The sequence below is a fragment of the Nostoc sp. CHAB 5836 genome (genome assembly GCF_020829445.1).
Taxonomy (GTDB): domain Bacteria; phylum Cyanobacteriota; class Cyanobacteriia; order Cyanobacteriales; family Nostocaceae; genus Nostoc.
In genome coordinates this window covers 1-57671 of the sequence record NZ_JAIVFV010000004.1, presented here as the reverse complement: position 1 = coordinate 57671, position 57671 = coordinate 1, and the positions used below count along the sequence as shown (strand labels likewise).

Genomic DNA, 57671 nt, shown 5'->3' with positions numbered 1-57671 from the left:
AAACTTGCTTGTAAAGTCCTGTTCGGGTTGGAGAAAGACTCGTTTTCTGCTTGTAAGTATTAATAATCAATGCCAGTAAAAGCGGGTTAGTTGCCATCAAGCGGAGTGAAAGAACTGCATCAATTTGCCGCACCAACTCGTTTTTTTTGGATTCGGCAATTTTCTTGAGCTGTTTTTGTGATTGTTCGCCAGACTTTTTACGTTTTTCTAGATTAAAATACCAGTTGAAAACAAAGCTATTGCGCTGGCCAGTCGTGAACGATCGCACAAAATAAGCTGGGGTATCTGCCAGAGGAGCTTGATTGTAAGCTTGTGGACGCGATGTCAGAATGAACGGTAATTTATGCCCATAATTTTGGAGTTGCTGAGAAACCCAAGTACTTACCTGCCGTCGATGCTCATCGTCCGCAACTTCATCAAGTCCATCTAACATTACCAAACACTTGGCGTCTTTAAGCTGTTTGTTAAACCACTGCTGAGTTTTTGGTGATTCATCTCCCATCGCTTTAGCAATTACTTGAGCTAGAGGGGAGTTAGTATCTGCAACAATAGCGGGAGCCACATCTCTCAACCTCAACAAAATAGGAATAAGTTGAGGCAAACCTCGACACAATTTTGATTGTTTTCGTAGAGCAAGCAGAAGCGTGATGTGCCGTAAAAGTGTGGTTTTTCCTGAACCAGGCGCTCCTAAAATTACCAGTCGTCGCCACGTCGAATTTTTTTTAGTAATCTCTCTTAGCAGACTGCCAATTTCACTTTCCTGCCGAGTAGTAATAGTTACAGAGGTTGCTGTTTGCCCAGATTCCCAATTTTGCTCCGGCTGAGTTTGATCACCAGAGGTCAAATCTTGAGGATTAGACACTGGCGTTTCTGAATTAAAGCCCAGGGGGACAAACACATTTTCCAGATCCAGTCCTTCGCCACTAAATCCGCGCCCTTGGTATTCTTGACATTCAGCTATTTGTCGGGCAAGATACTCTGTCCCAAACTTATCTGTAATTTGCGTCCACCATTTTGGAATTTGAGTAGCAAGTAACCAATCCAAAAATTTATCGAAATAGGGAAGGAGTTTATTGCCAATTCTGATGATGATAAAGACAAGAGCGGTGATTCCTAAAAAGATAGCAGACTCGTGATATCGGCCATTTTTGGCATGATCAGCAGCAATAGCAATAAAAATACCCGGTACACCCCACCCGATTAATTTGTTATCTAAAATCTTTTGTACCGATTCCCACCAAGCGGGTTGATTATTTTGACTTTGAGTCATAGATTTTCCAAAAGCCCTCAAGGTTCAAAAGCGTGTTCTGGTCTTGTAGGTCTCGTACCATTGATCGCTTGTAAGTAGAGCGACGCAAATAAAGCTAACTGGCTAAGGCTGTCATTTGTCATTTATCCTTTATCATTTATAAGGGCTTAAGGTGTATTTACGTTTCTTAATATAGTTTGGTTTATTCTTGCCGACTTGCTGAGGGCAAAACCTGCTGTTAGGAGTATAAGCGATCGCTACTTACGAAAATATGCTTAATTATTAAGCATATTTTAATGAGATCCTAGGCTTCTGGTTCAATACCGAGCGATCGCAATTGAGCAGTTAAGCGATCGGCTCTTTGGCTAGCCTGTTCGGCTCTTTCTTCACCAGTCAACAACAAATTACCCTGCAAATCCCACCAGCGTAGCCAAGGCAATTCCATATTGTAATATTGTCCTTGCCAGAGACCTAACTCAACTCCTAAAGGATGTATGGGATAATGTCCACGTTCATTTGCGGTTAATAACTGATATTGTCCACCAATTAATTCATAAACTTCCACACTGGCTTTATTCACTTCATAAATGCCGTAGAAGGGAGGACGAATCACTTGCTCATAAATCCAAAATTTTCCCTTCCACGGAGTTTTATCTCGCTCTTCACTACCATTACCAGACACAAATTCCAATACAATCAATGGGGCAATAAACTCTCGCCATAGTACATAAGACCTCCGCGTTTGTCCATCGAGAGTAGGTGGTACATTCCCTACATAAAACCAGTCGGGAGCTGCGGCGCCTTTTTCTGGCGGGTCAGTCATCCGCCAGTAGATACCGCTATCTTGACCAATACAGTATTGCCCATCAGGATGACGTTTTTGCAATATGGGTTTAATCGAGTCGGTTAGGAGAATGCTTTGGGGATGTTCCTGAAAGTTTTTCACGAATGTACCATCAGACTCAGGAAGTTGTGTATGGTCTGGAAACGGGGTGAGGTCAGTGGATAGGTCGGTTGCAGAGGTCATAAGGTTACCTTTGCAGGAGTAAGGGTTGTTTTTTAGTTTAGCAAGTGTAGACGATCGCTTTTTCTAATTAGCTTTGAAATTATCGGATTTTTGACCCAATGTACCCAATGAGAATTTTAGCTGGCCCTAATTCTTCAGAAAAATGAAGCCGCCAAGGCCCTGCACCAGTCATTCTTAGGTGCAAACTAAAGATACGATGCACATTATCAGGACACTTAAAGGTTAGTTTCGGCTTTAATTTTTGAAGTCTAGAGTCACTTTCTGGAGTCGCTTTGCTAGGAATAAGATCTAAATTAAAAGCTCCATCTGTCCAAGTTTTACAGTAGTTTTTTAGTTCAAACAACTTTCTAACAACCTGTCTTAGCATTGGATCACCATTACCAAGATTTTGTATCTGTTGATTAACACTTTCACAAAAGAGCAGGGATGGAAATAAATCTTCTCTGCGATTCCACAAATCTAGTCCGTCACGAACTCCTGTTCTCAGACGTTCCTGTATCCAAGCAATATGTTCTTGTACATGCTCTTTGCTACTGGCGTGAACAACTGCTACTGTATCCGAATTCAAGTTTTCACTGTCTTCTAACCAACTAACTTCCAGAACAATACTATTAGATTTCCATTTCGATTCTGATCTGATGCTTAAAGCAAGAGATTCAAGCAGATAAGCAATGCCAAGACCGGCACTAGTTTCTCCCTCACAGCAAAAGTCAGATAGTATATTTCTATTTTCAATCTCAGAGTTCTGAATATCTGCTAGAAAAGGAGTCCTTGCTGCTGTGAGAATAAATCGTATGTCATCTCTATCTATATTTGGATCTACAAGCCAATTAGATAAAGAATAATTATTCGCTAGGACACCAGCATAAAACTCACTATGCGTGCGAATTATTGGCTTTACACCTCTTTCCGCAGCTTCTCTTGCTGTAGCAATCAGGTCTAACATCCTTTGTTTAGCTGTTTGAATATTATCAGCAGGAATTCGCATGGACAGATCATTAAACACCATCTCCAAGTCCATGTGTTAAACATCCCTTGGTTTTAGTAAGGTGATTAAATTCTTTTCCCACTCATCAAAGAATCCATCTGGCCATCGATCAATTCTGCCATTCCTATCAATGCGTGGTGAAACTACATGAGTAAATGCTTGTCCTTGTTTTTCTTGGCGCTGGAAATAGTGTAACTGGACATCTTCTGGCTCAAGTTTTCCGCTATGAACTGCAAGCCGAATTCCGTTTAAAACATGATCGCTATGAGTTTCTATCACCACTTGAACACCACAACTAGCAGCCAGTGCTAACAATTCACCCATTTTTGTCTGCCCTCTAGGATGAAGATGAGCCTCTGGGTTTTCAACTAGAATTAGTGTATCAGGTTCTGAGGCGAGTACAGCTACTATGATTGGTAAACTGTAGGTAATTCCGAAGCCAACATTAGTTGCACGATAAGGATTGCTATCTCCATACCCGCATTGTAAATTTATCAAATCCATATCTGGATTTGATTTTATCCTTATACGTGTACCTGGGCTAATTTCTCCCATCCATGCTTCTACTTGATCTATTAAAGCTAGTGATTTTTCCTCTGGATCGTCGTATTGTGGCTGTGAACTTTTTACATTAGGATGACTCAATTTTTCATTAGCAATAATTCTCTTCTCATTGACTGAAAGGAAATATAATGTATATTCACATCTAGCGCCCAGTGTTCCGAGTAATTGAACTTTGTCATATGACATTTGATTAAATGCTCTTGGCCCTATACGCTCTGCCTCAATGTAATGAAAATTTTGATTAAAAAGATTGGATGATTGATATACTTGAGAATCTACATCTTCTGAAGTAAGGTATAAAAAATTAGCCCCTATATCTTCATCTTCATTTTTAAATTTCCATATACTTTTAGTGCCATTTTTCCAACCTATTTCAAATACTAGTTTTTCTTGTTTAGATGCACCTTCAAAAATTGCATCTTTAGCTGTACCAATATTAATCAAATCTCCATTGAGTACTAAGCCTTTTTCTGACAATAAACCTTTTTGATAAGATTGCCTTAATAATAATAATGCTTGTAAAACAGAAGACTTACCAGTACTGTTAAGTCCAGATAAAAATGTCAGTGGTCTAAATGTAAGAGGTTGATTTTGAAAAGGCTTAAAATTTGTGAGTGTCAGGGAATCAATCATAGAAGTACTTCCTGAATTATTTTTTCTATAGTACTAAATCTATACTGTACTTTCTCGGCAGCCTGAGATATAGATTCTAAAAAATCTTTATCATTGTCTATATATGTCTTGAATATATCAATCAATTTGTGTTTTCTATCTATTAAAATTTGTATTTGATCGTCACTCAATTTACTCAGAAGTACTGACCAAGATTCAAATAGAGCTTTATTTATAGGAAACTGTCTTTTCTGAGAATTAGATATTTTCCGAAACGCATCTTTGCCAAAGATGTTCCAGGTAGCTATAATTGTTCTTTGAAAATTATTTTCAATGTTAGATAACTCAGCTTCAGAGAGTTTATTTGTTTTAGATAGTGCTTTAGTTAAAAAAGTATCTCTGTTGTCGGCATAATCTTTATAAGGGGTCAACGTAAAGGCTAAGAAACCTAGTATAAATTCCCGATCATCCATACGCATTATCCGGTCATTTCCAAGTTTAACTACCTGTTTAAATTTTGGATATGCAGCAAGTTTAGTTAAAAAGTTTGTTCCCTTACCAGGATTAAGAGCATGGCGTAATTCTTGAGGAGATAAAGCAAGCCCTCCTGTATTAATACGTTTAAAAATATTATATTTAATTTCTGGAGGTGTACCTTTTTCGATTAAATATACTGTTAGTTGAGTTTCTTCAAGGCGGCGTTGGTATCTGCGATCAATTTGATCGTAGGTTTTACCTTCCAGATTTGTCAGATATTCTAATCCAGATAGTTTGAGTTTTTTGTCGAGAATAAAGCGCTTTAGTGCAAATAGACGCTGTAGTCCATCGACTACTAACCATTTATCTTCATTAGTCGCATCTATATAAAATGCTGGTATGGGGATGCGGATAATAATAGATTCTATAAGCCTGCTTTGGGCATCTTCTTTCCATATATCCGCATGACGTTGGAAATCAGGTGCTAAATCAAGGGCTTCTTCATTGATTCTTTTAAGCAATAACTCTATTGTTGGTTCCCTAGTTACAATGTTAATTTGATCAGGGTCATACTGAAAAGTAACTTTTTCCTCTTGTTCTTGTTCTTCTAAAATTTCTTCATCAGCTAATTCTGCATTGTAGTTATCCAAATTCATCACAGCGCTTACTCCTTAGTATTAACACTTGTTTGTTCACTCAGTTATTAGTGATGCTTGGTGTTACTACATCAGCAAATGGGGCTTTTTAACTGGTGTATTTCAATCCTATAGGACTTAGGCAAAGGCAACGGAAAACGAACCACAGAGGACGCAGAGGCCACAGAGGAATCAGAGTTTGAGAGGGTTTTTGCGTAAGTCCTATCCTACTATCTTACAAAATCATTGAGGCGCGAAATTTCGCGCTTCTACGTACCTAGTCTATTACTTGTTTACCTTCCCCAGGCAAATCCAAAATTGGCGGGTTAGCGTAGCTTACCGTAGGTATCGCTTCTGGTTAAGTCACGGCGATGTCTAACGACAAGGTGCTTGCACAGTCTACCTGTAACCTACAGTTAAATATTAGGCTTCTGGTTCAATACCGAGCGATGTCTGACGACAAGCCACTGTGCGTCTACGCTATATTTCTGTAAAACTCAGGCGACTACCCGCCAGCCCGCGCTTTATGCCAGTTGCGTAAGTCCTGACACTATTGAAAGATAGTTAGGAAGGGGCGCTTTGGCATTACGGCTTCTAATCGCCGGGTCAAGATGCTGTTACTTTCACGATTTTTCCGGGAATCCTATAGTTGTATACCCATCAAATTTGTTAATCTATCAGCTTAGGTAGGCATTGTTTATGCAACTCATCACCTCCTTAGATATCAGGAATTCAGAATATTTATCAAAAAATCGCCTGATCAGTTACCATCACCAGTTGCGTCTAATTTTTTCACTGGGTAATCAGGTAAAAAACGTTCTGGAAATTGGGATTTTTAATTCTCTGTTAACAGACATCTTGAAGAATAATGGATACAACGTCACTACTGCTGATGTTGACCCCAATCTCAAGCCAGAAATGATTTTAGATTTGACAACAGATTTTTCGTTACCGAAAGATAAATTTGATGCGATTGTCTTGTTTCAAGTGCTGGAACACTTCCCTTATGAACAGTCAGAAGAAGCACTGAAAAAACTTGCCGAAGCAACCAAGAAATTTTTGGTGATTTCGATTCCCTATTGCACCCAATACCTTGCATTTCAAATCAAAACCTCTTTCTCCGGTAGACCAAGGCATTTATTACTCAATTTGCCCAAATTCTGGAGTACAAAGCCAGTCTGTGACGAACACTACTGGGAAATGGGTTTGAAAGGATATCCCAAAAAGCGGATTTTAAACTCTGTTGCCAAAGCTGGGTTAACTCTCAAGCAAGAATTTATCGATCCTACTTATCCATACCACTATTTTTTGGTGTTAGAGAATAATTCCAGGAATACTTTAGACATCTGGTGAAATTAAATATGCGTTACCCAGAACCCTTGTCTTGACGTAGCACTGCTACGTCTCTACATTCTCACCAGATGTCTTTTAGACAGCAGTCTCAACTAAGGTAGTAGATATATCGGGAGAGACGCGATTAATCTCCTCTGCACTGGAAAGATGAGGGAGTAGGGAAATCCGAATCAGAAAATGGGGGCAAACAATCCTCAAAAAACGAGCGATCGCCTAAGTTATGCTTTTAAAATCCTAATTGGTATCATGCCGTTGTCTATTCTCCAGGGGTTTATCCTGGAAAAAAGAGGTCTATAGCACTTTTCATTTGTATGCAATATAGTTTGATCTCGCTTCCATTCCTCCCTCCCAAAAGGAGAGAGGCTTTGAATCTTACTCCCCTTCCCTATAAGGGAAGGGGCTGGGGGTTAGGTCTATATTGGACTCAACTGAGAACCGCTATAAGTTGTATTAGCCACTATCATCATTTCAGATACTAACATCGAAAATTACCAATTATGCTGGAACAAGGTACTATCAGTATTCATACTGAGAATATTTTCCCGATCATTAAAAAGTCGCTTTACTCAGATCACCAAATCTTCTTACGAGAACTGGTATCCAACGCTGTAGATGCTATCCAAAAGCTGAAAATGGTATCCCGCGCTGGAGATTATGCTGGAGATATCGGCGAACCAGAAATTGAAATTGCCATTGACAAAGATCACAAAACCCTATCCATCTCCGATAATGGTATCGGGATGACCGCAGATGAAGTTAAGAAATATATCAATCAGGTTGCCTTCTCTAGTGCTGAAGAATTTATCCATAAGTATGAAGGCAAATCAGATCAACCGATCATCGGCCACTTCGGTCTTGGTTTTTACTCTTCCTTCATGGTGGCGCAAAAGGTAGAAATTGATACCCTTTCCTATCAAGAAGGAGCGCAGGCGGTTCACTGGACTTGCGATGGTTCCCCAGCTTTCACCCTAGATGACTCGTCTCGGACAACTCGTGGCACTACTATTACTCTCAGCTTGCAAGGAGAGGAAGAAGAATTTCTCGAATCAGCACGAATTAAGAATCTTGTCAAGACCTACTGCGACTTCTTGCCAGTACCAATTAAACTCGATGGCGAAGTAGTAAATAAGCAAAAAGCACCGTGGAGAGAGTCCCCAAGTAATCTGAGTCAAGAAGATTATTTAGAGTTTTACCGCTACCTGTATCCTTTTCAGGAAGAACCTCTGTTATGGGTACATTTAAATACAGACTACCCCTTTATCATCAACGGGATTTTGTATTTCCCGAAAATGAGACCGGATGTAGATGTAACGAAAGGGCAGATCAAGCTATTTTGCAATCAAGTTTTTGTTAGCGACAACTGCGAAGAAATTATCCCGCAATTTCTGATGCCGATGCGGGGTGTGATTGATAGTACGGATATTCCCCTGAACGTATCGCGCAGTGCTTTGCAAGGCGATCGCACCGTGAAGCGAATTGGTGACTACATTGCCAAAAAAGTAGGCGATCGCCTCAAAGAACTTTTCCGCGACAACCGAGAACAATACATTAGTGCTTGGAAAGACCTCGGCACTTTTGTCAAATTCGGCGTTCTTAACGACGATAAATTCAAAAAACAAATTGAAGATATCATCGTCTTCCGCACCACCGCCAAGCTGACAGAAAAACCTGTGGCTGAAACTCCAGTGGTTGAAGTCCAGTCTTCAGACGGGGATGCTTGGCAAGATGTCACTCCTCCCTCACCCAGTCTTGAAAACTCAGCACCTAGCGCTCCCTATACTACGCTGAAAGAGTATCTAGAGCGTAACAAAGAACAACACCAAAACCGGGTTTTCTACAGCACCGATGAAGCAACCCAAGCTACTTACATAGAACTGCACAAAAATCAAGGCTTAGAAGTCCTGTTTATGGACTCCTTCATCGACACCCACTTTATCAACTTCCTAGAGCGGGAATATCAGGATGTCAAATTTACGCGGGTAGACTCAGATTTAGATAATAGCCTGCTCGAACAAGACAAAGCTACGGAAATTGTTGATCCCAAAACGAACAAAACCCGGAGTGAGACGATCAAAGAGTTATTTGAGAAATCCCTCAACAAACCCAAACTCAACATCCGTACCGAAGCTTTGAAATCAGATGATCCTCAAGGCACACCACCGGCGATCGTGCTTTTACCAGAGATTCTCCGCCGCGTCCGAGAAATGAGCGCCATGATGCAGCAGCAGACAGCAGAGTTTCCCGAAGACCACATTTTGCTGGTGAATACTGCTCATCCGTTGATTCAAAATCTGGCAAATCTGAACCAAGGCAGTATCATTCAAGGTGATGGTCAATCGTCTACAGATCAGTTAGTGAACTTGATTTGCCAACACGTTTACGATTTAGCACTGATGTCTCAGAAAGGATTTGACGCTGAGGGAATGAAATCCTTCGTCGAGCGATCGAATGAGGTACTTACGAAGCTGACGGAACAAGCAAGCAAGTAAATAGTTAGGAGTTAGGAGTTAGGAGTTAGGAGTTAGAAGTTAGGAATTATTTCTCCCTCATCTCCCTCATCTCCCTCATCTCCCCACTCCCCACCCCCTTCTCCACTTCTGTTGCCTAAGGCCTAAAATAGAAAGGCTGTATTAAAATAAGAATCTGGAGATACTTGCTATGTCCCGTCGCTGTGTACTAACTGGTAGAAAGGCAAATAACGCTTTTGCTGTTTCCCACTCCCACCGCCGTACTAAACGCCTTCAGCACGCTAATCTGCAAAACAAGCGTGTTTGGTGGGAAGGCGGAAATCGCTGGGTGAGATTAAAGCTGTCTACCAAAGCAATCAAAACTCTACAAGTTAATGGGTTAGAAGCAATGGCAAAAGAAGCTGGCATTAATCTGAATCATTACTAAACCCGAACAACCCCACCCCGCCAAAGCTACGCTTTGTCTCCCCTCCCGAAGAGCGGGGAGGGGATTATAGGGTGGGGTGCAATGACTGTGGGAATCATAACTAATTATGCTGACTTTTTTCTAGTTTAGGACTTACGCAACTGGCATATAGGAATCCGGTTTGATTTTTGAACAACATTAAGTATTTGTAGGGTGCGTTACGCGAAACGCTAACGCACCATTCTTAAGGATTCGGTGCGTTACGCAAAACGCTAACGCACCCTACGTATCTGTTCACAAATCAAATAGTAGTCCTATATTATTTTGAGTTTGTAGTGAGGACTTTAGTCCTCTTTCATCAGGGCTGTTCGCGGAGCGTTCCCGTAGGGTAGCCCTGACTACAAACTAAAAGCTTTTATTTTTTGTGACTAATGCGTAAGTCCTATGGTTGCTGAAAGTTTGGGAGTCTAGATATGTGGATGGTGATTTACGTTAATTATTAATACGAACTAGCGATCGCTAGTTGTGCGTGTTGCAATAATATATCTTTATCCAGAGCATGAACGGGGTATTGCGGTGTTACTGCTAGTAGTTGATCGATTCTTTCTCTGGCGGCTTCCACTAGTGACTCATTTAAGCTACCCTTCCTGAGGGAATCGACAAAATCTTCAGCAATCTGATAAGTTCTTTCAATAGATGATGAATTGATGTTGCGCGAGACTATAAACAGGTCACAGCCTGCATTAAATGACCGCGCCACAGTACCAGCTTTAGTAAACATATCTGAGATAGCTTTCATATCTAAGTCGTCAGATACAACTACTCCCTCAAAGCCCAGTTCCTCCCTAAGTATGGTTTTGAGGATAGTCTGGGAAAGGGTTGCAGGTACATCAGTATCTATCTTGGGAAATAAGATATGAGCAGTCATAATTAAAGGAATCTGTATTTCGATTAAAACCTTAAAAGGTATAAATTCTCGAACTCGCAAGTCTTCTAAACTTAAATTCAGTATTGGTAACTCAATGTGAGAGTCCTTAGTAGTGTCTCCATGTCCAGGGAAGTGTTTGGCGCATCCCAAAATTCCTGACTCTTGAAGTCCAAGGTAGTAGTCACAAGCACCTTGAGCAGCAGTTTCGGGAGTGCTACCAAAGGCGCGAGGCCCAATGACGGGGTTGTGGGGATGGGAAAAAACATCTGCTACAGGTGCCCAGGATAAATTTACTCCCAGTGATTTAAGTTCTACTGCTGTGGCTTTTGCTACCTCACGGGCGTGCGATCGCAGCAACGAGGCATGAGGAAAACGGGTAATTGGCATTGGTGTACGAATTACACGACCTCCTTCATGATCGAGGGTCATGAACATGGAATCACGTTCGGTATATTCTCGGATCTGGCTGTTCAAATCTTTAAAGCTTTCCAACCAAATCTGATATGGGGTGCTATCCAAAAAGTTTTTGGCAAAAAATATTACCCCAATCGGTCTCAATTCATGAAGGGCACGTTTATCATCATCGCTTAATGTCGTGCCAGAAATACCTAGAATCAGGTGATGTCCAAAGCGCCTTAACTCCTGCGATATTGGCATAATCCTTTACCTATAGTTGTGTCGCAAACAACTGGAAAAATATAAACTCTGATTCTACACCCTTATGGAGAGGGACGAGCTTTCAATGGTAGGTTTAGTAAAGTAAATCGGCAAGAATAAACTAAACTATATTACGAAACATAAATACACCTTAAATTGTTGTAAATGACGAAGGACAAATGACAAATGACAGCCTTAGGCAGTTAGCTTTATTTGCGTAACTCTACTTAAATCAAATTCAGGATGGACATCCTTGGATATTGGGATTACCTATTTTCAGTCAAAGGAAATACTTTTGTTTCGCTAAATCTCCTGTATGTAAATCTAGATGAAATACGGGAGTAAACCTATTGCCGACAATGGTATTGGCAATAGGTTTGGGTAGGTGCGCGTTGGTAAAATTCCCTGAGACAAAAGTTTTTTAGGGAAGCGATCGCACAATAACTGCCAAATGTAACGGATTGCAACGTATAATGAGAACGAACAAAACCATTAAGAAATATTGAAGGGCATTAGGGTTAAATGCGAGTAGCGATCGCGGGTGCTGGTCTAGCAGGACTTTCCTGCGCGAAATATCTCACGGACGCAGGTCACACTCCCATTGTCTTGGAAAGCCGGGACGTACTGGGTGGTCTTGTTGCGGCGTGGAAAGACTCTGACGGCGACTGGTACGAAACCGGGTTACACGCCTTCTTTGGGGCATATCCGAATATGCTCCAATTGCTCAAGGAGTTGGGCATTGAAGATAGACTCCAATGGAAAGAGCATACGCTGATTTTTAATCAACCCGATAAGCCTGGGACGCTATCACGTTTTGATGTTCCAGATATTCCATCTCCTTTCAACGTCATTGCATCGATTCTTCGCAACAAAGATATGTTGACTTGGGAGCAGAAGATTCGATTTGCAGTTGGCCTACTTCCAGCAGTGATTCGGGGTCAGAAGTATGTTGAAGACATGGACAAATACAGCTTCTTAGAGTGGTTGAAAAGGCAAGGTGTTGATGAGCGCGTAACTAGTGATGTTTTTATCGCCGCGTGTAAAGCACTTACCTTTATCAATCCTGATGAAGTTTCGGCAACGATCCTATTAACTGCACTGAATCGTTTTCTGCAAGAACGATATGGTTCCAAGATTGCATTTTTAGATGGTTCTCCCACAGAACGTCTATGCAGCCCTATGGTAGATTACATCACAAAACGCGGTGGAGAAGTGCAGTTGAATGCCCCCTTGAAAGAGATTTTACTCAACACCGACGGCACAGTGAAAGGATACTTAATTCGAGGATTAAATGGGGCAGAAGATGAAGTTTTCACGGCTGATGTGTATGTATCTGCCATGTCAGTTGACCCTTTAAAGGTCATGTTACCTAAGCCTTGGAAGCAAATGGAGTTTTTCCAAAAGCTAGAAGGTTTAGAAGGAGTACCAGTGATTAACCTGCATCTGTGGTTTGACCGGAAACTTACAGAAATTGATCACCTGCTTTTTTCGCGATCGCCCCTCTTGAGCGTTTATGCTGATATGAGCAATACCTGCCGTGAATACGCCAACCCCAATCGCTCAATGCTGGAATTAGTTCTAGCTCCGGCGAAAGATTGGATTGCCAAATCTGATGAGGAGATTGTGGCTGCAACCATTGCCGAGTTAGAAAAACTTTTCCCCGACCACTTTGGGGGAGACAATCCAGCAACATTGCTGAAATCTCATGTGGTGAAAACGCCGCGTTCAGTTTACAAAGCGACCCCTGGTCGTCAACAGTACCGCCCCGCACAAGTTACGCCCATTGGCAACTTCTATCTCGCCGGAAGTTATACCATGCAACGCTACTTAGGCAGTATGGAAGGTGCCGTACTTTCTGGTAAGCTGACAGCGCAGGCAATTTCTGAGGCTCTCCCGGTAGCAAATTCCTCAAACCTGCAAACGCTCACCCGACCGCCCGCAACGAATGCTGCAACTGCCTGATTCCCCCACGCGCATGAAAACGCTGGTCTCTGTAGACGAGTCATACAAACTTTGTCGGCATCTCACAGCAAAGTATGCCAAGACTTTTTACCTGGGTACTTTGCTAATGAGTCCGGTAAAACGCCAATCTATTTGGTCAATTTACGCTTGGTGTCGCCGTACAGATGAATTGGTGGATGGCCCCGCATCTGCTATTACCACGCCAGAAACCCTAGACCTATGGGAACAGCAGCTGGAATCTATTTTTGCGGGACACCCATTAGAAAATTACGATGTCGCTTTAGCTGATACCCTCCAGCGCTTTCCGATGGACATTCAGCCCTTTCGGGATATGATTGCCGGTCAGCGCATGGATTTATATCGCAGTCGTTATGAAACCTTTGAGGACTTATACCTCTACTGTTACCGCGTTGCTGGCACTGTTGGCTTAATGTCAACAGCAGTTATGGGTGTGGATAGCACCATATACACCGCTCCGTGGCACCAGAACAAACAACCTTATGTTCCCACAGAAGAAGCGATCGCTCTTGGAATTGCCAATCAACTCACCAACATCCTGCGGGATGTGGGAGAAGATGCCAAAAGGGGGCGGATCTACATTCCCCTTGAGGACTTGGCAAAATTCAACTACAGTGAGCAAGACTTCTTCAAAGGTGTGGTAGATGATCGTTGGCGAGCATTAATGCGCTTTCAAATTGACCGTGCCCGCCAATTCTATACCATATCCGACCAGGGAATTACTTATTTAGCATCCGATGCCCGTTGGCCCGTGTGGGCAGCATCAATGCTATACGGACAGATTTTGGAGGTGATTGAACGCAACGATTACGATGTATTCAGTCAGCGAGCTTACGTTCCTCAGTGGAAAAAGTTACGCACCTTACCCATAGCTTGGATGCGATCGCAAGTCCTTTAAAAAATTAGTCATTTGTCCCTAGTCCTTAGTCTTTTATAAATGACAAATGACAAATGACTATTGACTATTGACTATTGACAAATGACAAATGACAAATGACTATTGACTATTGACTCTCCCCCAAAAGTCTGGTAACATTGATATTCGTGAGTCAGGAGAGGTGGCTGAGTGGTCGAAAGCGGCAGATTGCTAATCTGTTGTACGGCAGGTAACTCCGTACCGAGGGTTCGAATCCCTCCCTCTCCGTTTTCTAACTTGGACTACACGGAGCATATTCCGTGTAGAAAAGTAAAAACCAATACACCATTTGGTGAAAAACAGTGTAGAGACGTAGCACTGCTACGTCTCTAGAAGGGTTCTGGGTAACGCATATTTAATTTCACCAGATGTCTACGAGCGGTAAACACTTCTACTCCCAAACATGGATGATATGATTTATCCTTTGGAGTCTTGATAAGATACAGCTAACTTACATATTAAGTTTCAATCTTAATTTGAGGCTCCTAAACATTTGAGGAGTGAAAGTGATTTATGAAAAAAATTAGCGCCGCCTTAACCTTGAGTATAGCTACCATCGCAACTGGATTTCTAGTTGGGGCTTGTGGTGATAGCAGTACTCCCAATGGCACAGCTAACAATGGAACTACTGCAACCCCAGCAGCAAACTCAACTACCACAAGCAGTACTAAAGGGCTAAAAATTGGTTCCCTGCTACCGACAACAGGCGACTTGGCTTCTGTGGGACAGCAGATGGTGGGTTCGGTTCCTTTACTCGTTGATACGGTCAACGCTTGCGGTGGAGTAAATGGCGAACCAGTTAGCTTAGTGCAAGTAGACGACCAAACCGACCCCAGAGCGGGCGCAGCCGGGATGACCAAACTAGCAACTTTAGATAAAGTGGCAGGTGTAGTTGGCTCCTTTGCCAGTAGCGTTTCTAGTGCAGCAGTCTCCATTGCCACGCCGAATAAAGTTATGCTGGTTTCCCCTGGTAGTACCAGTCCCATCTTTACTGAAAAAGCCCAAAAAGGCGACTATAAAGGCTTTTGGGCGCGTACTGCTCCCCCCGATACGTACCAAGCACTGGCTTTAGCCCAACTTGCCAGAAAAAAAGGTTTCAAGCGAGTTTCTACAGTCGTGATTAATAACGACTATGGCGTTGGCTTTGAAAAAGCATTTGTGCAAACTTTTGAAAAATTGGGTGGAACCATCGTTAATAAAGACAAACCTGTCCGCTACGACCCTAAAGCCCAGACATTTGATACAGAAGCGGCTGCTGCTTTTGCTGGTAAACCAGATGCAGTCCTAGCCGTACTTTATGCCGAAACTGGGAGTCTGTTCCTGAAAGCCGCCTATCAGCAAGGTGTGACCAAAGGAGTCCAAATTCTGCTGACCGATGGAGTGAAATCACCGACTTTCCCAGAACAAGTTGGCAAAGGCAGTGATGGTAAATATATTTTAACTGGAGCGATCGGTACAGTACCAGGTTCTGATGGTAAAGCATTAGAAGCTTTCAACAAGCTGTGGAAGGATAAAAAGGGTAGTGAGCCTGGAGAATACGCTCCTCAAGCTTGGGATGCTGCTGCTTTATTGATATTGGCAGCAGAAGCTGCTAAAGAAAATACAGGTGTTGGTATAGCCAGTAAAATCCGTGAAGTTGCTGGTGGGTCTGGCACAGAAGTTACCGATGTCTGCGAGGGACTGAAGTTGCTTAAAGATGGTAAGAAAATTAACTACCAAGGAGCCAGTGGCAACGTAGATGTTGATGCTAACGGCGATGTTGTCGGTGTTTACGATGTTTGGACAGTAGGAGACGATGGGAAAATCAAGGTAATTGATCAAGTTACCCCCAAGTAGAAAGTTAGGAGTAACTCCTAACTCCTAACTCCTAACTCCTAACTCCTAACTCCTAACTGTTAAAGCCCAGTGAAGTTGTAACCAACTCCTAACAACAAGCCCACATTAGTTTCATCGAAAAATCCGGCATTTACAGCAGCTGTTGCAGTGAATTGAGGAGTTAGAGGGACATCAATGCCACCAGTTACCAAAAAGGCAAATTGCGAATCATCACCAGTTTTGTAAGCTGCACCTACTCCGACGTAAGGTGCGATCGCTAACGGTTCGCTAAAAGCATCTGCTGATTTGAAGGTAAAATCATAGGTGATCGGAAGTAAAATTGTAGTGTTGTCCCCAAGTACGGCTGAGGGTCGCACTGATATCGCATTTGTCAGCCCGATTTTACTGACGACTGCGAAGTTACCATCGCCCAAAGACGTGTCACCACCCCTCAAACCAATGTTAGCAGCGACGCCGATATAGCTGCTGCCACCACGGGTAGTTCTACCTAAATCGATATCCGATTGCGCCACTTTGGTGACAGATGGTTGAGAAGTAGTTTGAGAAATTGGTTGTACAAACTCAGAGGTGAGGGTCGCAGATGAGGTTGGCACTGTACCTGGAGTGGGTGTAGGCATTACACTAGCGTTTCCCTCTATCCCAGTGTTGGGCAACTGCTCTACCTTAGTTAAATTTGTAACTGTAAATGTTTCAGTTGTTTGTGTAGAAAGATTTTGGCTTGCAGTGTTTAGTTCTGTACTAAACTCGTTGGGAGACACTAGGGTTGCAGAAGGCTCAGTTAATGGCTCATTCCTCACCTTGTCCACTGTCTGGGCATTCGCACATAAGCTGCTACTCAGGAATGCAAGAGCAGCTATACTTGGCAACCCAAAAACACCTTTACGAAGAAAAATAGTATTCACATTCACTCCTAAAACAATGTTGCCCCGAAAAATAAAAACTTTTGTTGATTTAAGTCAACAAACTCGGGCAATACTCAAAATTTAACACCAAAAAATCGGTTTTTACATCCTAAGTTTGCTGGATTTATCTAGTAGACATCTGGTGAAAATTAATGCATGACCCCTCTCCAAACCTTTCCCCGTTGGCGTCAGCCTGTCGCCAGACAAGGGTCGAGAGGCTTTAATTCCCCCTTACCTTGAAGGGAAGGGGGGTAGGGGGGTTAGGTCTGCGCGTGAATTTAAGGTTTCTAAATCTTTTCACCAGATGTCTAATTAATAGACATCTGGTGAAAAAGAATTGTTTTGACGTAGCAGTGCTACGTCTCTACAAGGGTTCTGGGTAACGCATATTTAATTTCTACCAGATGTCTAATATTTACGAGCAAAAAATTAATTCTTCTATCCTAAATATCTGGATTTTGACAGATGACAAAAATTATCTTAGCTTTAACCACAGAGTCTATATTGTTGAGGAGTCAAAAGCATTTGGCTTTACCCGCATTTCTGACAAGTTCTGTCATGTCTGCGACGTGCTACGCTTATGCATTGACGACAACCTTTAGCCCGACTATGTTTTGGACTTTTTTGACGGGCAAGAATTTTGATGCTGATTGTGAAGTGATATTACGAAGCTTGCAAAAATATTTAGATATTGTCTACAAGGCAAGCATGGTTCTAACGTAGAACCTATTAGGAGAGACTTGAGGCAAATGTGATGAGCGGAAATAATATTCAAAAGTATCGGTTTGTCTGTACCCTGACTTTCGGTGATATTTACGGTCAAATAATTGTTTGGTTAATTACAATTACCCTAAGTTTGGCTTCAGCCTTGGCGCTCATGGGTGCCAAGCGACCTGTGTATGCTTTAGCAACAGCGGGTCTTGTCGTTCTGCTATCGCTACCTTTTTTGTTGTTTGCGTTTGTTACTACCTTGTTAAATCATATTGAAGTTATGCCTGTAGGCCCAGGAACCAAAATGGAACCTATACCAGGTAATGTGTCTCAGCAACAACCTGTACAAGCAACTAACTAGGTGACGTCTCCTACACTGAAGCTTGATGGGTTTCAGTGTAGGCTTCCCAAATACTGCAATCAGTAAAAATAGTTTCATTGCGGTGACAGAGAATCATTGAAGTGTTTTGTGGGCTTTTTCAGCTATGCACGATCATATTTCAATTCCTCATGGAAGCAAAACCTCTTTTCGGTTTTTTGAACAGAAATGTTCTCCCGCAGTCCCCACCTAAAAATACTTGGAAATGTTTACATTTTAGGTGGGGTTAGGGAGAACCAAAATAAAAGTGAATCTTCATTGTAGTAGAATAATACTGGTACGGCAAAGCGAAATTTCGTAGAGGCACGACCATTTACAGCAATTATTTAGGAATTGCTAGTTTTTCTGGGGTTTGGGTAGACAAAAGTTTCTACGATTCACTGAGGACGCCAGTATGCCTGGGAACGCTTAGAAGTCTTTTGGCTTCAAAAGCGTAAGAATCCCCAACCATAATCGCAAGATTTGGTTGGCGATGCGTTCAAACGCAACAGATTATTTCTGCCTATAGCCCAATACGCTTGGGTTAAGGCTAAAACTCTTTGCCAAAGTCAATTTTTTTAACGAACCGCCATCGCGTAGGGTCTCCCCTTGGGAGAAGGACGCCAAGGACGCAAAGAAAGAGAACAAAGAGAACAAAGAAATGCTTAACCCAAGTGTATTGGCCTATAGGCCAATACACTTGGGTTAAGCCGTAAAAATAAATTTGCGTAGGTTGGGTTGAGGAACGAAACCCAACATTTTCGGGCATTTGTTGGGTTTCACGACCTTCAACCCAACCTACAATTATCCTTAACCCAAGCGTATTGGCTTATAGCCGGAAAAGAGCAGATTTGTAACTTGCTGTAATACGTTTAATGCTGTTAATGAACCTCGAATCAGCCGAATAGCGGCGAGGGGTTGTCGAAGCATTGCTGTAGCTAAAGGCAAAGGGTTTAGGGAGCCATCAGAGTTAATTGCTGATGTGAGATCGGGAATATTATGGTGACAATCGTCGCTGACTACTCGCAGCATTGCCACGGCTACTCCAGCTGCATTGAAAAACTCTAAGGCGGTAAATCCTTCCATGTCAACAACATCAGCCGCTAAAGTCTCACCCAAACGGCGTTTTTCGGCAGCAGACCAAATTAGGCGATCGCTTGTCAATGACTTGACTAAGTTTAGTGGAGAGTGGGAAGTGAGGAGTGATGAGTGCAATTGTGCTGTAAAAGTGCGATCGCATTCTTGCTGCTTCCCCTGATAAATACAATCTTCATACAGCACAATATCACCAACTGTGTAGCGATCGCTCAAGCTGCCACATATACCCATAATCAGCACTCTGGATTTTGGAGTCAGAAATTGTCCTTGTTGGAGATATTTGAGCAAAGGCTTCATCCCAACAGGTATGGCTACTACCGTTGGGATGGAGCCAGTCAGGCCGCTTAATCCGCGACAGACAGCTTGATATTCTGCTCCTTGGGGCACCAGAATTGTATTGATGGGCAAAAAATTAGACACTAGCCTTCTCGACAGTTTCAAGTTTGCGTTTGGGTATTAACTCGAAGGTGCGCAGGGCGATGGTACCAAGTCTAGGTAGTAATTGCGGTTGAAGTAATCGGGCGTCATACTTGCTCATCCGGCGCTGATTTTCCGATAGACAAATGCTGAGAAATTTTTCGATTGTCAGGTCTTTGGTAAAGATGTCAGTACCTGTGGCGGCGAAGCCAGTTCTACTTGAGTCATCATTGCCAAAGACAGCAATCAGATTGCTGAGTGCCTTGCCGTAGTGCCAGAGGGTTTTGACGCTCCGCAGTGGGGTAAATCCTTGGCCACGATGAATTTGTGTATAGGTAAACCAGTTGACAAAAAAGACAATATGGCGTGTCTCTTCGTCTATGATGGGATCAAAGATGGTGAAGATTGACTCTGGAAAAACATTAGCTTCACGGGCGATCGCAAATAGCCCGTAAGCAAAGAAGGTATCTAGGCACTCTTCAAAGCCAAAGCGCGTAAAGACTGGCTCAATATTTTGGGGAACTTGAATGGGTTGACGTTCTGGCAGTTCGATGCCGTAACGGTCAATTAATGTTTGGAGTAGGCGGGCGTGGCGTAATTCTTCTCTACCTTGGAGGGCGATCGCAGTTTGTAAAATCGGATCGCTCACCGTGGCTGCGTAACCACTAACTATTGCTCCGGCTTGTCGCTCTGTATCCAGAGCTTTCTCCCAGAAGGGTATACTGCGTAGGAAGGTCAAGGCTGTATCGTCCAAAACTGGCCACGGGAGATTCTCAGGCTCGTATTCCCTGTAGCTTTCCATAAAGCTCCGGCAGAATAATTCCTTATGCTCAACAGAACCAAGTTTCATCTTTGAAGTTTCCTTTCCGATTAAAGATTGGGTCATATCTGAGTAACAATAAGTGATATTGCTGTTTAGTTGTAGCCAAAACTCGCAAACAGAAGGTCATTGCTGTAGCATGACTAAATAATTGTGTCACCCACACGATAATTTTCCAAGATGGTAAAGCTTCATAACTCCAAATCCGCACGAGAAGTTTTCAATATTTCCAAATTGGCAATTCAATTTTCGTGGCTGACGGTGAGTTTTTGGATTGCCGTAACGGTAGCTGGTGTTCTGGCTTTCAGTTCCCTGAAGTATGCTTTGTTTCCAGATATTACCTTTCCAGTGGTGGTTGTCAATGCTACAGCCCCTCTGACAACAGCCCTGGATACAGAGGCGAAGCTCACTAAACCCCTAGAAGAACGCCTCCGCTCTTTAGAAGGATTGGAGAATATCCGCTCATCTACTTATCCGAGTCAAACTGCTGTTAGCCTTGCTTTTGCCGTTGGGACGAATCTAGAAACATCGACCAAAAAGGTTGAAACTGCTCTCAAGCAGTTGACTCTACCGAAAGGAGCAACTAACAAAATTATTCCCTTGAATTTAAACGAGTCAGCTGCCATTAGCTATGCCATAGAGAGTCCGACGCGGAATCTCAAAGATTTGACGAAGTTGGTGCAAGATGAGATTGTGAGTGCGATCGCTAAACTACCAGGAGTTCTGAAAGTCTCACTACTGGGTGCTGCTACTCCAACTCCTTTGGTAAATCCAGCCAGTGCTACTCTCCCCCAAACCGGGGCGACATTAGTACGGTTTAATGGTCAAGATGCCCTGGCATTTCAGGTAATCAAACGGGGCAATGCTAACACCTTGGAAGTAGTGAGTCGAGTTGAAAAAGAAGTTCAAAGGCTACGCTCAACCCTTAAGGATGTCAACCTCACCTTAGCTGCCACCCAAGCAGAATATATCCGCCAAGCCACCCAGTCAACAATCGATGCACTAATAGAAGCCATCGTCTTGTCCATAGTGGTAATTTTCCCTTTTTTATGGAACTGGCGAGCAACTCTCATCTCTGCCTTGGCAATTCCTACGTCTTTGTTGGCGACATTTATCGTCATGGCAATTTTCGGCTTCAACCTAGAGACAATCACCCTGCTGGCTTTAGCTTTGGTCATTGGTAGTATTGTTGATGATGCGATCGTGGATGTGGAAAACATCATGCGACACGTCGATGATGGGGAAACTCCTCGTCAAGCAGCGCTTTTAGCTACAAATGAGATTGGGTTGACAGTCACCGCCGCCACTTTGACAGCAGTAGCAGTTTTTCTGCCCATAGGTTTGATGGGTGGGGTAATCGGTCAGTTTTTCAAGCCTTTCGGCATCACTGTTTCAGCCGCGATGCTTGCTTCCATGCTAGTTGCTCGGACTTTATCTCCAGTTCTAGCTATCTACTGGCTGAAACCTCAATCCTCCCTCTCCCCGCGTCGGGAAGCAAAAATCTGGGTAGCATTTACCCAATCTTACAGAAATTTGCTGAGTTGGTCTTTAAATCATCGCAAGATAGTTATCGGGTTAGCTGCACTCAGCTTCATCGCAGGAATAGCACTAATTCCACTAATTCCCAAAGGGTTCATTCCCAAACTCGATCGCGGCGAGTTTAATATTGCTTACACAGCTCCTTTACCAAGTATCCCCGAAGGAGTAGGGGGAGCAGGGGGAGATGAGGGAGTAGGGGGAGATGAGGGAGCAGGGGGAGATGAGGGAGCAGGGGGAGATGAGGGAGCAGGGGGAGATGAGGGAGCAGGGGGAGAAAAATTAACTCCCTCATCCCCCTCATCCCCCTCATCCCCCTCATCCCCCTCACCCCCCTCACCCCCCTCATCCCCCTCATCCCCCTCATCCCCCATTCCCAATCCTTTAAATGATTCTCTCGATGTTGCGAAGAAACTAGAAGAGGTTGTGAGAAAATCACCGGCAGTTGAAACGGTATTTACCACTGTCGGTTCTCGTGAGGGTGAGCCGAACAAGGGGATACTATATGTAAAGTTAAAGAAAGACCGCACAATCACAACTGGGGAACTACAAGACCAGTTACGCTCATCCTTACCGACTCTTTCTGGGGTAACTACTAGTGTTGAAGATATTCAATTTGTCGATTCCGGCGGTCAAAAACCTCTGCAAGTGGCATTACGCGGTAATGATCTCCAAGCTTTAAGCAAAGCAGTCAAGGCAATTAAAGAGAGAATTCAGAGACTACCAGGATTCGCTGATGTGACAGTTACAGGTGAAACGAATCCACAGGGCACGGTTTTTCAGATCGAGCGTCTAAATAATCAGCGCGTGGCGTACATCAGTGCTAATCTTGGCAAGGATCTATCCTTGGGTGATGCCACGGACAAAGTGGTAGCTGAAGCAAAGGCGGTATTACCCCCTAATGTTTCCTTAAATTTAGGAGGAGACTCTGCTAGCCAAGGTGAGGTTTTTAGCAGTTTCGGCAGTACTTTGGCTCTATCTGCCCTGTGTATTGTTGTGGTACTAATTTTACTATTCAAAAGCTGGGTAGACCCTCTGGTGATTGGTGTCTCTTTGCCCTTGGCACTGGTGGGGGCCATGTTAGCACTACTAATCACCAAAAGCGACTTTGGCATGATTTCACTGATCGGTTTCGTCTTTTTGCTGGGGCTGGCAAATAAAAATGCCATTTTGCTTGTAGATTACATTAACCAGTTACGCAAGGCTGGCTTAGACCGCACCGAGGCCATCCTCAACACCGGACTAGTGCGCCTCAGACCAATTATGATGACCACCGCCTCCACTATTTTAGGGATGCTACCGATCGCCTTGGGTTTGGGTGCTGGTTCCGAATTGCGATCGCCTATGGCTGTTGCGATCGCTGGTGGACTCGTAAGTTCAACTATCCTCAGTTTGATTGTTGTGCCAGTAGTCTACGCCATTTTGGATGATTGGTTTCCCCGCAATAAATTTTAGATTTTCCTGGGGAACGCTGCGCGTATAGCGGTTCTCGGCAAGTGTGAAGCACAATTTTGACCTCACTTCCATTCCTCTCTCCTTTTAGGAAAGAGGCAATGAAATTGTTCCCCCTTCCCGCAACGGGTTGGAGGTTAGGCAATACTGCGTAGGTTTTGCCCAAAAACCTTAACCCGTGTAGGTTGGGTTGAGGAACGAAACCCAACCTACAGGGGGGCTTTGTTGGGTAACGCATTGCCTCAACCCAACCTACGATTTTCTTTAAGTATTAGTCAAAACCATACTTTGACGCATAGTACGCTTGCGATCGCTCTTTCGCGTACCTCCAGCCATTTGATACTCATGGCTATTATTACCAAACTTATAAGCAATCCCACGTAAAATATTTTCAGAATAGTCTGCTAAATCTTGTTCATATTCGACAATCTGAGTTAATAAAACATCAATAGTAGAGAGGGTGGTATTGTATGCTTCCAGAGATTTTCGGAGGCTTTCGATTTTTTGTGTATAATCTTGAACCGTCAACCCTTCTCCTACATCTAGAGTTGGACTAATAGATTTAATGCTTGCTAGACGTATCTCAGCTTTATCAAGCATACGTGAATTGCGTTTTTTCCTTGCCATAATTAATACTCATCTTCCGAATTTACCCTAACTCTATAGTGGACAATTGTTTAAGGCGTTGTCATACGTAAAATTGTTGATTTTTATGAAAAAATCTAACAAAGCCAAAACCACTCAAGTAGACCTTGCACCCCACCCCTTAAACCAATTCGCAATTCGCTTTTTCGCTCATTCGCAATTACGTTTTGTGACGGGGATTTAGACCCCAACACAAAACGTGCTGCCTATATTGCTGGGGACTTAAACCCCCAAAGTTCGTTAATCCCCTCCCCGCTTGCAGGGCTACGGTGTACACACAAGTTATCGAATCACTACAAGTTCTCGAATTACCCCACCCTAACCCTCCCCGTATGTATTGGGGAGGGAACTAGATTTTCTTGTTTCCCCCCAATACATCGGGGGGATTAAGGGGGGTAAAACCCGGATCTCAAAGTAACTCCGATTTGTGTGTACACCGTAGCCTCCCCTGCTTATCCGAGCAGTATTGGGGTTCTTCGGGTTCTAAGCGTCGCTCCCCCCCAACCCCCCTTAAAAAGCTACGGTGTATGCACAAGTGACTTATTTTGCTCAAAGCCCTCTCAGACCTAACAAGAACAGCCCCAACCCTCGAAAGGGTTGGGGAGCCAATCTTCAAAGCCCCTCTCCGCCTCGGAGAGGGGTTTGGGGAGAGGTCTGCCGACTTGTGTATACACGGTAGCGATAAATTGGGGGGCAAATTAACTAACGTCAAGGCGGAAGCTGCTACAGACTGCGCGAAATACTTAAATGTGAAGGCAGAAGTTGTTACACAAAAGACAGAAGTTACTTCAGAGAAGGCGGAAGTTACTTCAGGGAAGGCGGAAGTTACTTCAGGGAAAGCGGAAGTTACTTCAGGGAAAGCGGAAGTTACTTCAGGGAAGGCGGAAGTTACTTCAAGGAATGCAAAACAAAGAAATTTGTCAGTATATGAAGTTTTCGACCACTTTTGTTCATGGTGAGGGTTCACCACTGCTGTAGGACTTATACCAATTTTTTATGAAGCTGCATAGAATTCGATCCCCACTAGCCCACGCCAGTCGCTCCACTTGCAATACTGCACGCTTTGTGAATATTCGTAGGTTGGGTTGAGGCAATGCGTTACCCAACAAACCCCGCTCTTCGGTTGGGTTGAGGAACGAAACCCAACCTACACATTTTTATTTTTTAGCCAAAACCTGCGCAGTATTGGGGTTGGGGGGATCTCCGAGAATCAAACATACTAACCCAGCAGTATTGCCCTGCCTCCTACTTCTTGCCTATACCGTCGCACAAGTGCTTGTCACCCACGCTGACATTAGGATTATTTTGTAAATAACCGCGTATTGAATCACAATTGTTCTGCATTAAAGAGTCTAATTCTAAGCCTGGAAGATTCCAGAGTTTGATTGTGTTGTCTTCACTGCCAGAAGCCAAAGTCTTGCCGTCGGGGCTAAAACTCACGCTATTGACACTGTTACTATGCCCATTGAGGGTGCGGATTTCCTTGTCTGTCTCTAGATTCCAGAGTTTGATTGTGTTGTCAGCACTGCCAGAAGCCAAAGTCTTGCCGTCGGGGCTAAAACTCACGCTATAGACATATTCACTATGCCCCTTGAGGGTGCGGATTTCCTTGCCTGTCTCTAGATTCCAGAGTTTGATTGTGTTGTCAGCACTGCCAGAAGCCAAAGTCTTGCCGTCGGGGCTAAAACTCACGCTATAGACAATTTCACTATGCCCTTCCAAGCGGTTGCGCTCTCTTCCTTGAAAACGAACTGTCTCCAAGGCATTGAATGCCTCTATGTTAGTTGCGTGTTGGCTTTGGAGGATTTTTCCTGCCTTGATTGCTTGGATAAAAGCTTCCAATTGTTTATTTTCATTAAATAGAGACAAGGAATATCGAGCAAGAGATTCGGCTTGATTCAGTTCCGATTGGTTTTTCTGATTCCATGCTATCAAACCCAATCCCGCGCTAATTACTACCGCTACCAGCGAACCCGCAGCAATCCCCCAGGCGGTTCTAATTTCCCGCTTTCTGCGGGCTGCTTCGGCTTGTTTGAGGCGCTGTTGTTCTTGGATGCTCTGCTCGATAAATTCTTGCTCATCAATTAAGTCTTCTGGGCGTTCCTTGAGTTTTTCTTCTGCTTCCGCCAAAGCTGCACCACGCAACAATGACCCTAAATCTCGATTCGTTGCTTCCCATTGTCCCTTTGTTGACCGCAGTCGCTCTTGCCAAGCTCTAAAAACGCGGTTTGTATTCATCCATTCTCGCAGTTCTCCCCAATTACGAATCAAAGCTTCTCTGTAGTAAAAATAGTTGTGGATAATGTTGTGATTACCAACCTGAGCGCCCTTAACTTCTCCTTGAAACTCTGTATAGTTCTTAGGGCTATCTTCAGTCATTCAAAACTCCGGTGGCTGTTAGCTAAATTTATTTTCTTGTGTGTTGCGATCGCCAACCTGAATCCCCTTCACTTCGCCTTGAAATACTGTGTTATACTTACCTGTTGCTGACTCTTCAGGCTTTTCTTGTTTGAGTAACTCCTGCGCCAACTTAATAATTTCTGCATCCTGATCAACACCAGCTTCAGCTAATTTCTTTTTAAGTGGTGCTTCATAAGTTTCAGGATCTGTTTCGTGTTCTTCCAGAACCATTTGTGCTTTTGGTTCACTTTCAAACTTCTTCTTAATCAACGTTTTCAATCCCTGATAGGCATCTTTAACGGCTGTTCCTGCGGTATCTTTAGCAGCAGCGATCGCACCAGCGCCTAAAGCTGTAATATTTAGAGAAATAGGATCCATAGTTAATTTTTAACAATTTTTAACAGTAAAAATACTTATGTTTGAGATTTATATTATCACGGGATGTCCAACTTATTACTTGCAGTGTGAGTTCATTGGTGACCATAGGTGTCAACTTAAGGTGAAAGTTATGTCCCGCAAGGAACTGAAGTTCCTTGCTCATAGCGAAAGTCATCTAAAAGATGACTAAATAATCGGGAAAATCTTTAGTCTACTGAAGTAGACTTTAGCTAAAAGCCAAAGAACTTTCGTTCAAGGCGGGTGACGAAGCCAACAGATAGGCATTTGTAGGCTTTTGTTGACACCAATGATCTTTCTTCAAAGCCCCTCTGTGCTTCGGAGAGGGGTTTGGGGAGAGGTCTGCCGACTTGTACATACACGGTAGCCATCAATTGGGGGGCAAAACCTTTCAAAGTCCCCCTTAAAAAGGGGGATTTAGGGGGATCTATAACGTTTTGCTACCAAGAAGAGGACTTTTCAAACATCCTCTGATATCATGCCCACCTACTTACTTACTAAACCCGAAGGCGGACATCTATGAGAGGTTGTTTGAAAAGTGGTTAGGGGTGATTTTGTTTTTGTCACAGGGGGGACGGGTTTTATTGGTGCCCACTTAGTACGCTTGTTGCTGCAAGAGGGTTACACAGTTAAAGCACTGGTACGCCCTAGCAGTAACCTAGAGAATCTACGCGGCTTGGAGGTGGAAATTGTCAAAGGCGATTTAAATTCACCAAATCTCTGGCGGCAAATGGTAGGTTGTCAATACCTATTTCATGTGGCAGCCCATTATTCCCTCTGGCAAGCAGATAAGGAATTACTCTATCTTCACAATGTGCAAGGTACGCGCAATGTGTTGGCAGCAGCTAGCAAAGCTGGGATTGAGCGCACCGTTTACACCAGCTCAGTGGCAGCAATTGGGGTAGGATCATTAGGGGAAGTTGTGGATGAAACACATCAAAGCCCCTTAGTTCAGTTGGTGGGTAACTACAAAAAGTCGAAGTTTCTGGCTGAACAAGCAGCTATGCAAGCCGCCGATACAGGTCAGGAGGTAGTTATAGTCAATCCCAGTAGCCCCATTGGATCGTTGGATATCAAACCGACCCCCACAGGTGATATAATCTTACGGTTTTTGCAGAGGCAAATGCCCTTTTACTTAGATACTGGTTTGAATTTTATTGATGTGCGGGATGTGGCATGGGGACATTTACTAGCTTTGCAGCACGGGAAATCAGGCGATCGCTATATACTAGGTCATCAAAACCTCAGTCTCAAACAACTACTTGAACAACTCGCCGAGATTACCGGACTGAGTGCCCCTCAACGAACTTTACCCCCTTGGTTGCCCCTTAGTGTTGCCTGGGTTGATGAAAAGATTCTCGCACCACTGGGAAAATCGCCCTCAGTGCCATTGGATGGGGTTCGGATGGCAAAACAACCTATGTATTACAATGGGGCAAAAGCTGTACGAGAGTTGGGTCTACCTCAATCTTCGCTGAAAGCAGCACTTAAGGATGCTGTCGATTGGTTTGTTGCTCAGGGTTACGTTAAGTAGGTCGGCGCAATTAAAGATAACTGGTAATGGCTGTCATTTGTCCTTAGTCATTGGTAAGGGTTTTAAGCCTATTTACGTTTAGTCACATAGTTTGATTTATTTTCACCGACTTACTTAAGTGAAAAATGTGGTGTGTTTATATCTACAAGAGGAGCGATCGCAACAATGGCAGTTAATCTACAACAAGCTATGGATATTGGGAAGTATCTGGTTACGCAGCGTCTGAAAGGACGTAAACGCTTCCCCTTAGTATTGATGTTGGAACCTCTTTTTCGCTGTAATCTAGCCTGCACTGGTTGTGGTAAAATACAACATCCCAAGGAAATTTTAAAGCAAAATCTCACCCCAGAACAGTGCTTTGCCGCAGTGGAAGAGTGCGGCGCACCGGTTGTCTCAATTCCTGGGGGAGAACCTTTGCTACATCCCCAGATTGATGAGATTGTTCGGGGGTTAATTGAGCGCAAGAAGTATATTTACTTGTGTACCAATGCGTTATTGTTAGAAAAGAGCCTGGATAAGTTTCAACCTTCCCCTTACCTGACTTTCAGCGTGCATTTAGATGGGATGCGAGAGTTGCACGATTATTGCGTTGATCGCAAAGGTGTTTTTGATATTGCTGTCAAAGGGATTCGCGCCGCTAAAGCTAAAGGCTTTCGTGTTACAACTAACACAACTATCTTTGAAGGTACTCAGCCCAAAGATATGCAAGAATTCTTCGACTTTCTAGAAACATTAAATACTGACGGGATGATGATTTCTCCCGGTTACAGTTACGAGTGGGCACCAGATCAAAATCATTTTCTCCATCGAGAACAAACTCGCGCCCTGTTCCGGGAAATTCTGGCTCCATACAAAGCTGGTGAAAAAAACTGGAACTTCAATCATAATCCGCTGTTCCTAGATTTTCTCATTGGTGAGAAGGACTACGAATGCACACCTTGGGGTAGCCCTAGTTATAGCGTTCTCGGTTGGCAAAAACCCTGCTATCTGCTAAACGAAGGTTATTACTCTACCTTTAAGGAATTATTGTCAGAAACTGATTGGAGTCAATACGGCCACAAGAGTGGTAATCCCAAGTGTGCTGATTGTATGGTTCACTGCGGCTACGAACCCACCGCCGCAATGGATGCAATGCAACCGCAAAATATGGCACGTGCCCTTGGCGGTGTGTTTGGCAGGAGCTAATAAGTCGTAAATGCTACATTTCAAAGGGTGCGATCGCATCCTCAATATCACGTCCACTAGACATCTGGTGAAAAAGAATTGTTTTGACGTAGCACTGCTACGTCTCTACAAGGGTTCTGCTACGTCTCTACAAGGGTTCTGGGTAACGCATATTTAATTTCTACCAGATGTCCACTTGATGATTTAGTGAACTACTCCGCCGTAAGACGGACGGAGCTTCCCAATTCATTGGGAATAGCCATCAATTACTCCGTAGTTTTTTTGGTCTAACATTCCCTCCAAGGGCAGGAGTCCTGGTTCCCAAGACCCAAATCTTTTACCCTGAGCGTAGTTGAAGGGTCTTCTTGCAACATATACCTGTGAGCTTGGTTTTCGCTTATGGCATTGATGGTCAAGACCCTATAATTCTATCAGAAAATTTTGGCGCTTCGTCATACATCCAGTATTTGTTTTTGCTTCAGCAAAAAAACAATACTGGATGCAATCCTCACCCCCCGCTCACAATCCCCACAGAGATGAGTACATTGAAGGTGGGGACTTCCACGACACGTTAAAAGGTGCGATCGGTTAGCTTTTGATTACTGCAATATCTCTGCATCAATGTAGATATTTAGTGTCAAGAACCAGAACGATACTGCTTGTCTCGTCCGCCTTTGAGCCTTTTTCAACTGTATGGTTATTTGCGTCGTCTTTTACTCGCATCTCATATTTTAAGAGAAACAAAAATGTGAAGTTATATAAATGAAATTAACAAACATCACAATAATTTGTAATAAATAATGATACGGCAGCATTGTATAAAGAGAACTTGGAAGTTAAAAACAACATCTTAATCAGGTTTTCCAGTCGTTCACAGAAGTTTGAAGTTTTTTAACAAAAGTTTTAATCTGAAAGCCTGGAGATCGTAAACTTATTACGTTGGATGTCTGTTTTCAACCTTTCGTAACTCGTCGGGCAGTGCTGACATCAAAAATCAACTGAACCATTCAGTTTTGAGTCCAATTATTCTTAACCAAGCAAATTAGGAGATTTAACGCAATGGTTTTAGATGCATTTGCAAAAGTAGTTTCCCAAGCTGATACACGTGGGGAATATCTCTCCGATGCACAATTGGATGCTTTGAGCGAACTAGTCAAAGATGGTAACAAGCGTGCAGATGCTGTTAACCGTATTACTAGCAATGCGTCAGCTCTTGTTGCTGCTGCGGCTCGTGATTTGTGGGCAGAACAACCCCAATTGATCACTCCCGGTGGTAATGCTTACACCAGCCGTCGTGCAGCTGCTTGTATCAGAGACTTGGACATCATTCTTCGCTATATCACATATGCTATCTTTGCTGGTGATTCCAGCGTGCTAGATGACCGCGCCCTCAACGGTTTGCGGGAAACCTATTTAGCATTGGGAACTCCAGGAGCATCAGTTGCTGTTGGTATTCAGAAACTGAAAGCAGCTTCCCTAGCAATTGTCAACGATACAAACAACATCACCAGAGGCGATTGCAGCGCTCTAGTATCTGAAATAGCTAGCTATTTTGATCGTGCTGCTGCTGCGGTAGCTTAAGGCAGATATTGCTGCTATTGACTGAGATAATTGTCCATCATTAGGACAAAACAAAATTTCAACCAAAAGTTTGTAAATAGGGAAATACCAAAATGACAAAAACACCTCTAACTGAAGCAATTGCATCGGCTGATTCCCAAGGACGCTATCTCAGCAGCACCGAAATTCAAGTTGCTTTTGGTCGCTTCCGTCAAGCGCCAGCTAGCTTACAAGCAGCAAAAGCATTGAGCGCTAATGCTCAACGCTTGACCGAAGGTGCTGCTCAAGCAGTATATAACAAGTTTCCTTACACCACTCAACAACAAGGCCCTAACTTCGCGTATGATGCACGCGGCAAAGGCAAGTGTGTACGTGATGTCGGCTACTACTTGCGGATTATCACATACGCTTTAGTTGTTGGTGGCACAGGCCCCTTAGATGATTTCTTGATTTCTGGCTTGGCTGAAATCAACCGGACTTTTGATCTGTCTCCTAGCTGGTACATTGAAGCTCTCAAGTACATCAAAGCTAACCACGGTCTCAGCGGTGATCCAGCTGTTGAAGCAAATTCTTACATCGACTATGTAATCAATACTCTAAGCTAGAGTGTTTCTTTAGCCCGGAGAGGAAATCAGCTCTGATGACAAGTAAGTTCTATGAGTTGTTTACCTCTTTGGGCAGTTTTATTTTCAAGAGACTGTTAAAAGACTAAAAAAAAATTTTTTCTAAAAAGTTTTCAGTTTTGCAGTTAAAACTGAGGAGGTTAAAGATGGCAGCTTTGGGACAAGCAGCAAGACTAGGGATTGGAGCATTTGAAAACTCAGCACTGGTAGAACTACGCCCCGATAGAACAGAAGCGGATGTAGCAGTGATTATCCGAGCAGCTTACCGTCAAGTTTTGGGTAATGCATATCTACTAGAAGGAGAGCGTCTGGAGAGTGCCGAATCACTGTTGCAACAAGGTACAATCTCAGTTCGGGGATTTGTGCTAGCCATTGCTCAATCGGAACTCTATCGGGATAAGTTTTTCCACTCCAACTCTCAAACTCGGTTTATCGAGTTGAATTATAAACATTTATTGGGGCGTGCCCCAGAAGATGAGTCAGAAATTTCGTACCATGTCGAGCTTTACAACTCACAAGGTTATGAAGCTGAGATTAATTCCTACATTGACTCATTAGAATATCAAGAAAGTTTTGGTGAAAATATTGTACCTTACTATCGAGGCTTTAAAAGTCAAGTAGGACTGAAAAACGTTGGATTTGGCCGACTGTTCCAACTGTATCGTGGTTATGCCAATAGCGATCGCGCTCAAGGACAAAAACAAGGACGGCTAACCTGGGAAGTGGCAAAAAATTTGGCTTCACCCATTTACCCAGTCTCCGCCGGAGCCTTAACAGGTCTCTCTACAGGTGGTCGTGGGGAAACATACCGCATCAGAGTGCTACAAGCAGCTTCCCCGAACTCAACTGTAGTACGACGGGGTACTGCGGAATTGATTGTACCCTACGAACAACTTTCTAGTAAATTGCAGCAGTTGAATCGTAAGGGTAGTAAGGTCATTAGCATTACAGCCGTATAAATAGGAGACCTCTTGCATAAATCAAACAATTTGAACCCCAAAGAGCCAAAGCTACGCTTTGTCTCCCCTCCCCAAGAGCGAGGAGGGGTTGGGGGTGGAGTGTTAGGGACTTTTGCAAGAGGTCTAGGGAATCGGGAATTAAGTTAGGAGTTAGAAGTTGAGAGTGAGGAATAAACATCTGGTGAAAAAGAATTGTTTTGACGTAGCAGTGCTACGTCTCTACAAGAGCTCTGGGTAACGCATATTTAATTTCACCAGATGTCTAATGAGAAGTCAGGAGTTTTGAATTCCTAACTCCTAACTCCTAACTCCTAACTTTTCCCAACTACCAATTACAAAAGGAGAATTACCAATGGCGATTACAACAGCAGCGTCCCGTCTGGGAACAGAACCTTTTAGTGATCAGTCTCCTGTAGAATTGCGTCCCAATGCAACCAAAGAAGACATTGAGAGAGTAATTGTTGCCATCTATCGTCAGGTTTTAGGCAACAACTACATATTGGCATCTGACCGCCTTACAAGTGCTGAATCCATCCTGCGCGATGGGAAAAATACAGTGCAAGAGTTTGTCCGTCAATTAGCTAAATCAGAACTGTACAAATCCAAGTTTTTCTACGACAATTTCCAAACTCGCGTCATTGAACTGAACTATAAACATTTGTTGGGTCGTGCCCCTTATGATGAGTCTGAGGTGGTTTATCACTTAGACTTGTACCAAAACAAGGGATATGAAGCCGACATAGATTCTTATATCGATTCGCCAGAGTATCAATCTAACTTTGGTGAAAATATTGTGCCTTACTATCGCGGTTTTCAAACCCAAACAGGACAGAAAACTGTGGGATTTAGCCGGATATTCCAACTTTATCGTGGCTATGCCAGTAGCGATACTTCCCAACTCAAAGGCAAATCCTCCCGCCTTGCTAGCGAACTAGGTCGCAATAGTGCATCTGTCGTTGTTCCCCCCTCCGGTAGCGGCTCAGGCTTTGCATACGTTGCTTCTGAAAAAGGCGTTACCCCCAACAGTACTTTCGGTGGTGCGGGAACTTTTGGCAAAGAAGGCAGACTTTACCGCATTGAAGTAGCAGGGGTTTTTGGAGCAGGGTATCCTAGCACCCGCCGTGTTAATCAAGCGGTAATTATACCATATGAAGAGCTATCTGGTTACTTCCAAAGAGTGCTAAAACAAGGTGGTAAAATTGCCAGTGTGAAGCCACTCTAGTGTCATTTGTCATTTGTCATTTGTCATTTGTCATTATAGGGAGCATCCCAAATGTGCAAAAACCTTGATAGCCCTCATCCCCTAACCCTTTCTCTCAAACATGGGATTTGGGGAACTACAATTCTGTCTCCCCTCTCCCATCTTTGGGAGAGGGGCTGGGGGTGAGGGAAAAGATTTAAGCTTGCATTGGGATGCTCCCGTCACTATTAAGGACTAATGACAATTTAGAATTTGGAATTGATTTTATGGTAGGACAAATTAGTACTAGAACTAGTAATCGCTACTTTCGGTATGAAGTAGTAGGTCTGCGCCAAAGCGAAGAAACCGACAAAATTAACTATCCCATTCGTTCTAGTGCCACTGTATTTTTCACAGTACCTGAGAACCGGATGAATAAAGAAATGCAGCGAATTACTCGCTTGGGTGGCAAAATAGTTAGCATTCAGCCATTGAACCCTGAAGCTAAAACAAATAGCGAACAAAGCGCTCCTCCTTCTTCTAATGAATTCCAGTCCGCAGAAATTTGAAGATTTATCACCAACAGGTGACTTTGCCAACGGTGAATCTTTAACAGTAGAGCAAGCGATCGCTAATCTTGAGAGTGCAGATTTAGGTCTGCGATTTTATGCTGCTTGGTGGTTGGGTAGGTTTCGGATCGGGGAACCAGCTGCGGTTACAGCACTGATTAAAGCGTTAGAGGATGAAGCCGATCGCACACCAGAAGGCGGATATCCTCTGCGACGGAACGCAGCTAGGGCCTTAGGAAAACTCGGCGATCGCCAAGCAGTATCACCTTTAATTGTGTGTTTGGACTGCTCAGATTTTTATGTACGGGAAGCGGCGGCACAATCTTTGGAGATGCTGGGTGATCCGGTTTGTATTCCTGCCCTGATCAAGCTATTAGCAGTAGGTTTGCAGGGAGAGCAGCTCACATCAAAGCAGCCTGATTTATCTCAACCCTACGACGCCATCTTAGAAGCTTTGGGAACCTTGAGGGCGACTAAGTTCATCTCTTTGGTAAAGCCATTTTTAGAGCATCCAATCGAATTAGTGCAATATGCTGCCGCACGAGCTATGTATCAATTAACCCAAGAACCAGTTTATGGAGAACGGTTAGTACAAGCTCTGGCGGGAGAGAAATTGCAATTGCGTCGAGCCGTGTTAGCAGATTTGGGAGCCATTGGCTATCTACCCGCAGCAGATGCGATCGCACAGACTCTTGCCGAAAATAGTCTAAAGCTGATTTCTCTGAAAGGATTACTAGAGCATCAAGTTAGCCACACAGGAACAAGCACTTTGTCACCAGGTGCGATTAAAGTAATGAATTTGATGGACTCACTGTTGTAGTCCCAAGTTCTATAGCGGTTCTCAGTTGAGTCCAATATAGACCTAACCCCCAGCCCCTTCCCTATAAGGGAAGGGGAGTAAGATTCAAAGCCTCTCTCCTTTTAGGAGAGAGGTTTGGAGAGAGGTCAAACTATATTGCATACAAATGAAAAGTGCTATAGATAACGAGTTTTGATTAATACGTTTAAACCAAATGTTTACCACACATAAACCCCCAACCCAACTGCAAAATTAGGGCTAGGGGGTTTATGTATGATGCCAACTACGGATAACTTAAGCTACAATTGGCTGGCGGTTAACGACTCATCAAAAATTCTTATGAATAACAGTGACCTTGCCCAAATATTGATCCGTGCTGTAGAAGAAGCAGACTCCTCCGATCGCTTATTAGACGCAGTTCAAGAGTTAGCAGCAGCTGGTATAGAGGAATCCGTTCCCACTCTGATTGCAGCTTTGGGCTACAACAATCCAGGGGCGGCGGTGGCGGCGGTAGATGGGCTGATTGCGATGGGAGAAGCAGCAGTATCGCCACTATTGGAACTAATTGATGACTATAACTATGGTGCTAGAGCCTGGGCGATTCGTGCCTTAGCGGGAATTGGCGATATTCGGGCACTGGATACCTTGTTAGAGGCAGCAAAAACCGATTTTTCCTTAAGTGTGCGGCGGGCCGCTACCAGGGGATTAGGCACTTTGCGCTGGCATCAACTACCGCCTGATCAAGTGGAATCTGTTCAGACTCAGGTGTTAGAGGCGCTATTACTAATTTCTCAAGATCCAGAGTGGGTAGTGCGCTATGCAGCAGTGACCAGTTTAGAAACACTAGCCATTGCAATAGCAGTCACTTTACCTGATCAAGCATCGCAGATTACAAATCAACTTCAGCAAATCCTTGATACAGATGCCGATCTTGGAGTTCGTACCCGTGTAAAGTTTGCACAGGAAAAAATTCAGCAGCAACAACATCAAGAAGTGTTTGCACCGAAAAGAAAGCTACAAGACACTGAAGTGCCTTATCGTGGTGGTGGCAGACGTTAAAAAGGGGAGCCACTTGCTTCACTTGAGGTCTCCCCAAGTGAAGCAAGTGGCGTGGATTTAGGGGGATATAGAACGTTTTGCTACCAAGAAGAGGACTTTTCAAACATCCTCTAAGAGCGATCGCAAAACTTTTTGGTCTACTAAAATTTTATTTATTTTGAGAAGGCGATGGCAGGGTGATTTTTATACTAGATCAGCGCCAAGGCGTACCTCGTCGTAGACATGGCATTTTCTCAGGAATCTTTTGACTAATTTTATTTTTTATTAATTTCGCTACCAGTCAAAATCTTTTGAAAGCACAGTGATCTAAAATATACTAAGATCCAGAGAAAAATCAATAGAACTCGTACTAGATTTTTGAACAAAACTTAGTAAGTAAGTCGGCGAAAATAAATCAAACTATGTGACGAAACGTAAATAGGCTTGAAACCCTTACCAATGACGAATGACTAAGGACAAATGACAGCCATCACCAGTTATCTTTAATTGCGCCGACCTACTTACACCTTGATTCCCTGTTAAAAGTTCCCTCTCTTTACGAGTGATTCAGTAATCAAATCGAATTCTTAAAGTATTTCTCTGTGAGCATTCATTTTTTCATATATTGGAGCATATTATGGAATATCTTGCTTATTCCCAGATGTTTATTGCTCAAGAAGAGGCATCTGGAAACACCAAATCTAATCCCCCTAAATTCCGATTCAATGAGGAAAAACCTCTTAAATCTTCTGACAGAGTTATTACTAAACAAGAGGCATCTGAAAACAGCAAATATAAATTTATTAATTGGAAAAAACTGCTGAAATCTTCAGCTTGGTTAGCTTTAGCTGGGGTCGGTGTATTACTTGCTGCTGTTACTCAAATTCAAATGAGTTCGGCTGCATATGTCAAGACTAACGGCAGTTGTTTACGTATCCGTACAGGCCCAAGCACCAACTACTCCTATGTGGACTGTGTACCAAATGGCGCAACACTTCCAGCGATTGAAAGGTATGAAAACGGTTTTGCTCGGCTTTCTACAGGTAGATACGTTTTTGCCCGATGGATTGCTGATAAACCTACCAATTCTACTGTGACTAGACCTGGTGGTGTTGGCGGTTCGGTGATTCTTACCCCTGGTTCTAAAGGTCAACTTGTGAGAGACGTTCAAACAGCTTTAGGTAATCTCAGAGTTGATGGAGTTTATGGTCAAGAAACTGTTAGCCGAGTCCGAAGCTTTCAGGCAAGTAAAGGTCTACTTGTAGATGGTATTGTGGGCCCCGAAACTCGATCAGCTTTGGGTATTTAGCCAGAAACCACCTTCCAAATAGACGTTTCTTGTAAGTCACATACTTAAGTTTTTGTCAACATATATTAGTAACCAATTGCAATACACTTGGGTTAAGCATTTCTTCCTTCTCTTTGCGTCCTTTGCGTCCTTCTCCCAGGGGGAGACGCTACGCGATTGCGGTTCGTTAAAAAAATTGATTTTACCAAATATTTGGTAAAATCAGTAAAAAAATAAAAACCGGCTTTTCTGCCGGTTTTATGCACTCTAAAAAATAGAAATTTTGCACTTTGTTTAATCTCAGTTTCTAAATTGATGTTTTTGATGAAATACCCAAGTAATTTTGTACAATCTGCAAAATGCGCTCTGCTGCATGACCATCTCCAAAGGGATTAATTGCATTTGCCATTGCTTCATAAGCATCTGGATCATTGAGTAACTCAGCAGCAGCTAGAAAAATATTCTCACTCTTAGTGCCTACAAGTTTGGCTGTACCGGCTGCAACAGCCTCTGGTCTTTCGGTGGTGTCTCTCAAAACCAGCACTGGTTTTCCCAAGCTAGGGGCTTCTTCTTGCAAGCCACCAGAGTCAGTGAGCAAAAGATGCGATCGCCCAATTGCTCCCACCAATTCGCCATAATCTAGAGGCTCTGTCAAGAAAATTCGGGGATGATTTCCTAAAAGTTCCTGTAATGGGACTCGCACCGTCGGATTGCGGTGTAATGGTAGCAACAAAGCGGTATCAGGAAACTTGTCTAAAATTTGTAAAAAGCTCTGAGCGATCGCTAAGAGAGGTTCTCCCCAATTCTCACGACGATGAACCGTCGCTAACAGAACGCGATACGATTCCCAGTTTAAGCCTGGTACATCACAAACTCCTTGGGTTGCAGCGACATTTAACAATGCATCAATTACCGTGTTACCGGTCATGTGAATTTCACCCAAAACACCAGAACGATGCAAGTTTTCCACAGCCCAAGGAGTCGGCGCAAAATGCAACTGAGTAATTTGAGAAATCAACCGCCGATTAGCTTCTTCTGGATAAGGATTGAATATATCATCAGTTCTTAAGCCTGCTTCTACATGACCAACAGGGATTTTTTGATAAAAAGCTGCCAAAGCTGCGGTAAAAGCCGTGGTCGTGTCTCCCTGCACTAGCACCAAATCGGGCTTTTCCACCTGGAATAATGCTTCTAACCCTTGTAAACTACGGCAGGTAATATCATTTAGGGATTGCTGAACCTGCATAATTTCTAAGTTATAATCTGCCTTAATGTTGAACAGTTGCATAACTTGCTCAACCATCTCCCGATGCTGTCCAGTTAGAATTACTTGCAACTCAAAAATTGAAGACTTCTGGAAAACTAGAATCACTGGAGCTAGTTTAATCGCTTCCGGCCGAGTACCCAAGATAATGCAAACCCGTTTTTGATTAGTCATTTGTCATTAGTCATGTGTCATTTGCCAATGGTTATAGTCAATGGTTTATGGCCAATAGTCAATAGTTGGCGCTCAATCATCACACAAACCACAAATATAAAGGCTTAACCAGATAAATGCACTGTTAGGACTTACGCAAGTGTCACAAAAAATAAAAGCTTTTAGTTTGTAGTAAGGGCTACCCTACGGGAACGCTCCGCGAACAGCCCTGATGAAAGAGGACTTTAGTCCAATACGCTTGGGTTAGCGTCAAAAACCTTGTATTGCGTAGGTTGGGGAGCCACTGCGTTGGGCGGGTTCCCCGACTTGAAGCACGTGGCGTTTGAGGAACGAAACCCAACCGAAGAGCGGGGTTTGTTGGGTTTCACGACCTTCAACCCAACCTACAATTATCCTTAACCCAAGCGTATTGAACTTTAGTCCTCTCTTCTCTTCTTAGGCTGCGCCAACGAGACGCACTCGCGAACACTACAAACTCCAAATAATATGCCAGTTGTGTAAGTCCTAACTGTTTGTGACATACTCCTACACTTTTGCGAGCGGTAAGTGTAGGCTTCCAACAGCCCGATGAAGGGTATGAAGGATTTCCTTCGTGGTACTATTGTCCATAGTTCCAACTATGTCTATTTTCCCACTACGGCGTTTTATACTAGGGAAAATGCCCAACCCTAGTCTTTTCAAGTTGACTGCTGCATTAATGTCGCGGTCAACCATCAAAGAGTTTTGCTCATCCCAATATTCTCTGATACTGCAATCAGTAAAAATAATTTCATTGCGGTAGCTGAGAATCATTGAAGTATATTGCGGGTTCCGTGAAACTGCTACAGCACCAGCTTTTTCGGCTATGGGCTGTAATATTTCAAAGAATTGTCCAAAAGCACCATCAGACCACGACTTATTCAGTCCTGACTTAGCCGACTGCCCATTCTTGAGATAGCTTCCATTCTCATCCTGTTTGGTTTTATTACGTCGGATTAGTCCTTTCAGATTCAAATCCTCGTAGAAGAAGAACTTTTTTCCAGTTCTGACAAGCTTATGGGCTGTTTTGTACTGAAAATCTTTTCTACTTCTAGCAATTTTTTGATGCTGTTTAGCCTCACGTTTTGCCAATTTACGCCGAGACTTAGATCCACGCTTGTGTTTATTTCTCTTAACAGAAACACGGTCTAGCTTGGCTTGATTTTTGCGTAATGGCTTTAAAGATGGAAGTTTTTCACCCTCTGAAGTTGCAAGATAATCATCGCCTTGCAGCACAGCATCAATGCCCATTGAGTTGTCCCAGCTAGGGATAAGCTCGGTGGTTTGATTTGGCACAGATACATCTTCCAAGACCATCTGAATGTACCAGCCATCCGCCTTTTTTGTGATGCTGACTTGTTTTAGGTTAAATCCGTCAGGTATAGGTCGGTGCATCCGAACCTTAAACATCCCCAACTTGGGTAAACGAATATATAGCCAGTTTGTACGTTTTAACCTTATCCATTCGTTACTAGCTGTTGCAAACGTCATTGTCTTAAAACTCGCCTCAGTTTTGAAGCGTGGTTTTCCAGAACGTTTGCCACTAGAATCCCCAACAACAAAACGCTCGAAAGCTTTGTCAACTCGCTTGCAAACATCCTGTAGAACAGTTGAGTCTACGCTTTTAAAGTCAAGTAATTCACCTGACCATTGAACAATGCTCAAATCTTTTTTGATGACTGGTAACTGGAGCTTCTGACTGTAGTAGTTAGGTCGGTCTAGTAACTCAGGGAGTCTGGTTACAAAGATTGGACAACTATTTACAGCATGGCGGTTATTTTCCCACCAAGAGAAGCGTTCACCCAATTGGCGGTTATACCAGTACCGACTAATTCTCAACCATTCGTTAAGAGTTAGTTTTTGAATTGATTCCGGCTTTAGTCGGTACTGGTAGGTTACTTTCATCCTAGTAGTTGAATGGGTGTTATGATTTAAGACTACACCAATGATACGATAATGTTATTTATTTTTAATGAAAAATGATTTTGACTTCGATTGGTCGGTCAGTGAGTGATTTAAAAGCTCACTTAGTTTTGACCACCAAGTATAGGCGTAAAGCATTTACTCTACTGATGCTGAAGCGGCTAGAAGATATCTTAGTTGACTTACTCGAAAAGTGGGATTGCAAACTAGTAGAGTTCAATGGCGAAGAAGATCATGTACATTTACTATTTCAGTACCACCCAGATTTACAACTTAGTAAACTCGTAAACAACATTAAATCTGTTACCTCGCGCAGGTTACGCCAAGAGTATGCCGAGCATCTAGAAAAGTTTTTCTGGAAAGATGCGTTTTGGAATGGATCTTATTTTGTAGCTAGTTGCGGTGGAGTGACAATTTCAAAACTTAAAGAATATATTGAGAATCAAACTAGTCCAGAATGAATATGGGTCATGGCTCGATATAGCAATTAATTGTTTCGGCTACGCCAAAAAGCATTAATCACTATCTCTCCCCACTCCCGCGCATTCATGAGCCAGCGCTGTAGACGGGTTTCCCGTCGCAGGCGACTGGCATCCCACACTCCGTCTAGTGAGTGCGGGGCTTCTGCTGATCTAGCTAAAATTTAAATGACTACATCTTGATTTCAGAAGTTCAAATGTTAAAGAGCATGAAAAAACCCGGCTTAACCGGGCAGACGTACTGTTTGTCGTATTTACTTGTAATGACTACTTAATCTCACAAGTTAAAGGGCAAGCAGCGTAAACACTAGCCTGCATTTGCTCTGCCTCTCCATGTAGCCAGCTTAACCATTTAACTTCATTAGGATGAACTCCTTTAAGAGTTAGCACACCCGCAGCCAATACAACTGCCATGACATTAAAGATTATTAAACCGCCTGCTACAAGCAAAACAGCACTAACAGGCATTACAGATTGCAAGATAATCGACAACAGACATCCGACCGTGGCCATCAAGACAACTAGTGGAAAACCGACAACCAACAAGCATACTGCTAATGTAAAAGTCCATATTAAAAAACTTTTGATCATCAACAAGGAGTAGGTCTTTCCTAGATTAGAGCTTTGAGCAGAAACCATGACTTTTCCTCCTAAAAATACACAACATATTTTAATTAATTTTCAGTCATATCTCGCTTTTGGCGAGTTAACTGTCTGTCTCTCAGTGAAATTTAGTATATAAAAACTAATTGGGAAAATGAGCATTTGTTTACTAAACTTTACAGTTAATCTTTTGTAATTGTGGATATAAAGTCGAGTTTACCTCTATTAAAAAAACTTGCTTATTGCATCTACCTTCAGGCACATAACCTAAAATACATAACCCATTAACCTTGATCCCCAGGTTATTGCTCCGATTCAACTTAACATTTCTTATAAAAACTAGTAGTGGCTCTCATAATTTATAGATGGGCTGAATAAATGCTCTGCTAGGATTTGTGCTGTTAATTGCTGGCAATTTGTCTCCATGTCCGGAATAAATTTCTCATCTAAGTCCTGAGAATATTTACTTCAGGCATTAAGTTATAAAAAGCACTAAATAGTCAGTGTATATTTGCTGAGGTGTTTTCAGCTATTGCGTGTGTTAAACCAGTTTATATCGGTTAAATAATTTCTATAAATCTTCTGACTTATGGAATCTCCAGAAAAAAAGATACCAATTGAGGTTGATTAAATGGATTGACCGTGGTTCTAGAGTTTCAATCCCATTACATCACTGCTAAAGCTTGTAGACAAGCATTTTCCAAAAGTCATCGAAACAAGTGACTTGACTTCTCGTGAACTCAACTTTTGAACAGCCAAATGTGAAGATATATGACAGAATCACAGTCTCCATTAAATAATAACTCTGCCGCCGAACGTAACCTGCCACCAATGCCCCCGCCACCACCGCCAACCCCAACCTTTAGTACGCAGAGACAGGTCACACAAACATTGCATATGTCAATGGATAGGAGTACCAATGTTCCTGTTGCAGGTCATCGTCTGGTTAGTCCACCGCCAATACCTAGTTCAGTTCCGCCTAAAAATAGCAGTGCAGGGCCTACTTTAGAGAAGTTAATCAGGGAAGCTTACGATCAGGGATATTCTGACTTGCACTTGGGTGTAGGCGAAGTACCCCGCTTCCGCAGCCGAGGAGAAATTCAATCAATGGATTATCCAGAAACCGACAAAGAAGCTTTTATGAATTGGTTGCGGGAGGTGATGAGTGAGGGGGAAATTCAGCGCTATGAAGAACACTTAGAATTTGACGGAGCAACTCAATACGACTTTGCTCGTGTGCGGATTAATGTTTTTGGCTCCCTCAAAGGGCCTGCAATGGTGTTAAGGTTAATTCCGCTAAAAATCTTAACTATGGAACAGTTGAGATTACCTCCAGTTTTTCGGGATATTTGTCATCACCACAAAGGTTTAATTTTGGTAACTGGGCCCACTGGTTCTGGTAAGTCCACCACAATGGCAGCAATGGTGGATTACATCAATAAGGAGATGGCCAAGCATATCATCACCATTGAAGACCCGATCGAATTTATCCATCAAAGCCGCAAGTCTTTAGTCAAACAGAGAGAAGTGGGAATGCACACCCGGAAATTTGACAACGCTTTGAAAGCAGCTTTGCGGGAAGACCCAGATTTGATTTTGGTGGGGGAAATGCGGGATAAGGAAACAGTCAATACCGCCCTAAAAGCCGCTCAGACTGGTCACTTGGTTATGGGAACCCTGCACACTAATAGCGCTGTCAAAACCATTGAGCGGATTCTCAACCTCTACTCTGGTGACGAACAGGATGCAATGCGGGTGGCAATTTCTGAGTCTTTAGTGGCAGTAATTGCTCAAGGTTTGTGTCGCACAACTGATGGCAAGCGGGCAGCTTTCCACGACGTGCTGATCAATACTGAGGCTATCAAAGAATGGATCAAAGACGGTAAGTATGATGAAATTGGCGAGTTGATGAAACAAGCTAGTTTTGACGGCATGATTACGATGAATCAGTCGTTGCTCAATCTCTATCAAGACGGTCGCATCACTGAAGAAACTGCTTTAGAAATGTCGCCAACTCCTAATGAAATGGCCCAGTTTCTCCGAGGTCGAGTTTAAGATTAACTAAGTCGGCACGATTAAAGCTAACTGGCTAAAGCTGTCATTTGTCCTAAGTCAATTGGTCATTAGACATAGGAGTGAAATTAAATATGCTTTACCCAGAACCCTTGTAGAGACGTAGCACTGCTACGTCAAAACAATTCTTTTTCACTCCTATGTCTATTAGTAAAGATTTTAAGCCTATTTACGTTTCGTAATATACTTTAATTTTTTCGCGCCAACTTACTTAGGCATTGGGGATTGGAGATTGGGCATGGGGCATAGAGAAGAGACTTGTTCAATATTCCCCCTCATCCCCCTCATCCCCCTCATCTCCCTCATCCCCAATCCCAACCAAATATCTTTGTCATCCTGGTTGCGGTTATAGCTAAGGTAAAAGGTAAAAGAGAGAACGTTTTACTTTTATCTTCCTAGCTTTTGTGAATCATTTGACGACAAATAAACTATCTACACCCCAGTTGTTTAAAGGCATTGCGCTATTTACACCTGGAGGAGATTTAATTTACTGCATCGACCCTAGCAAGCAAGGTCGATGGCATTTGCATTTATGCTCGGCTTTGCAAGAAATCCTAGATTTACCAGAGCCGCCGCACTTTTTAGTGCCTTGTTATACTGCCACTATTGACAATTGGTTAGATCAGCGTACTCACCAAGTGCGAACTTTTGCTGAAGCTTATCCGGCTGTAATTAGACATCAAGCTTTGCTTAATGCCATTTTTGGCACAGGGGAGTTAGTATGGCAAGCAGCTCCCTGGCAAGAGGGATTGTGCGATCGCATGGTGTTAACAACTTATCGTTCCTCATTTGGGCAGCTTTGGGAGGATCACGACTTAATTGTTCGTCTAGACCTTTCTGAACCTGTGCCAAAATATCACCAACCAGTCATAGTACAAAAAAAAGAAGTAATCACACAAGGCTATGTTCTGCGCTTGTTTGTTGCCGGACATACCAGTACCACAGAACGCATTCTCCAAAATTTACACGAATTGTTAGAGCGATCGCTGGGACATCCTTATACTTTGAAGGTGATTGATGTTTTAAGTCATCCAGAACAAGCAGAACTCAATCAGGTTTCTGCAACTCCTACCCTTGTCAAAGTTTGGCCTCACCCAATTCGGCGAATCGTTGGAGAGTTGGATCATGTAGAAAAGATTTTACAAATGTTAGCTGCTAAGGAAAATTTTTAAGTTTTATAAGGGGCTGTTCTTGTTAGGTCTGTATTCCATGCAATTGGGAACCGCTATAGTCAGAGGCTAGCTCCCTATTTACTTAGTATGAAAAATTACTATCTCTAACTAGAAAGGTCATTCCACATCCAGCTTGAGGGCTGTGATATTATGGGAGACTGCTGCATACATTTGAAAACTAGAAACTAAATCGATCATGGCTCTGACGCAACTGCGGAAACAAGAAATAATTTCCAATTACCAAGTTCACGAAACCGACACTGGTTCGGCCGATGTCCAAGTTGCCATGCTAACTGAGCGCATTAACCGCCTCAGCGAACATCTCCAGGCAAATAAAAAAGACCATTCTTCCCGGCGAGGACTGTTGAAGCTAATTGGTCAGCGCAAGCGTCTTTTAGCCTACATATCACAGGAAAGCCGCGAAAAATATCAAGCTTTGATTGCTCGCCTCGGTATTCGTGGATAGGACTACTGCTTATGTCTGCTGAAGAATCTGAACGCAGTCCCTTGCCCTTTGAACCAAACAAAAAGCGCCAAAAACCCGCAAAAACTCAAAGCAAACCAGCAGCACAGCCAAAAGAATCTACCAAACAGGCTGATAGAAAAGCGCCTTACACCAAAGAACAGATGAGTATTCCCCAAGTAGTCAGCCAGAGGATGATCCGACGAGTAGTCGGCTTCTGTGGTGTACCAACTGCTTTGGGCATTACCACCCTGGTTGTTAGCTATCTGCTTGCTATCTACTCCGACATCCAACTACCTCCCATCGCCGTGTTATTGGTAAACATGGGATTATTTGGTTTGGGGGTCTTAGGGATAACTTATGGCGTTCTGTCTGCATCTTGGGATGAAGAAAAAGTCGGAAGTTTCCTCGGTTTGGGTGAGTTCAACACCAATTGGGAACGAATGGTGGCAGTTTGGCGAGAAACTCGGCAGAAAAACTTATAATAAACGGCGCTCAGGTATTACGTAACTGTGGTATTGGGTAAGGAAAAAAGTGAATGTTGAAGTTGAAGTTATAAAATTTCAACCTTACTAATGAAAATTCTATAATCTTTTTTATCCCTCATGTCCAGTTATTTAGTAGTAAAACTACGGACTGAGCGCTATATTTAGCCTATAGCAGTTTGAAGTTGAGTCCAATACAGACCTAACCCCCAGCCCCTTCCCTTCTAGGGAAGGGGAGTAAGATTCAAAGGCTCTATCGTTGTAGGAGAGAGATCAAAACTATACTCCACTCAAGGGAGAACCGCTAAATTTGTTTAAAAAACAAATTTTATTTTTAATACTCTTAACTACTGTTAATTAGGCTAATAGGCAACAATAAAATTAGCCCATTTATAGAAAATTTTAGTCAATTAATCAGGAACTTTAAGATGATTATAGTAATGAAAAGTGGTTCTCCAGAGGCGGAAATAAACCGCATTGATCAGGAACTAACTAGCTGGGGCCTAACTCCAGAAAAAATTGTCGGTCAACATAAAGTAGTTATTGGTCTAGTAGGTGAAACCGCCAATTTAGATCCACTACAAATTCAGGAAGTTAGCCCCTGGATTGAGCAGGTGTTGCGGGTAGAGCAGCCTTACAAACGAGCCAGCCGTCAATACCGCCACGGCGAAGCTTCGGAAGTGGTGGTTAATACTCCCAATGGAGCGGTGGTATTTGGTGAACACCAGCCTTTGGTAGTCGTTGCTGGCCCCTGTTCCGTAGAAAATGAAGAAATGATTGTGGAGACAGCACGGCGCGTCAAGATGGCTGGAGCCACATTTTTGCGTGGAGGGGCATACAAACCCCGGACTTCACCTTACGCCTTCCAAGGACACGGCGACAGTGCTTTAGATTTGTTGGCGAAGGCGCGAGAAGTCAGTGGACTAGGTATCATTACAGAAGTGATGGATGCTGCTGACCTGGATAAAATTGCCGAAGTTGCTGATGTGATCCAGGTGGGAGCAAGAAATATGCAGAATTTTTCCTTGCTCAAAAAAGTGGGAGCGCAGCCGAAACCAGTTCTATTAAAGCGGGGAATGGCAGCTACTATTGAAGATTGGTTAATGGCAGCCGAGTATATTTTGGCATCTGGTAATCCCAATGTAATTTTGTGTGAAAGGGGAATACGCACCTTTGACCGCCAGTATACGCGAAATACGCTGGATTTATCAGTAGTGCCAGTGTTGCGAAAGCTGACTCATCTGCCAATTATGATTGACCCCAGCCACGGCGTAGGTTGGTCTGAGTTTGTGCCTTCAATGGCAATGGCTGCGATCGCCGCTGGCACAGATTCCCTGATGATAGAGGTTCACCCCAATCCTGCCAAAGCTTTATCCGACGGGCCTCAATCTCTCACACCAGACCGTTTCGATAAGTTGATGCAAGAATTAGCAGTAATTGGTAAAGCGATGGGACGTTGGCAGCAACCAGCCGTGGCTCTGGCTTAAAATTTAGCTAATTCCGTAAGAAGCCTCTCACTTACCGCGAAGCGGAAGTGATGAGATGAATTGCGGGTGAGTTGACGACAGTCTTAAATTTAAATGTAAACACAATACGGTTCACAAAAGGGCTGAAACTCTTTTTTTTACGAACCACAGAGGCGCAGAGAACACAGAGAGAAGAGAAGGAGGAAATGCTTAACCCAAGTGTATTGAATCTAAACAGGGTAAGCAGTCATAGGCAAAATCATGAAAAAACGAACCGCAAAGGACGCAAAGGACACAAAGGAATAAGGTTTTAGAGAGTTATTGCGTAAGTCCTATACAGGTTTCAAGATAGACGTGGTTTAACGTGTAATCAGCAATTTCTTCATTCAAGATATACTATGTTAAAATCGCGCCACCCATCAAGCGCTCATACCGATACTTTAACTCTTCTTTCATCAAATACCAGCGCTCTAAAGTTGCATCTGTTTCTATAATTTTTTCTGCTGCTTGCCGAGCTAAAAGTAAAACTTCTTCGTCTTCAACCAAACTTGCTAAGGTAAAATCTGGCACTCCAGATTGACGAGTTCCCAGTACTTGCCCTGGGCCACGAAAACGCATATCCATCTCTGAAATGAAAAAACCATCCTGAGATTGTTCCAACACTTTAAGCCGTTGTTGAGCATCAGGACTCCTAGAACTGCTCATCAAAAGACAGTAAGACTGAGCCGCACCACGACCGACACGTCCCCGCAGCTGGTGCAGTTGTGATAAGCCAAATCGCTCCGCATTCTCAATGAGCATAACTGTAGCATTAGGTACGTCTACACCAACCTCAACAACGGTAGTAGAAACCAAAATTTGCGTTTGGTTATCGCGGAATTTAGTAATCGCTTCATCCTTATCGGCTGAACTCATCCGACCGTGTAGCAGCCCTACTTGAAAGTCGGGAAAAACGCTTTCCTGTAACTTTTGATGCTCCTCCACAGCCGATCGCAAATCCAATTTTTCTGATTCTTCTACCAAGGGCAAAACTACGTAAACTTGTCTACCTTGGGCAGTTTCTCGGCGGATGAGGTCGTAAGCATGGTTGCGTTGCTGACCTGATAATACTGTTGTCTGAATCTTTTGTCGTCCTGGCGGTAACTCATCAATCTGGCTCACATCCAAATCCCCATGTATCGTCAACGCTAAAGTTCTGGGAATCGGGGTAGCTGTCATAGTTAACACATGGGGTTGTTCGCCTTTTTGCTGTAAACGCGCTCGTTGTTCTACCCCAAAGCGATGCTGTTCATCGATCACGACCAATCCCAGTTGATTGAAGTTTACGGGGTCTTGAATCAAGGCATGAGTTCCCACTAACAGAGGTAATTCACCAGTTCCTAACTGAGAATGTATTTGTCTTCGTTTAGCAGTTTTGGTTGAGCCTGTCAGTAATTCCACGGGTAAATGCAAGAGGTTAAACCAACTAACTAACTTGCGATAATGTTGTTCTGCCAAAACTTCTGTGGGAGCCATCAGCGCTGCTTGGTAGCCAGATTGAATTGCTGCAAGGATAGCTAGCACGGCGACGACCGTTTTACCGGAACCGACATCACCTTGCACCAAACGATTCATTGGCACAGGTTTTTGCAAATCGTTGAGAATGTCGTTGAGGACTCGTTGCTGTGCGCCAGTGAGTTGAAAAGGGAGTATTTCGTGGAATTTCTCTACAAGTTGACCTCGTGGGACAAGGATGGCGCTGGTTTGAATCGCCCTTGCTTGCTGCTGACGTTGCAGTAACCCAAGTTGTAGGTAGAAAAATTCATCAAAAACTAGGCGACGACGAGCAACTTTCAAAGCGTCACTGTCGCTGGGAAAATGGATATTAGCGATCGCATCTTTCAATTCCATCAAACCATACTTTTGCCGCAAACCACTTGGCAGAGGGTCTTTCAGGTTAGCCGCAGCAGGCAAAGCAGCAATTACCGCCTGTCGGACTGTATTCGCTACCACGCCCTCAGTCAGTCCATAAATTGGCACCACCCGCCCAATATTCAACGACTCAATCGTATCTCCTGGATTTGCCAAAACCTCCAGTTCTGGATTATCAAGCGTCAAGCCGTATTTACTTTCTTTCACCAACCCACAGGCCGCCAAAATACTACCTACTGCATAACGGCGTTTTAAACTTTCTTGCCAAGCGCGACTGCTAAAGCGCGTACCTGCGTAAAAACGACCAATTTTGATTTGACCGCTATTATCTTTTACTATTAGTTCTAAAATTGATAATTTCTGATTTTTAGGGCTAGTAAAGCAGCTGCAACGCTTCACGGTAGCGACTATTGTCACCGTCTCACCCGCCTGTAACTCGCCGATATTTACCTGACGTGCATAATCAATATGGTCACGAGGATAGTAGAAAAGCAAGTCGCGGACGGTATGTAAATCAAGCCTTGCCAAATTATCAGCTTTTTTAAAGCCTATTTCTGGTAAATCACTGAGTTTTTGCTCAATGTTCGGCGCAAGCCTCCGACTGACCTCAGCAACAATTGGAGATTTTGGACTTCGGCTACCCTCAGTCGAACGATTTTGCATTTTGTATTGATAAATTGTCCCCTGCTCCTCCTGCTCCCCCTGCTGTAGTTGGGAAAGATACCTACGAGTCTCTGCTACTAAATATTGTCTTTCTTCCACTGCTAGATGTGGATAACTAGCAAATTGCACCGCTAGTCCTTGCCAACGGCGGCGTTCAGTTTGGGGTAAGCCTGTCGGGAATTTGCCCAAAGTTAGGCTGAGAAATTCACTGAAACGGTATTCTCTGCCCATCAAGTCTGTAAAGCCACGTTCAGCTTCTATTGCCAAGGCTTTCTGCAATCGTATCCAATCTGGTTTTTCATTAATCATTGGTCATTAGTTATTAGTCATTAGTCATTAGTCATTGGTCATTAGTCATTGGTCATTGGTCATTTGACTCTGGACAAAGGACAAAGGACAAAGAACAAATGACTAATCTTCAAACCAACTAGCACGCCATGCAGCTTCAGCTTCCGCGATCGCTCTTTCACGATGTCTCTTTTGATACTCTCGCCCTAACTTGTTTAGCTGAACTAAAATACTGCGGATTTGCCTGCGCTCAGAGGAGAGTGTTACATCAGCAAATTCGATTTCTCCTAGCCGCAGGTTAATAGCCATAATTTGTGTTAGTCCAGAATCTTCTGACTGCTGCTCATTTTCAATTTCAACTACTAAGTTTAATAAATTAGGTGGCCCTGGCATTACCTCGGCAGATGCCTCTGATGCCGCAGCCGCGGCTGCTAAAATCGGTTCTGGTAATTTTTTGGGTAATACCCCAGCTTTTTGTAATAAAAGATTAGCATCATGGGAAAGTTTTTTCAGTATCTCTTGCATGACCTCTTCTAAGTTCTGTTGCCATTTTGCCAGTTCTATAGGATCACAGGTGTCGGCAGTCAGATACTGAGAATTAGAGGTCTCCAGAAATAGTGAAGATGAAGATGATCTTACTCCCTCATCCCCCTCATCCCCCTCATCCCCCTCATCCCCCCCTGCTTCCTCACTTTTAATACAAGTGAGCAAATCTTCAGCTGCCAGTTGCCCCAACTTGCGGATGGCTTGTTGCAATTGTTGGCGCTGATTCAATGACAAATGCAGAAAATTTTCGGGATATCCTTGAGTGCAGAGGTGGTAACTTGCAAGAATCAACTGTTTTCGTACACCTAACCCCAAGGAGTTTAGATAACTAGTATAAGCGGTTTGTAGTTCTAGTGCGATCGCGCGAATCGCTTCTTTCAGTGCTGCAATATCCCGTTCAATTCGCTCGATTGCTCTTGCCATATCTTTTCGTTCTTGCCCATGTGAACTATTAAATAGTACAAATGTACAAATTTATTTGAGGATAACTTTCCAGAGAATTTTAGATTTTAAATTAAATGCCATATTTCGCATCTTTACTAAATAAAATACAGGTCAGGCGATTTGCTTGACCTGTATTTTAAGCGCTTAGGAGTTAAGAATTATGAGTTATGAATTATGAAGCAACTTTCTATTAACTCCAAACTCCCAACTCCCAACTCCAAACTCCTAACTCCTAACCAAATATTACTTAGTGCCCATTTGTGCAGCGACTTCATCCGCAAAGCTAATTTCTTGCTTTTCAATGCCTTCGCCCAGTATATAACGGACAAAGCGATTCACTTGGATGTCTCCGCCTAATTGAGCCTTCGCTTGCTTCAAGAGGTCTTCCACAGAAATACTTTGATCGCGAATGTAAGGCTGATCGAGCAAAGCCAATTCTTTCAGGCGTTTTTCAATCCGTCCTTGAACAATCTTTTCTTTGATGTTATCTGGCTTGTTCGCCAAATCATCCTTGCCCATTTCAATGTCTTTTTCCTTTTGGGCAATTTCCCTTGGGATTTGGTCTACGCTCACATACTCGACATTTGGGCAAGCCGCAACTTGCATTGCCGCGTTCCGTGCCAAGGTTTGGAACTCTGAATTAGCAGCCACTGACTCAGTTTGAGTACCCAGCTCTACCAATACACCAACTCGACCGCCAGTATGAATGTAGCTGTCTATTACACCTTGTGTACCTTCTGCGATTGCAAAATTAACAAAGCGACGCACTTGGATATTTTCACCAAGGGTGGCAATAGTTTGCTTGATGAATTCTTCTACAGTCCCGGTTTCACTATCAATATAGGGTTGAGCCAGCAAAGACTCAACACTATCAGCTGTCGCTGCTTGCTTTGCTAAGTTCTTAACTAAAGCTTTAAAAGCCTCGTTACGAGCAACAAAGTCGGTTTGGCAGTTGACTTCTATGAGTACTCCCACTCGACCACTAGGCTGAATGTAGGTGTCTACCAGACCTTCTGCCGCAATGCGATCGCTTTTTTTACCAGCTGAAACTAAGTTCTTTTTTCTTAGCCAGTCGATGGCTTCATCTATGTTGCCATCATTTTCTATCAGCGCCTTTTTGCAGTCCATCATGCCGGCACCAGTTTTTTGGCGTAGCTCTTGGACGAGTTTTGCAGATATTTCCGCCATGTTGCCTCAATTCCTAACTTGACCTCGAGTTTTAATCGCTCACGGGTGTTGAGTATTTCTATCTTACTCAGCGCTGGGGTAGAAAAAATAATGAAGTTATAAGGTATGAGTTTTTTCGCTTTTACCTTAGCCTACTATTTGCCGCAGGCTAGGGCAGATTGCTGCTACTCAAACAACCGCCCTCGGAAATTTCCTTCACCCCGGCTTTACTTATTCCTCTGTTTCCTCGTCGGCAATTACGGCATCAGTATATTCGGTTTCTTCGTAGTCATCGTCATACTCACTACCGTCGTAATCTTCGTAATCCTCTTCAGCATCCAGTTGACCGTGACGGCCTTCATAAATGGCATCTGCCAATTTTCCGACTATCAGCTTGATTGACCTGATAGCATCGTCGTTTGCGGGGATGGGGATATCTACTACATCTGGGTCACAGTTTGTATCCAGCATAGACACAATGGGAATATTCAACTTTTGGCATTCTTGAACTGCGTTATATTCCCGCCGTTGGTCAACAATTACCACGATATCGGGCACTTTCCGCATTGTTTTAATGCCGCCCAAGTATTTCTGAAGCTTCGTCATTTCCCGACGTAGCATTGATGCTTCTTTTTTGGGTAATAAATCTAGTGCGCCAGTTTCTTCACGGCGTTCTAAATCTTTCAGACGGTCTACTCTTGTTTTGATGGTTGTCCAGTTGGTCAACATTCCACCTAACCAGCGTTGGTTAATGTAGTGGGAACCACAACGGCTGGCTTCTTGGGCAATAATTCCAGCTGCTTGGCGCTTGGTGCCGACGAAAAGAAATTTCTTTCCTTGTTCGGCGTGCGATCGCATATAGTTGTAGGCATTATCCATCAGCTGGGCAGTTTGCACCAAGTCGATAATATGCACACCATTGCGGGAAGTATAAATGTAAGGAGACATTTTTGGGTTCCAACGCCGGGTCTGATGCCCAAAGTGAACCCCTGACTCCATCATTTGAGCCAATGAAACTACTGGCATATATTTTTCAACTCCGATTCGGGTTAAACCTCCATCCAAGTGTATTTCCCAACTGAGAAACACCCGAATTCTTAGATGTGCGAGATTAGTTAACCATACTAGGTTAGCATATTCCGAATAGTTGTAGTTGATTGACAGAGTGATGTCATCGCTATAGCGACTTCTGGGGCATATTACTGAATAGCATCGGGGTCTACATGGAGCGATCGCAACCTCGCCTTTAACTGTTCTATCTGCAATTCTGCCCGTTCTGCTCGTTGGCGTTCTTGTTCTGCTCGTTGGCGTTCCTGTTCTGCTCGTTGGCGTTCCTGTTCTACCAGTTCTTCTGCTTGCTGTCTTGCTAAAACTTCCTGTCGTAAAGCTTCTGCCAGTTCGTTTGGAATCAGTAATTTTTCCCCCGTATCCTCTCGATAAAACCCAATTAGCCTTGCCTCAACTACCAAACGCAGTTGTAACGGTTCACTGCGTCCATCTTGTATAGGTTCATAGATTTCTCCCCGCAGGCGATAGCCACGTAACTGTTGTTCCACCCACTCGCCTTTGGGGTCAAATAGCCAGTATTCCTTGACACCCAGCTGCTCATAGAGAGTCTTTTTGAAGATTTCGTCTTGTCCCTTAGTACTAAAAGATGTCATTTCAAAAATAACTGTGGGTACTTGACCCTCTTCCCAGATTTTATAGTTGTCCCGACCACCGGGTGCAACATCAAAAATCACCATCACATCCGGGGCTACCCGCAACTTGGGAAAACCTTGTGCATAGTAAAGAAATTGGTTTCCCAATACTGTTGCCTGACGATTTGCCAAATACTGTTTCAGGACTTCTAAGGTAGTTAGTAAGGCGTAAAGGTGGTCGTAAGTTTCTGCCACTGGTTGACCATCAGCACTGGGGTAGAATATTTCCGATTCGACACTAACAGGTAAAGTAGCCGTCATGGTTGTAAAATCAGTGCTACGAGATTATTGTAGAACAACTCTAGTTCTTTCTAACTTGAGATGTGCAAGCTTTTCAAAATATAACTAGATAACTCACAAAATCCTTCCCCTTCGGCAGCAGTAGTAATATAAGCAGGGTGATATTTCAACTGATTCACATATTCCAGGACGTTTGCCACACCTACAGAAACAGGAAAATAACGCCGATCAAATAAACTTTCATCATTGGGGCTATCGCCAACAGTAACAATTTGTTCTGGTGAGTACTGGGGCAAATATTCGCGTAATACTTGCAACAATCCCACAGATTTATCTTGCCCTTGGGGTTTAATGTGACACTGCACGTTGCTATAGGTAAATCCCCAACCCATTTGTTGACAGAGATTATCTAGGGTTTGTAATTCATCTTGACGCAAAGTAGCTACATCAAAAGTCCAGTCGGTGATGCGAAAGCGATTATCAACAGATTCTTGGATTTGGGGAAATTTAGTTTGTAAATTCTCAAAAGTCCTAGCCAAGTGCTGGCGATGTTGAGCTAAATCGGAAATGGTTGTTAAGACTAATGGTTTCTGGTTCCCAGGCGGAAAGTAGAAACCGCCATTTTCTGCGATCGCACCTGCCACTGGCATCATCGCACTCAATCCACTCACCCACCCAGCAGAACGTCCTGTGACAATTAACACCTTAATGTCAGCTGCGGCTAAATCCTCTAAAGCTTGCAGCAGTGCGGGAGTAAATTTTCCTCGTCTAGTCAGAGTGCCATCCATATCTGTGGCGATCAGACGAATATTGCTAAGGCTTGTAGATGAAATCTCAGACAGGGGAGGGAGGCTCAAATGTCTGGACATATACGGTTTGTAAAAGGCTGTAAAAAATATTAATCATACAGCAAGATGGCATTGAATATTTGGGCATCCTAAACATCAGGAGTCAAGTTTTTCAGTTTCCAACCATGTCCACTTCGATGTTTCTTGCCCAATCCTCCGGGACAAAGACTAAAAAGGCATCCCAGGAAGTGCCAGCAAGTAATCCTCAAACACCAGCATTATTGTTGGTAACTTCAGGAGGACTGGCTTTAGTGGTGATTGCTTTGATTGTGTATAGTAAACTCCAGATGAATCAGCTGGAGAAAAAACTTAAGTTTGAACAATTCCGGGCGCGAGAGCTAGAAAAAAAGTTTAAATTGGCGCTGGAAACAATTCGCAAAATGGAAACTAATCCCGATTTAGTTAACTCACGGGATTTTAACCTGGATTATCTGCGAATGCGAATGTCAGAGGAGGTGTTTCATTTTGCGATCGTTAATCAAGTGAAGATTCAGATCAAAGAAAAAGTTACTCAAGCCCTGCGTCCAAGTCAAGCCCAACAAGGAACAGTCGGAATTGCTAATAACGTTGCTCGGCAGGTAGATGAAATTTTTGATGTGGAGTATGAAACTGGTACTCCAGGGAACTCTGCTAAACGAGTGCTGTTTCGGATTCAAATCCGGTTAATGAAGTTACCGACACAAGCGACTTCTGCAACTATTAGCCAAATTATTAACTGTATAGAAACTTACCTCAGCCCTATAGAAGACGAAGATAGTTGGCAACCAACAATTCAAGGGCGGATTGCCACCATGCATTGGGATCAAAAGGCTAAACCTACACCTCTACTGGTGCTGGAGCAATCGAATGAAGGCGTGAATGTGACTTTTCGCACTAATCGCCAACCAAATGCCCCAACTCAGCCAAAGCAATCTGGAATGAAAAAATCAGGCTCGACTAGATAATAATCATAGCTGTAGGGATTTTGTCAAACAAACTATTGAATTAGTTAAGTAAACCGGCATAAATAAACTTTCATTATGTTACGAAACGTAAATAAGCTTAAAGTCCTTACTAATGATCAATAGTTCGACAACTCTACCAGACGCACTCGCGTTCGCGCTTGGTGAGTTGACGGTGAGCATCTCGACTTTGCTCGTTGGCGTAGCCTAAGAAGAGATGGAACCGCAGTCGAACTGCATAGTCGAACGCGAGTGCGTCCCGTAGGGAAGGGCAGTACAAGTGACAGCCCTTGCCAGTTAGCTTTAATTGCGCCAACCTACTTAGCAGTCTTTTTAAGACTTTGCCATCTTTGTCGGAGTTGCTGCAAGTTAGGTGTATGACCACCATAACGCCAGCCAACATAGGCTTGACAAATTTCATCTATTACCTGAGCAGTTGTTGGGGCATGATGCTGGTATGAAATTCTGGCATATTCTAAAGGTGTTTGTGCCGGATGTTTGCCTAAACCTTTCTGGGTTGTCCATTGCAGCATTTGTTGATAAAGGCTCTCCATTGCTGGCAATTTCTTTAACCATCGACGATTGCGCCACTCTCGCCACTGACCCCAACCCAGCCAACCAAAGAAAGCTGCTGTGGTTGCCAAGATTAAGCCAGTCAATACGCCAAACCAACCTTGAGAAAATAAAGCTAAAAACCAAGCGATCGCTCTAATTACCCACTTTAATATTGTCCCAAATACATTATTCAACAAACCTGTCACCGGAGAGGGCAACCATCCAGCAACCCAATGCCACAATTGACGCAACACACTAAAAGTCTGAGTATCTTCAATCGATGGGGGAATCAAAGGATGATTGGGAATGGGGTCAAAGGCAAACCAACCATATCTAGGAAAATACACTTCCGTCATCGCATAAGCGTCAGTATTACGGACAACATATAGCCCTGTAAATGGATTAAATTCTCCTGAACTAAACCCTGCTACCAACCGCGCTGGGATGCCAATGGAACGCAACATCACTGTCAGAACTGTAGAGAAGTGATCTGGATAGCCTCCTTTTTGCTTGAATAAAAAGGTTTCTACCAAGTCTTCTTTTTCACTTAAATAAGGTAGTTCTAAGGGATTTTGCGGAAGGGAGTAGCGTTGCTTTAAATATTGAGCTAAGTAGAGAGCTTTTTCGTAGGGTGAATCCAAGCTTTTAGAAGACTTTGCGACTTTTTCTTGGTTGTAGTTAGCGAGGATTTCTTCGGTGCGTT

At 43.3% G+C, this 57671-nt stretch carries 50 protein-coding genes and 1 tRNA gene (1 of these 51 running past the window's edge); 29 read left to right on the top strand and 22 right to left on the bottom strand.

Translation table 11 applies throughout. From position 1 onward, the window contains the following. The 5 genes from LC605_RS33235 to LC605_RS01710 all read right to left on the bottom strand — a co-directional run. Positions 1-1270: the 5' portion of a GUN4 domain-containing protein gene (locus LC605_RS33235; RefSeq protein ID WP_306426834.1), read on the bottom strand. The gene continues 1523 nt to the left of window position 1, outside the view; 1270 of the gene's 2793 nt are visible here — the first part of the coding sequence; the start codon lies at positions 1268-1270; its stop codon lies beyond the left edge, outside the window. A gap of 283 nt (positions 1271-1553) precedes the next feature. After that, entirely contained in the window at positions 1554-2276 is a 723-nt protein-coding gene (locus LC605_RS01725; protein WP_229545857.1) for a Uma2 family endonuclease, read from the bottom strand. A gap of 79 nt (positions 2277-2355) precedes the next feature. Next, on the bottom strand, positions 2356-3285 hold the full coding sequence (locus LC605_RS01720; protein ID WP_229545856.1) for a hypothetical protein: 930 nt from the start codon (positions 3283-3285) through the stop codon (positions 2356-2358). A 15-nt stretch (positions 3286-3300) separates the two neighbouring features. Continuing rightward, positions 3301-4461, bottom strand: coding sequence for a DUF3696 domain-containing protein (locus LC605_RS01715; protein WP_229545855.1), 1161 nt, complete (start codon positions 4459-4461; stop codon positions 3301-3303). Then, positions 4458-5573: a DUF262 domain-containing protein gene (locus LC605_RS01710; RefSeq protein WP_229545854.1), complete on the bottom strand. Its 1116-nt coding sequence runs from the start codon at positions 5571-5573 to the stop codon at positions 4458-4460. The genes LC605_RS01715 and LC605_RS01710 overlap by 4 nt, the downstream gene beginning before the upstream one ends. A gap of 678 nt (positions 5574-6251) precedes the next feature. Here LC605_RS01710 and LC605_RS01705 point away from each other — a divergent pair. The 3 genes from LC605_RS01705 to rpmB all read left to right on the top strand — a co-directional run bounded on the left by LC605_RS01705 (position 6252) and on the right by rpmB (position 9800). After that, entirely contained in the window at positions 6252-6905 is a 654-nt protein-coding gene (locus LC605_RS01705) for a bifunctional 2-polyprenyl-6-hydroxyphenol methylase/3-demethylubiquinol 3-O-methyltransferase UbiG (RefSeq protein ID WP_229545853.1), read from the top strand. Positions 6906-7402: 497 nt separating this feature from the next. Next, a complete protein-coding gene (htpG, locus tag LC605_RS01700; protein WP_229545852.1) occupies positions 7403-9394 on the top strand; it encodes a molecular chaperone HtpG in 1992 nt (663 codons plus the stop codon). Between the two features lie 169 nt (positions 9395-9563). After that, positions 9564-9800 (top strand): 50S ribosomal protein L28, encoded by a 237-nt coding sequence (gene rpmB, locus LC605_RS01695; RefSeq protein WP_229545851.1) that lies wholly within the window; start codon positions 9564-9566, stop codon positions 9798-9800. 478 nt (positions 9801-10278) lie between these two features. Here the strand turns inward: rpmB and nagZ are convergent, their stop codons facing one another. After that, a complete protein-coding gene (gene nagZ / locus LC605_RS01690; RefSeq protein ID WP_229545850.1) occupies positions 10279-11364 on the bottom strand; it encodes a beta-N-acetylhexosaminidase in 1086 nt (361 codons plus the stop codon). Between the two features lie 522 nt (positions 11365-11886). Here nagZ and pds point away from each other — a divergent pair. From pds to LC605_RS01670, 4 genes are all read left to right on the top strand, one after another. Next, a complete protein-coding gene (gene pds / locus LC605_RS01685) occupies positions 11887-13326 on the top strand; it encodes a 15-cis-phytoene desaturase (RefSeq protein WP_229545849.1) in 1440 nt (479 codons plus the stop codon). Continuing rightward, complete coding sequence (gene crtB / locus LC605_RS01680; RefSeq protein ID WP_229545848.1) at positions 13310-14242, top strand: 15-cis-phytoene synthase CrtB; 933 nt, start codon at positions 13310-13312, stop codon at positions 14240-14242. The genes pds and crtB overlap by 17 nt, the downstream gene beginning before the upstream one ends. Before the next feature lie 154 nt (positions 14243-14396). Further along, positions 14397-14488, top strand: a tRNA-Ser gene (locus tag LC605_RS01675). A gap of 285 nt (positions 14489-14773) precedes the next feature. Continuing rightward, positions 14774-16096, top strand: a complete 1323-nt coding sequence (locus tag LC605_RS01670; RefSeq protein ID WP_229545847.1) for an ABC transporter substrate-binding protein — start codon at positions 14774-14776, stop codon at positions 16094-16096. Between the two features lie 59 nt (positions 16097-16155). Here the strand turns inward: LC605_RS01670 and LC605_RS01665 are convergent, their stop codons facing one another. Next, positions 16156-16998, bottom strand: coding sequence for a hypothetical protein (locus LC605_RS01665; protein ID WP_229545846.1), 843 nt, complete (start codon positions 16996-16998; stop codon positions 16156-16158). A gap of 465 nt (positions 16999-17463) precedes the next feature. On the opposite strand from LC605_RS01665, the gene LC605_RS01660 reads away from it, so the two are divergent. Then, positions 17464-17721, top strand: a complete 258-nt coding sequence (locus LC605_RS01660; RefSeq protein WP_229545845.1) for a hypothetical protein — start codon at positions 17464-17466, stop codon at positions 17719-17721. A 31-nt stretch (positions 17722-17752) separates the two neighbouring features. Continuing rightward, positions 17753-18070 (top strand): hypothetical protein, encoded by a 318-nt coding sequence (locus LC605_RS01655; RefSeq protein WP_229545844.1) that lies wholly within the window; start codon positions 17753-17755, stop codon positions 18068-18070. Between the two features lie 807 nt (positions 18071-18877). On the opposite strand, the gene LC605_RS01650 is transcribed toward LC605_RS01655, so the two are convergent. Together LC605_RS01650 and LC605_RS01645 are read right to left on the bottom strand one after the other, a co-directional pair. After that, on the bottom strand, positions 18878-19585 hold the full coding sequence (locus LC605_RS01650; protein WP_229545843.1) for a phosphorylase: 708 nt from the start codon (positions 19583-19585) through the stop codon (positions 18878-18880). Continuing rightward, complete coding sequence (locus LC605_RS01645) at positions 19578-20432, bottom strand: ferritin-like domain-containing protein (protein WP_229545842.1); 855 nt, start codon at positions 20430-20432, stop codon at positions 19578-19580. Before LC605_RS01645 ends, LC605_RS01650 begins: the two co-directional genes overlap by 8 nt. A gap of 150 nt (positions 20433-20582) precedes the next feature. Here LC605_RS01645 and LC605_RS01640 point away from each other — a divergent pair, with 150 nt between their 5' ends. Further along, complete coding sequence (locus LC605_RS01640) at positions 20583-23393, top strand: efflux RND transporter permease subunit (protein WP_229545841.1); 2811 nt, start codon at positions 20583-20585, stop codon at positions 23391-23393. Positions 23394-23654: 261 nt separating this feature from the next. Here the strand turns inward: LC605_RS01640 and LC605_RS01635 are convergent, their stop codons facing one another. Continuing rightward, complete coding sequence (locus LC605_RS01635) at positions 23655-24017, bottom strand: hypothetical protein (protein ID WP_229545840.1); 363 nt, start codon at positions 24015-24017, stop codon at positions 23655-23657. 563 nt (positions 24018-24580) lie between these two features. On the opposite strand from LC605_RS01635, the gene LC605_RS01630 reads away from it, so the two are divergent. Beyond that, positions 24581-24994, top strand: a complete 414-nt coding sequence (locus LC605_RS01630; protein WP_229545839.1) for a hypothetical protein — start codon at positions 24581-24583, stop codon at positions 24992-24994. A 286-nt stretch (positions 24995-25280) separates the two neighbouring features. Here LC605_RS01630 and LC605_RS01625 read toward each other — a convergent pair whose 3' ends face one another. Continuing rightward, positions 25281-26414 (bottom strand): WD40 repeat domain-containing protein, encoded by a 1134-nt coding sequence (locus LC605_RS01625; RefSeq protein ID WP_229545838.1) that lies wholly within the window; start codon positions 26412-26414, stop codon positions 25281-25283. Positions 26415-26432: 18 nt separating this feature from the next. Further along, positions 26433-26813, bottom strand: a complete 381-nt coding sequence (locus LC605_RS01620) for a hypothetical protein (RefSeq protein ID WP_229545837.1) — start codon at positions 26811-26813, stop codon at positions 26433-26435. A gap of 556 nt (positions 26814-27369) precedes the next feature. Between LC605_RS01620 and hpnA the strand changes: the two genes are divergently transcribed. From hpnA to LC605_RS01570, 10 genes are all read left to right on the top strand, one after another. Beyond that, positions 27370-28365 carry a hopanoid-associated sugar epimerase gene (hpnA, locus tag LC605_RS01615; protein WP_229545836.1) on the top strand — a complete coding sequence of 332 codons (996 nt, stop codon included), beginning with the start codon at positions 27370-27372 and terminating at the stop codon, positions 28363-28365. Positions 28366-28530: 165 nt separating this feature from the next. Next, a complete protein-coding gene (gene hpnH, locus LC605_RS01610) occupies positions 28531-29550 on the top strand; it encodes an adenosyl-hopene transferase HpnH (protein ID WP_229545883.1) in 1020 nt (339 codons plus the stop codon). Between the two features lie 1038 nt (positions 29551-30588). After that, positions 30589-31110 (top strand): phycocyanin subunit beta, encoded by a 522-nt coding sequence (locus LC605_RS01605; RefSeq protein ID WP_229545835.1) that lies wholly within the window; start codon positions 30589-30591, stop codon positions 31108-31110. A 92-nt stretch (positions 31111-31202) separates the two neighbouring features. Beyond that, a complete protein-coding gene (gene cpcA / locus LC605_RS01600) occupies positions 31203-31694 on the top strand; it encodes a phycocyanin subunit alpha (protein ID WP_229545834.1) in 492 nt (163 codons plus the stop codon). Between the two features lie 164 nt (positions 31695-31858). After that, positions 31859-32671: a phycobilisome linker polypeptide gene (locus LC605_RS01595; protein ID WP_229545833.1), complete on the top strand. Its 813-nt coding sequence runs from the start codon at positions 31859-31861 to the stop codon at positions 32669-32671. Positions 32672-33023: 352 nt separating this feature from the next. Beyond that, complete coding sequence (locus LC605_RS01590; protein ID WP_229545832.1) at positions 33024-33893, top strand: phycobilisome linker polypeptide; 870 nt, start codon at positions 33024-33026, stop codon at positions 33891-33893. A gap of 245 nt (positions 33894-34138) precedes the next feature. Further along, positions 34139-34420, top strand: a complete 282-nt coding sequence (locus LC605_RS01585) for a phycobilisome linker polypeptide (protein ID WP_229545831.1) — start codon at positions 34139-34141, stop codon at positions 34418-34420. Then, positions 34395-35240 (top strand): HEAT repeat domain-containing protein, encoded by an 846-nt coding sequence (locus LC605_RS01580; protein ID WP_229545830.1) that lies wholly within the window; start codon positions 34395-34397, stop codon positions 35238-35240. The genes LC605_RS01585 and LC605_RS01580 overlap by 26 nt, the downstream gene beginning before the upstream one ends. Before the next feature lie 252 nt (positions 35241-35492). Next, positions 35493-36278 (top strand): HEAT repeat domain-containing protein, encoded by a 786-nt coding sequence (locus tag LC605_RS01575; protein ID WP_306426833.1) that lies wholly within the window; start codon positions 35493-35495, stop codon positions 36276-36278. A gap of 616 nt (positions 36279-36894) precedes the next feature. Continuing rightward, complete coding sequence (locus LC605_RS01570) at positions 36895-37566, top strand: peptidoglycan-binding protein (protein WP_229545829.1); 672 nt, start codon at positions 36895-36897, stop codon at positions 37564-37566. A gap of 286 nt (positions 37567-37852) precedes the next feature. Here LC605_RS01570 and wecB read toward each other — a convergent pair whose 3' ends face one another. Together wecB and LC605_RS01560 are read right to left on the bottom strand one after the other, a co-directional pair. Beyond that, a complete protein-coding gene (gene wecB, locus LC605_RS01565; RefSeq protein ID WP_229545828.1) occupies positions 37853-38983 on the bottom strand; it encodes a non-hydrolyzing UDP-N-acetylglucosamine 2-epimerase in 1131 nt (376 codons plus the stop codon). 525 nt (positions 38984-39508) lie between these two features. Beyond that, complete coding sequence (locus LC605_RS01560; protein ID WP_229545827.1) at positions 39509-40906, bottom strand: transposase; 1398 nt, start codon at positions 40904-40906, stop codon at positions 39509-39511. A 74-nt stretch (positions 40907-40980) separates the two neighbouring features. On the opposite strand from LC605_RS01560, the gene tnpA reads away from it, so the two are divergent. Further along, on the top strand, positions 40981-41385 hold the full coding sequence (gene tnpA / locus LC605_RS01555) for an IS200/IS605 family transposase (protein ID WP_229545826.1): 405 nt from the start codon (positions 40981-40983) through the stop codon (positions 41383-41385). A gap of 285 nt (positions 41386-41670) precedes the next feature. Here tnpA and LC605_RS01550 read toward each other — a convergent pair whose 3' ends face one another. Next, positions 41671-42042, bottom strand: a complete 372-nt coding sequence (locus LC605_RS01550) for a hypothetical protein (RefSeq protein WP_229545825.1) — start codon at positions 42040-42042, stop codon at positions 41671-41673. Positions 42043-42777: 735 nt separating this feature from the next. On the opposite strand from LC605_RS01550, the gene LC605_RS01545 reads away from it, so the two are divergent. The 6 genes from LC605_RS01545 (at position 42778) to aroF (ending at position 47686) form a co-directional block, all read left to right on the top strand. Next, on the top strand, positions 42778-44061 hold the full coding sequence (locus LC605_RS01545; protein WP_229545824.1) for a type IV pilus twitching motility protein PilT: 1284 nt from the start codon (positions 42778-42780) through the stop codon (positions 44059-44061). A 236-nt stretch (positions 44062-44297) separates the two neighbouring features. Continuing rightward, positions 44298-44435, top strand: coding sequence for a hypothetical protein (locus tag LC605_RS01540; protein ID WP_229545823.1), 138 nt, complete (start codon positions 44298-44300; stop codon positions 44433-44435). Positions 44436-44483: 48 nt separating this feature from the next. Beyond that, a complete protein-coding gene (locus LC605_RS01535; RefSeq protein WP_229545822.1) occupies positions 44484-45251 on the top strand; it encodes a circadian clock KaiB family protein in 768 nt (255 codons plus the stop codon). A gap of 196 nt (positions 45252-45447) precedes the next feature. Beyond that, positions 45448-45717: a 30S ribosomal protein S15 gene (gene rpsO / locus LC605_RS01530; RefSeq protein ID WP_041565894.1), complete on the top strand. Its 270-nt coding sequence runs from the start codon at positions 45448-45450 to the stop codon at positions 45715-45717. 11 nt (positions 45718-45728) lie between these two features. After that, positions 45729-46199 (top strand): PAM68 family protein, encoded by a 471-nt coding sequence (locus LC605_RS01525; RefSeq protein WP_229545821.1) that lies wholly within the window; start codon positions 45729-45731, stop codon positions 46197-46199. A 428-nt stretch (positions 46200-46627) separates the two neighbouring features. Beyond that, complete coding sequence (gene aroF / locus LC605_RS01520; protein ID WP_229545820.1) at positions 46628-47686, top strand: 3-deoxy-7-phosphoheptulonate synthase; 1059 nt, start codon at positions 46628-46630, stop codon at positions 47684-47686. Between the two features lie 375 nt (positions 47687-48061). Here aroF and recG read toward each other — a convergent pair whose 3' ends face one another. From recG to LC605_RS01490, 6 genes are all read right to left on the bottom strand, one after another. Next, positions 48062-50548, bottom strand: coding sequence for an ATP-dependent DNA helicase RecG (gene recG, locus LC605_RS01515; RefSeq protein ID WP_229545819.1), 2487 nt, complete (start codon positions 50546-50548; stop codon positions 48062-48064). 102 nt (positions 50549-50650) lie between these two features. Further along, positions 50651-51496, bottom strand: a complete 846-nt coding sequence (locus LC605_RS01510) for a hypothetical protein (RefSeq protein WP_229545818.1) — start codon at positions 51494-51496, stop codon at positions 50651-50653. Between the two features lie 264 nt (positions 51497-51760). Further along, a complete protein-coding gene (gene tsf, locus LC605_RS01505) occupies positions 51761-52705 on the bottom strand; it encodes a translation elongation factor Ts (protein ID WP_229545817.1) in 945 nt (314 codons plus the stop codon). Between the two features lie 210 nt (positions 52706-52915). Beyond that, complete coding sequence (gene rpsB / locus LC605_RS01500) at positions 52916-53710, bottom strand: 30S ribosomal protein S2 (RefSeq protein WP_229545816.1); 795 nt, start codon at positions 53708-53710, stop codon at positions 52916-52918. Between the two features lie 173 nt (positions 53711-53883). Beyond that, on the bottom strand, positions 53884-54645 hold the full coding sequence (locus LC605_RS01495; RefSeq protein ID WP_229545815.1) for a Uma2 family endonuclease: 762 nt from the start codon (positions 54643-54645) through the stop codon (positions 53884-53886). A gap of 50 nt (positions 54646-54695) precedes the next feature. After that, entirely contained in the window at positions 54696-55493 is a 798-nt protein-coding gene (locus LC605_RS01490) for an HAD family hydrolase (RefSeq protein ID WP_229545814.1), read from the bottom strand. A 104-nt stretch (positions 55494-55597) separates the two neighbouring features. Between LC605_RS01490 and LC605_RS01485 the strand changes: the two genes are divergently transcribed. Next, positions 55598-56416, top strand: a complete 819-nt coding sequence (locus LC605_RS01485; RefSeq protein WP_229545813.1) for a hypothetical protein — start codon at positions 55598-55600, stop codon at positions 56414-56416. Between the two features lie 314 nt (positions 56417-56730). Here LC605_RS01485 and LC605_RS01480 read toward each other — a convergent pair. Beyond that, positions 56731-57671 (bottom strand): DUF4129 domain-containing transglutaminase family protein (locus LC605_RS01480; RefSeq protein ID WP_229545812.1); only part of this gene is annotated, 941 nt, incomplete at its 5' end.

What these genes read in the sequence shown, in the direction of transcription:
- LC605_RS01710 (WP_229545854.1), bottom strand. Translation starts at nt 5,573, where the DNA reads ATGAATTTGGATAACTACAATGCAGAATTAGCTGATGAAGAAATTTTA.
- LC605_RS01580 (WP_229545830.1), top strand. Translation starts at nt 34,395, where the DNA reads ATGAATTCCAGTCCGCAGAAATTTGAAGATTTATCACCAACAGGTGAC.
- LC605_RS01570 (WP_229545829.1), top strand. Translation starts at nt 36,895, where the DNA reads ATGGAATATCTTGCTTATTCCCAGATGTTTATTGCTCAAGAAGAGGCA.
- LC605_RS01550 (WP_229545825.1), bottom strand. Translation starts at nt 42,042, where the DNA reads ATGGTTTCTGCTCAAAGCTCTAATCTAGGAAAGACCTACTCCTTGTTG.
- LC605_RS01595 (WP_229545833.1), top strand. Translation starts at nt 31,859, where the DNA reads ATGGCAGCTTTGGGACAAGCAGCAAGACTAGGGATTGGAGCATTTGAA.
- LC605_RS01625 (WP_229545838.1), bottom strand. Translation starts at nt 26,414, where the DNA reads ATGACTGAAGATAGCCCTAAGAACTATACAGAGTTTCAAGGAGAAGTT.
- tsf (WP_229545817.1), bottom strand. Translation starts at nt 52,705, where the DNA reads ATGGCGGAAATATCTGCAAAACTCGTCCAAGAGCTACGCCAAAAAACT.
- LC605_RS01715 (WP_229545855.1), bottom strand. Translation starts at nt 4,461, where the DNA reads ATGATTGATTCCCTGACACTCACAAATTTTAAGCCTTTTCAAAATCAA.
- LC605_RS01510 (WP_229545818.1), bottom strand. Translation starts at nt 51,496, where the DNA reads ATGGCAAGAGCAATCGAGCGAATTGAACGGGATATTGCAGCACTGAAA.
- LC605_RS01525 (WP_229545821.1), top strand. Translation starts at nt 45,729, where the DNA reads ATGTCTGCTGAAGAATCTGAACGCAGTCCCTTGCCCTTTGAACCAAAC.
- LC605_RS01490 (WP_229545814.1), bottom strand. Translation starts at nt 55,493, where the DNA reads ATGTCCAGACATTTGAGCCTCCCTCCCCTGTCTGAGATTTCATCTACA.
- crtB (WP_229545848.1), top strand. Translation starts at nt 13,310, where the DNA reads ATGCTGCAACTGCCTGATTCCCCCACGCGCATGAAAACGCTGGTCTCT.
- hpnH (WP_229545883.1), top strand. Translation starts at nt 28,531, where the DNA reads ATGGCAGTTAATCTACAACAAGCTATGGATATTGGGAAGTATCTGGTT.
- LC605_RS01605 (WP_229545835.1), top strand. Translation starts at nt 30,589, where the DNA reads ATGGTTTTAGATGCATTTGCAAAAGTAGTTTCCCAAGCTGATACACGT.
- LC605_RS01660 (WP_229545845.1), top strand. Translation starts at nt 17,464, where the DNA reads ATGACAAAAATTATCTTAGCTTTAACCACAGAGTCTATATTGTTGAGG.
- wecB (WP_229545828.1), bottom strand. Translation starts at nt 38,983, where the DNA reads ATGACTAATCAAAAACGGGTTTGCATTATCTTGGGTACTCGGCCGGAA.
- tnpA (WP_229545826.1), top strand. Translation starts at nt 40,981, where the DNA reads ATGATTTTGACTTCGATTGGTCGGTCAGTGAGTGATTTAAAAGCTCAC.
- LC605_RS01725 (WP_229545857.1), bottom strand. Translation starts at nt 2,276, where the DNA reads ATGACCTCTGCAACCGACCTATCCACTGACCTCACCCCGTTTCCAGAC.
- LC605_RS01720 (WP_229545856.1), bottom strand. Translation starts at nt 3,285, where the DNA reads ATGGTGTTTAATGATCTGTCCATGCGAATTCCTGCTGATAATATTCAA.
- LC605_RS01560 (WP_229545827.1), bottom strand. Translation starts at nt 40,906, where the DNA reads ATGAAAGTAACCTACCAGTACCGACTAAAGCCGGAATCAATTCAAAAA.
- pds (WP_229545849.1), top strand. Translation starts at nt 11,887, where the DNA reads ATGCGAGTAGCGATCGCGGGTGCTGGTCTAGCAGGACTTTCCTGCGCG.
- LC605_RS01485 (WP_229545813.1), top strand. Translation starts at nt 55,598, where the DNA reads ATGTCCACTTCGATGTTTCTTGCCCAATCCTCCGGGACAAAGACTAAA.
- nagZ (WP_229545850.1), bottom strand. Translation starts at nt 11,364, where the DNA reads ATGCCAATATCGCAGGAGTTAAGGCGCTTTGGACATCACCTGATTCTA.
- LC605_RS01645 (WP_229545842.1), bottom strand. Translation starts at nt 20,432, where the DNA reads ATGAAACTTGGTTCTGTTGAGCATAAGGAATTATTCTGCCGGAGCTTT.
- aroF (WP_229545820.1), top strand. Translation starts at nt 46,628, where the DNA reads ATGATTATAGTAATGAAAAGTGGTTCTCCAGAGGCGGAAATAAACCGC.
- LC605_RS01635 (WP_229545840.1), bottom strand. Translation starts at nt 24,017, where the DNA reads ATGGCAAGGAAAAAACGCAATTCACGTATGCTTGATAAAGCTGAGATA.
- rpmB (WP_229545851.1), top strand. Translation starts at nt 9,564, where the DNA reads ATGTCCCGTCGCTGTGTACTAACTGGTAGAAAGGCAAATAACGCTTTT.
- LC605_RS01705 (WP_229545853.1), top strand. Translation starts at nt 6,252, where the DNA reads ATGCAACTCATCACCTCCTTAGATATCAGGAATTCAGAATATTTATCA.
- LC605_RS01590 (WP_229545832.1), top strand. Translation starts at nt 33,024, where the DNA reads ATGGCGATTACAACAGCAGCGTCCCGTCTGGGAACAGAACCTTTTAGT.
- LC605_RS01575 (WP_306426833.1), top strand. Translation starts at nt 35,493, where the DNA reads ATGATGCCAACTACGGATAACTTAAGCTACAATTGGCTGGCGGTTAAC.
- LC605_RS01585 (WP_229545831.1), top strand. Translation starts at nt 34,139, where the DNA reads ATGGTAGGACAAATTAGTACTAGAACTAGTAATCGCTACTTTCGGTAT.
- LC605_RS01495 (WP_229545815.1), bottom strand. Translation starts at nt 54,645, where the DNA reads ATGACGGCTACTTTACCTGTTAGTGTCGAATCGGAAATATTCTACCCC.
- LC605_RS01655 (WP_229545844.1), top strand. Translation starts at nt 17,753, where the DNA reads ATGAGCGGAAATAATATTCAAAAGTATCGGTTTGTCTGTACCCTGACT.
- LC605_RS01620 (WP_229545837.1), bottom strand. Translation starts at nt 26,813, where the DNA reads ATGGATCCTATTTCTCTAAATATTACAGCTTTAGGCGCTGGTGCGATC.
- rpsB (WP_229545816.1), bottom strand. Translation starts at nt 53,710, where the DNA reads ATGCCAGTAGTTTCATTGGCTCAAATGATGGAGTCAGGGGTTCACTTT.
- LC605_RS01640 (WP_229545841.1), top strand. Translation starts at nt 20,583, where the DNA reads ATGGTAAAGCTTCATAACTCCAAATCCGCACGAGAAGTTTTCAATATT.
- cpcA (WP_229545834.1), top strand. Translation starts at nt 31,203, where the DNA reads ATGACAAAAACACCTCTAACTGAAGCAATTGCATCGGCTGATTCCCAA.
- LC605_RS01670 (WP_229545847.1), top strand. Translation starts at nt 14,774, where the DNA reads ATGAAAAAAATTAGCGCCGCCTTAACCTTGAGTATAGCTACCATCGCA.
- LC605_RS01545 (WP_229545824.1), top strand. Translation starts at nt 42,778, where the DNA reads ATGACAGAATCACAGTCTCCATTAAATAATAACTCTGCCGCCGAACGT.
- rpsO (WP_041565894.1), top strand. Translation starts at nt 45,448, where the DNA reads ATGGCTCTGACGCAACTGCGGAAACAAGAAATAATTTCCAATTACCAA.
- recG (WP_229545819.1), bottom strand. Translation starts at nt 50,548, where the DNA reads ATGATTAATGAAAAACCAGATTGGATACGATTGCAGAAAGCCTTGGCA.
- htpG (WP_229545852.1), top strand. Translation starts at nt 7,403, where the DNA reads ATGCTGGAACAAGGTACTATCAGTATTCATACTGAGAATATTTTCCCG.